56 protein-coding genes, 1 tRNA gene and 2 pseudogenes (2 of these 59 only partly in view) are annotated in these 55,041 nt (G+C 67.8%); 33 read left to right on the plus strand and 26 right to left on the minus strand.

The genetic code is table 11. From position 1 onward, the window contains the following. Both ribA and AAIL68_RS02310 read left to right on the plus strand, forming a co-directional pair. Positions 1-1,049, plus strand: the 3' portion of a protein-coding gene (ribA, locus tag AAIL68_RS02305) for a GTP cyclohydrolase II (protein ID WP_347137881.1). The gene continues 10 nt to the left of window position 1, outside the view; the window shows 1,049 of its 1,059 coding nt (coding positions 11-1,059); its start codon lies off the left edge, out of view; it ends in the stop codon at positions 1,047-1,049. Then, complete coding sequence (locus AAIL68_RS02310; protein ID WP_347137882.1) at positions 1,046-1,540, plus strand: L,D-transpeptidase family protein; 495 nt, start codon at positions 1,046-1,048, stop codon at positions 1,538-1,540. The genes ribA and AAIL68_RS02310 overlap by 4 nt, the downstream gene beginning before the upstream one ends. Here the strand turns inward: AAIL68_RS02310 and AAIL68_RS02315 are convergent. Both AAIL68_RS02315 and AAIL68_RS02320 read right to left on the minus strand, forming a co-directional pair. Beyond that, positions 1,537-2,676 (minus strand): alkane 1-monooxygenase, encoded by a 1,140-nt coding sequence (locus tag AAIL68_RS02315; protein ID WP_347137883.1) that lies wholly within the window; start codon positions 2,674-2,676, stop codon positions 1,537-1,539. The genes AAIL68_RS02310 and AAIL68_RS02315 overlap by 4 nt on opposite strands. Positions 2,677-2,686: 10 nt before the next feature. Then, complete coding sequence (locus AAIL68_RS02320) at positions 2,687-3,712, minus strand: A/G-specific adenine glycosylase (RefSeq protein WP_347137884.1); 1,026 nt, start codon at positions 3,710-3,712, stop codon at positions 2,687-2,689. A gap of 102 nt (positions 3,713-3,814) precedes the next feature. On the opposite strand from AAIL68_RS02320, the gene AAIL68_RS02325 reads away from it, so the two are divergent. The 3 genes from AAIL68_RS02325 (at position 3,815) to mscL (ending at position 5,613) form a co-directional block, all read left to right on the plus strand. Next, the gene (locus AAIL68_RS02325) at positions 3,815-4,366 is read left to right on the plus strand and encodes a DUF721 domain-containing protein (RefSeq protein ID WP_347137885.1); all 552 of its coding nucleotides are present in this window, start codon (positions 3,815-3,817) and stop codon (positions 4,364-4,366) included. Next, the gene (locus tag AAIL68_RS02330; RefSeq protein ID WP_347137886.1) at positions 4,360-4,980 is read left to right on the plus strand and encodes a DsbA family protein; all 621 of its coding nucleotides are present in this window, start codon (positions 4,360-4,362) and stop codon (positions 4,978-4,980) included. Before AAIL68_RS02325 ends, AAIL68_RS02330 begins: the two co-directional genes overlap by 7 nt. A gap of 171 nt (positions 4,981-5,151) precedes the next feature. Further along, entirely contained in the window at positions 5,152-5,613 is a 462-nt protein-coding gene (gene mscL / locus AAIL68_RS02335; RefSeq protein WP_347137887.1) for a large conductance mechanosensitive channel protein MscL, read from the plus strand. A 36-nt stretch (positions 5,614-5,649) separates the two neighbouring features. Here mscL and ald read toward each other — a convergent pair whose 3' ends face one another. After that, the gene (gene ald, locus AAIL68_RS02340; RefSeq protein ID WP_347137888.1) at positions 5,650-6,768 is read right to left on the minus strand and encodes an alanine dehydrogenase; all 1,119 of its coding nucleotides are present in this window, start codon (positions 6,766-6,768) and stop codon (positions 5,650-5,652) included. A 135-nt stretch (positions 6,769-6,903) separates the two neighbouring features. On the opposite strand from ald, the gene AAIL68_RS02345 reads away from it, so the two are divergent. Further along, complete coding sequence (locus AAIL68_RS02345) at positions 6,904-7,365, plus strand: Lrp/AsnC family transcriptional regulator (RefSeq protein ID WP_126153660.1); 462 nt, start codon at positions 6,904-6,906, stop codon at positions 7,363-7,365. A gap of 2 nt (positions 7,366-7,367) precedes the next feature. Further along, complete coding sequence (locus tag AAIL68_RS02350) at positions 7,368-8,219, plus strand: alpha/beta hydrolase-fold protein (protein ID WP_347137889.1); 852 nt, start codon at positions 7,368-7,370, stop codon at positions 8,217-8,219. An 84-nt stretch (positions 8,220-8,303) separates the two neighbouring features. Here AAIL68_RS02350 and rpsU read toward each other — a convergent pair whose 3' ends face one another. Then, the gene (rpsU, locus tag AAIL68_RS02355) at positions 8,304-8,510 is read right to left on the minus strand and encodes a 30S ribosomal protein S21 (RefSeq protein ID WP_103173489.1); all 207 of its coding nucleotides are present in this window, start codon (positions 8,508-8,510) and stop codon (positions 8,304-8,306) included. Positions 8,511-8,606: 96 nt separating this feature from the next. On the opposite strand from rpsU, the gene AAIL68_RS02360 reads away from it, so the two are divergent. Both AAIL68_RS02360 and AAIL68_RS02365 read left to right on the plus strand, forming a co-directional pair. Further along, on the plus strand, positions 8,607-9,263 hold the full coding sequence (locus AAIL68_RS02360) for a COQ9 family protein (protein ID WP_347137890.1): 657 nt from the start codon (positions 8,607-8,609) through the stop codon (positions 9,261-9,263). 9 nt (positions 9,264-9,272) lie between these two features. Next, the gene (locus AAIL68_RS02365; RefSeq protein ID WP_347137891.1) at positions 9,273-10,268 is read left to right on the plus strand and encodes an NAD(P)H-quinone oxidoreductase; all 996 of its coding nucleotides are present in this window, start codon (positions 9,273-9,275) and stop codon (positions 10,266-10,268) included. 318 nt (positions 10,269-10,586) lie between these two features. Here the strand turns inward: AAIL68_RS02365 and AAIL68_RS02370 are convergent, their stop codons facing one another. Next, a complete protein-coding gene (locus AAIL68_RS02370) occupies positions 10,587-11,222 on the minus strand; it encodes a ribonuclease T2 (RefSeq protein ID WP_347137892.1) in 636 nt (211 codons plus the stop codon). 185 nt (positions 11,223-11,407) lie between these two features. Between AAIL68_RS02370 and AAIL68_RS02375 the strand changes: the two genes are divergently transcribed. Further along, on the plus strand, positions 11,408-12,151 hold the full coding sequence (locus tag AAIL68_RS02375) for a cell cycle transcriptional regulator TrcR (RefSeq protein WP_347137893.1): 744 nt from the start codon (positions 11,408-11,410) through the stop codon (positions 12,149-12,151). Positions 12,152-12,232: 81 nt separating this feature from the next. On the opposite strand, the gene AAIL68_RS02380 is transcribed toward AAIL68_RS02375, so the two are convergent. The 3 genes from AAIL68_RS02380 to AAIL68_RS02390 form a co-directional block, all read right to left on the minus strand. Next, positions 12,233-12,559: a GlsB/YeaQ/YmgE family stress response membrane protein gene (locus AAIL68_RS02380; RefSeq protein ID WP_347137894.1), complete on the minus strand. Its 327-nt coding sequence runs from the start codon at positions 12,557-12,559 to the stop codon at positions 12,233-12,235. 45 nt (positions 12,560-12,604) lie between these two features. Next, a complete protein-coding gene (locus tag AAIL68_RS02385) occupies positions 12,605-14,077 on the minus strand; it encodes an NAD-dependent succinate-semialdehyde dehydrogenase (protein ID WP_347137895.1) in 1,473 nt (490 codons plus the stop codon). A 215-nt stretch (positions 14,078-14,292) separates the two neighbouring features. After that, on the minus strand, positions 14,293-15,282 hold the full coding sequence (locus AAIL68_RS02390) for a P1 family peptidase (RefSeq protein WP_347137896.1): 990 nt from the start codon (positions 15,280-15,282) through the stop codon (positions 14,293-14,295). Between the two features lie 266 nt (positions 15,283-15,548). Here AAIL68_RS02390 and AAIL68_RS02395 point away from each other — a divergent pair, with 266 nt between their 5' ends. From AAIL68_RS02395 to AAIL68_RS02415, 5 genes and pseudogenes are all read left to right on the plus strand, one after another. Then, positions 15,549-15,776 carry a hypothetical protein gene (locus AAIL68_RS02395; protein WP_347137897.1) on the plus strand — a complete coding sequence of 76 codons (228 nt, stop codon included), beginning with the start codon at positions 15,549-15,551 and terminating at the stop codon, positions 15,774-15,776. A gap of 3 nt (positions 15,777-15,779) precedes the next feature. Continuing rightward, a pseudogene (locus AAIL68_RS02400) lies at positions 15,780-16,576 on the plus strand (Hint domain-containing protein). A gap of 60 nt (positions 16,577-16,636) precedes the next feature. Beyond that, positions 16,637-17,107 carry an SsrA-binding protein SmpB gene (gene smpB / locus AAIL68_RS02405; protein WP_347137898.1) on the plus strand — a complete coding sequence of 157 codons (471 nt, stop codon included), beginning with the start codon at positions 16,637-16,639 and terminating at the stop codon, positions 17,105-17,107. A gap of 62 nt (positions 17,108-17,169) precedes the next feature. After that, entirely contained in the window at positions 17,170-18,024 is an 855-nt protein-coding gene (sseA, locus tag AAIL68_RS02410; RefSeq protein WP_347137899.1) for a 3-mercaptopyruvate sulfurtransferase, read from the plus strand. Continuing rightward, the gene (locus tag AAIL68_RS02415; protein ID WP_347137900.1) at positions 18,024-19,205 is read left to right on the plus strand and encodes an amino acid aminotransferase; all 1,182 of its coding nucleotides are present in this window, start codon (positions 18,024-18,026) and stop codon (positions 19,203-19,205) included. Before sseA ends, AAIL68_RS02415 begins: the two co-directional genes overlap by 1 nt. Before the next feature lie 18 nt (positions 19,206-19,223). Here AAIL68_RS02415 and AAIL68_RS02420 read toward each other — a convergent pair whose 3' ends face one another. Beyond that, on the minus strand, positions 19,224-21,389 hold the full coding sequence (locus AAIL68_RS02420; RefSeq protein ID WP_347137901.1) for a ComEC/Rec2 family competence protein: 2,166 nt from the start codon (positions 21,387-21,389) through the stop codon (positions 19,224-19,226). A 98-nt stretch (positions 21,390-21,487) separates the two neighbouring features. On the opposite strand from AAIL68_RS02420, the gene gltX reads away from it, so the two are divergent. The 3 genes from gltX to AAIL68_RS02435 all read left to right on the plus strand — a co-directional run bounded on the left by gltX (position 21,488) and on the right by AAIL68_RS02435 (position 24,990). Further along, positions 21,488-22,882 carry a glutamate--tRNA ligase gene (gltX, locus tag AAIL68_RS02425; protein ID WP_347137902.1) on the plus strand — a complete coding sequence of 465 codons (1,395 nt, stop codon included), beginning with the start codon at positions 21,488-21,490 and terminating at the stop codon, positions 22,880-22,882. Positions 22,883-22,959: 77 nt separating this feature from the next. Beyond that, positions 22,960-24,252: a citrate synthase gene (gltA, locus tag AAIL68_RS02430; protein ID WP_347137903.1), complete on the plus strand. Its 1,293-nt coding sequence runs from the start codon at positions 22,960-22,962 to the stop codon at positions 24,250-24,252. Positions 24,253-24,339: 87 nt separating this feature from the next. After that, positions 24,340-24,990 carry an SDR family NAD(P)-dependent oxidoreductase gene (locus AAIL68_RS02435; RefSeq protein ID WP_347137904.1) on the plus strand — a complete coding sequence of 217 codons (651 nt, stop codon included), beginning with the start codon at positions 24,340-24,342 and terminating at the stop codon, positions 24,988-24,990. A 56-nt stretch (positions 24,991-25,046) separates the two neighbouring features. On the opposite strand, the gene AAIL68_RS02440 is transcribed toward AAIL68_RS02435, so the two are convergent. From AAIL68_RS02440 to AAIL68_RS02460, 5 genes are all read right to left on the minus strand, one after another. Continuing rightward, complete coding sequence (locus AAIL68_RS02440; protein ID WP_347137905.1) at positions 25,047-26,858, minus strand: aminopeptidase P family protein; 1,812 nt, start codon at positions 26,856-26,858, stop codon at positions 25,047-25,049. Beyond that, a complete protein-coding gene (locus AAIL68_RS02445; protein ID WP_347137906.1) occupies positions 26,855-27,547 on the minus strand; it encodes a metal-dependent hydrolase in 693 nt (230 codons plus the stop codon). Before AAIL68_RS02445 ends, AAIL68_RS02440 begins: the two co-directional genes overlap by 4 nt. 73 nt (positions 27,548-27,620) lie before the next feature. After that, positions 27,621-29,357: a single-stranded-DNA-specific exonuclease RecJ gene (gene recJ, locus AAIL68_RS02450; RefSeq protein ID WP_347137907.1), complete on the minus strand. Its 1,737-nt coding sequence runs from the start codon at positions 29,355-29,357 to the stop codon at positions 27,621-27,623. A 70-nt stretch (positions 29,358-29,427) separates the two neighbouring features. Next, on the minus strand, positions 29,428-30,393 hold the full coding sequence (gene glpX / locus AAIL68_RS02455; protein ID WP_347137908.1) for a class II fructose-bisphosphatase: 966 nt from the start codon (positions 30,391-30,393) through the stop codon (positions 29,428-29,430). A gap of 80 nt (positions 30,394-30,473) precedes the next feature. Then, positions 30,474-30,725 (minus strand): BolA family protein, encoded by a 252-nt coding sequence (locus AAIL68_RS02460; protein ID WP_347137909.1) that lies wholly within the window; start codon positions 30,723-30,725, stop codon positions 30,474-30,476. Positions 30,726-30,794: 69 nt separating this feature from the next. Here AAIL68_RS02460 and AAIL68_RS02465 point away from each other — a divergent pair, with 69 nt between their 5' ends. Continuing rightward, positions 30,795-31,421, plus strand: coding sequence for a J domain-containing protein (locus tag AAIL68_RS02465; RefSeq protein ID WP_347137910.1), 627 nt, complete (start codon positions 30,795-30,797; stop codon positions 31,419-31,421). Between the two features lie 56 nt (positions 31,422-31,477). Here AAIL68_RS02465 and lnt read toward each other — a convergent pair whose 3' ends face one another. Together lnt and AAIL68_RS02475 are read right to left on the minus strand one after the other, a co-directional pair. Continuing rightward, the gene (gene lnt, locus AAIL68_RS02470) at positions 31,478-32,950 is read right to left on the minus strand and encodes an apolipoprotein N-acyltransferase (protein ID WP_347137911.1); all 1,473 of its coding nucleotides are present in this window, start codon (positions 32,948-32,950) and stop codon (positions 31,478-31,480) included. A gap of 588 nt (positions 32,951-33,538) precedes the next feature. Further along, positions 33,539-35,026: pseudogene (locus AAIL68_RS02475) on the minus strand (DEAD/DEAH box helicase); the annotation flags it as partial. A gap of 280 nt (positions 35,027-35,306) precedes the next feature. Between AAIL68_RS02475 and argS the strand changes: the two are divergent. The 7 genes from argS (at position 35,307) to AAIL68_RS02510 (ending at position 42,239) form a co-directional block, all read left to right on the plus strand. Beyond that, positions 35,307-37,049, plus strand: coding sequence for an arginine--tRNA ligase (argS, locus tag AAIL68_RS02480; RefSeq protein ID WP_347137912.1), 1,743 nt, complete (start codon positions 35,307-35,309; stop codon positions 37,047-37,049). Positions 37,050-37,132: 83 nt separating this feature from the next. Further along, the gene (locus AAIL68_RS02485) at positions 37,133-38,257 is read left to right on the plus strand and encodes an SPOR domain-containing protein (RefSeq protein ID WP_347137913.1); all 1,125 of its coding nucleotides are present in this window, start codon (positions 37,133-37,135) and stop codon (positions 38,255-38,257) included. After that, complete coding sequence (gene nagZ / locus AAIL68_RS02490) at positions 38,257-39,246, plus strand: beta-N-acetylhexosaminidase (RefSeq protein ID WP_347137914.1); 990 nt, start codon at positions 38,257-38,259, stop codon at positions 39,244-39,246. The genes AAIL68_RS02485 and nagZ overlap by 1 nt, the downstream gene beginning before the upstream one ends. A gap of 195 nt (positions 39,247-39,441) precedes the next feature. After that, positions 39,442-40,227: a ScpA family protein gene (locus AAIL68_RS02495; RefSeq protein WP_347138037.1), complete on the plus strand. Its 786-nt coding sequence runs from the start codon at positions 39,442-39,444 to the stop codon at positions 40,225-40,227. 56 nt (positions 40,228-40,283) lie between these two features. Beyond that, complete coding sequence (gene scpB / locus AAIL68_RS02500; RefSeq protein ID WP_347138038.1) at positions 40,284-40,892, plus strand: SMC-Scp complex subunit ScpB; 609 nt, start codon at positions 40,284-40,286, stop codon at positions 40,890-40,892. Positions 40,893-40,895: 3 nt separating this feature from the next. Continuing rightward, positions 40,896-41,099, plus strand: coding sequence for a hypothetical protein (locus AAIL68_RS02505; RefSeq protein ID WP_347137915.1), 204 nt, complete (start codon positions 40,896-40,898; stop codon positions 41,097-41,099). Positions 41,100-41,138: 39 nt separating this feature from the next. After that, on the plus strand, positions 41,139-42,239 hold the full coding sequence (locus AAIL68_RS02510; protein ID WP_347137916.1) for a class I SAM-dependent RNA methyltransferase: 1,101 nt from the start codon (positions 41,139-41,141) through the stop codon (positions 42,237-42,239). Between the two features lie 57 nt (positions 42,240-42,296). On the opposite strand, the gene AAIL68_RS02515 is transcribed toward AAIL68_RS02510, so the two are convergent. From AAIL68_RS02515 to ihfA, 4 genes are all read right to left on the minus strand, one after another. Further along, entirely contained in the window at positions 42,297-43,364 is a 1,068-nt protein-coding gene (locus AAIL68_RS02515) for a 2'-deoxycytidine 5'-triphosphate deaminase (protein WP_347137917.1), read from the minus strand. Positions 43,365-43,421: 57 nt separating this feature from the next. Then, a tRNA-Pro gene (locus tag AAIL68_RS02520) sits at positions 43,422-43,499 on the minus strand. Between the two features lie 79 nt (positions 43,500-43,578). Continuing rightward, positions 43,579-44,118: a MerR family transcriptional regulator gene (locus tag AAIL68_RS02525; RefSeq protein ID WP_347137918.1), complete on the minus strand. Its 540-nt coding sequence runs from the start codon at positions 44,116-44,118 to the stop codon at positions 43,579-43,581. A gap of 16 nt (positions 44,119-44,134) precedes the next feature. Further along, the gene (ihfA, locus tag AAIL68_RS02530; RefSeq protein WP_103173462.1) at positions 44,135-44,437 is read right to left on the minus strand and encodes an integration host factor subunit alpha; all 303 of its coding nucleotides are present in this window, start codon (positions 44,435-44,437) and stop codon (positions 44,135-44,137) included. Between the two features lie 180 nt (positions 44,438-44,617). Between ihfA and AAIL68_RS02535 the strand changes: the two genes are divergently transcribed. Then, positions 44,618-44,893, plus strand: coding sequence for a DksA/TraR family C4-type zinc finger protein (locus AAIL68_RS02535; RefSeq protein WP_347137919.1), 276 nt, complete (start codon positions 44,618-44,620; stop codon positions 44,891-44,893). A gap of 4 nt (positions 44,894-44,897) precedes the next feature. Here the strand turns inward: AAIL68_RS02535 and AAIL68_RS02540 are convergent, their stop codons facing one another. The 4 genes from AAIL68_RS02540 to AAIL68_RS02555 form a co-directional block, all read right to left on the minus strand. Beyond that, positions 44,898-45,872, minus strand: coding sequence for a beta-ketoacyl-ACP synthase III (locus tag AAIL68_RS02540; protein WP_347137920.1), 975 nt, complete (start codon positions 45,870-45,872; stop codon positions 44,898-44,900). Then, positions 45,869-46,969: a phosphate acyltransferase PlsX gene (gene plsX, locus AAIL68_RS02545; RefSeq protein WP_347137921.1), complete on the minus strand. Its 1,101-nt coding sequence runs from the start codon at positions 46,967-46,969 to the stop codon at positions 45,869-45,871. The genes AAIL68_RS02540 and plsX overlap by 4 nt, the downstream gene beginning before the upstream one ends. 22 nt (positions 46,970-46,991) lie before the next feature. After that, entirely contained in the window at positions 46,992-47,198 is a 207-nt protein-coding gene (rpmF, locus tag AAIL68_RS02550; protein WP_126153697.1) for a 50S ribosomal protein L32, read from the minus strand. Between the two features lie 233 nt (positions 47,199-47,431). Then, complete coding sequence (locus tag AAIL68_RS02555; protein WP_347137922.1) at positions 47,432-47,956, minus strand: DUF177 domain-containing protein; 525 nt, start codon at positions 47,954-47,956, stop codon at positions 47,432-47,434. 147 nt (positions 47,957-48,103) lie between these two features. Between AAIL68_RS02555 and bamE the strand changes: the two genes are divergently transcribed. After that, the gene (gene bamE, locus AAIL68_RS02560; protein WP_347137923.1) at positions 48,104-48,553 is read left to right on the plus strand and encodes an outer membrane protein assembly factor BamE; all 450 of its coding nucleotides are present in this window, start codon (positions 48,104-48,106) and stop codon (positions 48,551-48,553) included. 34 nt (positions 48,554-48,587) lie between these two features. On the opposite strand, the gene AAIL68_RS02565 is transcribed toward bamE, so the two are convergent. Next, entirely contained in the window at positions 48,588-48,755 is a 168-nt protein-coding gene (locus AAIL68_RS02565) for a hypothetical protein (protein ID WP_347137924.1), read from the minus strand. A 75-nt stretch (positions 48,756-48,830) separates the two neighbouring features. Next, positions 48,831-49,829 (minus strand): serine hydrolase, encoded by a 999-nt coding sequence (locus AAIL68_RS02570; RefSeq protein WP_347137925.1) that lies wholly within the window; start codon positions 49,827-49,829, stop codon positions 48,831-48,833. A gap of 329 nt (positions 49,830-50,158) precedes the next feature. On the opposite strand from AAIL68_RS02570, the gene AAIL68_RS02575 reads away from it, so the two are divergent. The 5 genes from AAIL68_RS02575 to AAIL68_RS02595 form a co-directional block, all read left to right on the plus strand. Further along, positions 50,159-50,884, plus strand: coding sequence for an SseB family protein (locus tag AAIL68_RS02575; protein ID WP_347137926.1), 726 nt, complete (start codon positions 50,159-50,161; stop codon positions 50,882-50,884). Between the two features lie 49 nt (positions 50,885-50,933). After that, positions 50,934-51,641, plus strand: coding sequence for a CDP-alcohol phosphatidyltransferase family protein (locus AAIL68_RS02580; protein WP_347137927.1), 708 nt, complete (start codon positions 50,934-50,936; stop codon positions 51,639-51,641). Continuing rightward, the gene (locus AAIL68_RS02585; RefSeq protein ID WP_347137928.1) at positions 51,638-53,104 is read left to right on the plus strand and encodes an ABC transporter substrate-binding protein; all 1,467 of its coding nucleotides are present in this window, start codon (positions 51,638-51,640) and stop codon (positions 53,102-53,104) included. The genes AAIL68_RS02580 and AAIL68_RS02585 overlap by 4 nt, the downstream gene beginning before the upstream one ends. Before the next feature lies 1 nt (position 53,105). Beyond that, positions 53,106-54,368, plus strand: coding sequence for a DUF2254 domain-containing protein (locus tag AAIL68_RS02590; RefSeq protein WP_347137929.1), 1,263 nt, complete (start codon positions 53,106-53,108; stop codon positions 54,366-54,368). A gap of 219 nt (positions 54,369-54,587) precedes the next feature. Then, positions 54,588-55,041 carry the start of a 2-isopropylmalate synthase gene (locus AAIL68_RS02595; RefSeq protein WP_347137930.1) on the plus strand. 1,103 nt of this gene lie beyond the right edge of the window, so only the first 454 of its 1,557 coding nucleotides appear in the window; its start codon is at positions 54,588-54,590; its stop codon lies beyond the right edge, outside the window.

Consider the following 55,041-nt stretch of genomic DNA (forward strand, 5'->3'; position numbering starts at 1 on the left):
TCCCCACCCTGGCCGAGACCGTGTCGCGCGCGCGCAGCGACCTGCGCATGGGGCTGCCGGTGATGATCGGCAACCATCTGGTCGCGGCGGTGGAAACGCTGGCCCCGGCCCGGCTGGAGGCCATCCGCGCGCTTGGCCGGCCCGTGCTGGCGCTGACCGAGCGCCGGGCCGAGACGCTGAAGGCGCGGGCTTATGACGACGGGCTGGCCCGCGTGATCGTGCCCCCGGATGCGAACCACGCCTGGCTGCGGGCGCTGGCGGATCCTTCGGGCGACCTGATGACGCCGATGAAGGGGCCGCTTTTCACGGAACGCGAGGGGGACGCCACGCCGCATCTGGCCGGACTGGCGCTGGCGAAGGCGGCGCAGCTTCTGCCCGCCGTGCTGGTGGTCGCAACCGAGGCCTTGCCCGGTCTGACGCAGCTTGCGCCCGGCCCCCTGCTGGCGCGGCTGGCGCATGAGGCGGCGATGGCCCCGGTCGCCGCCGCCAACCTGCCGCTGATCGCGGCCGAACGGTCGCGCCTGCACATCTTCCGCCCCGACGACGGCGGGGCCGAGCATTACGCCATCGAGATCGGCGATCCCCCCCGCGACGCGCCCGTGCTGGCACGGCTGCATTCGGCCTGCTTCACCGGCGACGTGCTGGGCAGCCTCAAATGCGACTGCGGTCCCCAACTGCACGCCGCGCTTACGGCCATGGGGCAGGCGGGGCAGGGGGTGCTGCTGTATCTGAACCAGGAAGGGCGGGGGATCGGGCTGGCCAACAAGATGCGGGCCTATGCGCTTCAGAATCAGGGGTTCGACACCGTGCAGGCCAATCACCGCCTGGGCTTCGAGGATGACGAGCGCGATTTCCGCATCGGCGCGGCGCTGCTGCGGCGGATGGGGTTTTCGCAGGCGCGGCTGATGACCAACAACCCGCGCAAGATGGCGATGCTGGAAGGCCACGGCATCACCGTGACCGAGCGCGTGCCGCTGGTCGTGGGCCGCAACCGCTTCAACGAGACCTATCTGGACACCAAGGCCGAAAAGTCGGGGCATCTGCTGTGACGCCGGACGATCTGGTCCTGACGCCGCAGGGGGTGCGCTTTCGCGGGCGGGTCTTCCCTTGCAGCATCGGCAAGCGCGGGGTGACACGGGACAAGCGGGAGGGCGACAAGGCTACGCCCGCAGGGGTGATGCGGATCACCGGGTTGTGGTATCGCCCCGACCGGCTGGCGCGGCCTGCGCCCTGGGCGCGGCCTATCGGGCCGGGCGACCTGTGGTGCGATGCGCCGGAGCATCCGTGGTATAACCATCATGCCCGCGCGCCTCTGGCCGCCAGCCATGAACGGCTGCGCCGTGCCGATCCGCTTTATGACCTGGTCCTGACCACGAACTGGAACTGGCCCGATGCGGTGCCGGGCCGGGGATCGGCGATCTTCCTGCACCAGTGGCGTCGGCCGGGATATGGGACTGAAGGCTGCATTGCCTTTGCAAGGCCGCATCTGATCTGGATCGCGGCCCATGCGAAACCGGGAACGCGGGTGGTCGTCCCCTAGAGCGCGTTCCTGGGCATCGGCAGCTCGCCCCGGTTATAGGGCCCCCAATCCGTCACCTCGGGATAGAACTGCCTGCGCCAAGCGCGGACGCGCGGGTTCATCCGCCGCCGCCACCAGGGCGGGACCATCGCCACGAAGGTCATCGCCGGATAGCCGAAGGGCAGTTGCGGCGCCTGATCCTCGCCATAGGTCTGCAACAGGGGAAAGCGCCGGTCGGGCTTGTAGTGGTGGTCCGAATGGCGCTGCAGGTTGATCAGCAGCCAGTTCGAGGCCGTATGGCTCGCGTTCCAGCTATGGCGCGGCAGGATATGTTCATAGCGGCCATCGCCCAGGTGCTTCCGGCTCAAGCCGTAGTGTTCGACATAGTTCGTCAGTTCCAGCTGCCAGATGGCGATGAAGGCCTGGAAGACGAACAGCAGCAGCCCCTGCACGCCGCCCAGGGCCAAGGCCAGCAGGACCATCCCCCCTTGCAGCGCCAGGTATCGCCAAAACGGGTTGCGCCGGTCCCATGGGCTGCGGCCCGCCCGTGCCAGCAGGCGCGTTTCCGCGCGCCATGCGCTGATCGGACCCTGCGTCAGCACCCGCCAGAAAAACCGATAGAACCCCTCGTTATAGCGCGCCGAAACCGCGTCGCGGGGGGGCGATACCCAGGCGTGATGGACCAGCAGATGCTCGGTCCTGAAATGCGAATAAAGGGTCGAGGCCAGCAGCAGGTCGCCCATCCAGCGTTCAACAGGCGTCTTCTGGTGCAGCAACTCATGGGCATAGACCATGCCGATGGTGCCGGACAGCACGCCGATGCCGAAGAACAGGCCCAGCTTTTCCAGCCCCGACAGATGGCCTGTATGCGTCGCATACCAGATGCCGCCAAAGATCGCGGCGAATTGCAGCGGGAACCAGACGACGGTGACAGCGCGATGCCAGAACAGGGCGCGCGTCTCGGTCTGCGGATCGGGGTTCGCCTCGTTGAGCCCCAGCACGCCGTCAAGGGCGGTCGTCAGATACCAGGCATAGGCGGGCAGCAGCATCCACCACCATCCGCCCCTGGCTGCCGCCAGCGCGACCAGCGGCAGCATGACCAGGGACATCCAGAAGGGCGCTGCGGGGGGCAATCTGCCTGCGGTTGAATCGCTCATGCGCGCGATATTACGCGGCGAGTTCCGCCCGCGCCATATCCCAGACCTTGCGCATCAGGCCGGGCAGGGCGTCCCGGTCGATCTGCCGCAGGGGGACAAGACGGCCACGATCCGGGGCCGCGTCCAGATTGCCGACCATCACCTGCAGGGACAGGTTGAAATGGGTGAAGACATGGCGGACATGGCCGATTTCCCGCCACTCCGCAGCACCCGGCGGCGGCAGGTCGCGCCCGTCCCAATGGGCCGAGGGGAAGGCCAGCGTGCCGCCAAGCAGGCCCTTGGCGGGGCGTTCCTCCAGAACAAGCGAATCGCCGTGAAGGGCGACCCAGGCGATGCCGCTGCGGTCGGGTTTTGCCGCCTTCGGCGCCTTGCGGGGCAGATTGGCGGCGATGCCTTGGGCGCGGGCCTCGCAATCGTGGATCACCGGGCAGATGCCGCAGACCGGGCTGCGGGGCGTGCATATGGTGGCGCCCAGATCCATCATCGCCTGCGCGTAATCGCCGGGGCGCGAGCGCGGCGTCAGGGTCTCCGCCAAGGCCACCAGTTCGGGCTTCGCGGCGGGCAGTGGCGTTTCCACGGCAAACAGCCGCGCCACCACGCGTTCCACGTTTCCGTCCACCACCGTTTCCGGCGCGTCATAGGCAATCGCCGCAATGGCAGCCGAGGTATAGGCGCCGATCCCCGGCAATTCCCGCAAGCCTTCGCGCGTCGTCGGAAGCCCGCCTGCCGCGGCGACGGCGCGGGCGCAGGCCAGCAGGTTGCGGGCGCGGGCGTAATAGCCAAGTCCCGCCCATTCGGCCATCACCTGCGCGTCGTCCGCTAACGCCAGCGCCTCGACCGTCGGCCACAGTGCCGTGAAGCGTTCGAAATAGGCCTTCACCGCCGCGACGGTGGTCTGTTGCAGCATCACCTCGGACAGCCAGACGCGGTATGGGTCGGCCTGGCCGCCGCCGGGCGGCACGCGCCAGGGCAGGACGCGGGCATGGCGGTCGTACCAGTCCAGCAGTTGCGGGGCGATCACCTTGGTGTCACGCAATTATCAGTCCCTTGTTCCTTTGCCCGGCTTTCATCCGGGAATGCGTCTGGTAAGGATATGGGGGTGACACCGCATCAGGCAAAGACTGGGCACCCGGCAAAGATGGCAAGACCGCCCGACCCCCCGCGCAACCCCATGGCCCGCCGCAGGCGCGGCTTCCAGCAGGCCGCGACCCTTCTGGCCGACCGGGTGCAGAAGGCGGCCGAGGGGCGGGGATTCGCCGTGGCCCGGCTGCTGACCCATTGGCCGGAAATCGCGGGCCCCCGGCTGGCCGCCATGACCCGCCCCGTGCGCATCAGCCATACGCGCGGCGGCTTTGGCGCCACCCTGACCCTGCTGACCACCGGCCCGGTCGCCCCGCTGGTGGAAATGCAGCTGCCGCAACTGCGCGAACGGGTGAACGCCTGCTATGGCTATAACGCGGTGCAGCGGATCACGCTGACCCAGACCGCCGCCAGCGGCTTCGCGGAAGGGCAGGCGGTCTTTGCCGCCATCCCCCCCAAGGCCGCGCCCCCCGATCCCGTCAGCCGCGAACAGGCCGACCGGATCGCCCGCCAGTTCCAGGATCCCACGCTGGCCGAGGCGATGGCCCTGCTGGCGCTGAACATCGCAACCAAACGACACTTGTCCCAGCGAAAGGATTTTCCATGCTGACCCGCCTTGCCGCAGCCGCCGTGGCGCTTGCCCTTGCCGTCCCCGCCGCGATGGCCCAGCAGACTGCCCCCGCGCAGGCGGAAACGCTGCCCGACATCGCGCAGGGCGCCGCCGACGCGCCGCTGACCATCATCGAATATGCCAGCTTCACTTGCGGGCATTGCGCCAATTTCCATGCCGAGAACTGGCCGAAGCTGAAGGCCGAATATGTCGATACCGGCAAGGTGAAGTTCATCCAGCGCGACGTCTACTTCGACCAGCCGGGCCTCTGGGCGGGCGTGCTGGCCCGCTGCGGGGGGGACGAGAAATTCTATGCCGTGTCCGACATGCTGTTCGACGAACAGAAGACCTGGCTGGCCGGCGGCACGGGCGAGGAGATCGCCGCGAACCTGCGCAAGATCGGCCTGAAGGCCGGCATGACGGAAGACCAGATGAACGCCTGCTGGGAAGACACCGCCAAGGCCGAACAGCTGATCGCGACCTTCCAGAAGAACGCCACCGCCGACAAGATCGAGGCGACGCCGACCTTCATCATCGGCGGCGAGAAGGTGATGAACCAGCCCTGGGAGGACATGAAGGGCATCATCGAAGGCAAGCTGGCCGAGGCGAACTGACGACCTGACCGACGCCCTGTCCCTGTGTTCCCACTGTGGCCCGCTTGCCGATCAGGCGGGCCAAATCAGCCGCTCGGGTCCGGTCCGGTCGCCGGGGAATTGCTTTTTGTTGAACCCCGCTTCATGCTTTCCCCGCGTCCAGACAGCGCGTGTCCTAGGGGAATACTGCCCATGATCAGAGAGTTCAGGGAATTCATCGCCCGCGGCAATGTCATCGACCTTGCCGTCGGCATCATCATCGGCGCGGCCTTCACGGCGATCGTGAATTCCGTGGTGGCCGATCTCATCAACCCGATCCTGGGCCTGCTGACCGGGGGGGTCGATTTCACGAACAAGTATTTCGTCCTGTCCGGCAACGTCCCCGAAGGCGCAAGCCTGGCGGCCGCGCGCGATTCCGGCGCGGCGGTCTTTGCCTATGGATCCTTCGCCATGGCGGTGCTGAACTTCCTGATCATCGCCTGGGCGGTGTTCCTGCTGGTCAAGGCCGTGAACCGCCTGCAGCGCATCGCCCTGAAACCCAAGGAGGAAGAGGTCGTCGTGACCGCCCCCACGCAGGAGGAGCTGCTGGCCCAGATCCGCGACCTGCTGGCCGACCGCACCGTCTGGGCCGACCGTCCCGCGCCACGGGCCTGACCGCCACCCGGCGCGGCATGGCCCGCGCCGGTGCCGTCATCCCGCCAGCAACTGGTCGGGCGTGATCGCCTCCAGCCCCAGGGCCTCGCCCACCGGGGGCGAGGTCAGGCGGCCCCCATGCGTGGACAGGCCCGCCCGCAGATGCGGATCCTCCAGCACCGCCTGGCGCCAGCCCTTGTCCGCAAGCGCCAGCATGAAGGGCAGCGTCGCATTGCCAAGCGCCTGGGTCGAGGTCCGCGCCACCGCGCCGGGCATGTTGGCCACGCAGTAATGCACGATCCCGTCCACGTCATAGATCGGATCCTGGTGGGTGGTCGGGCGGGATGTCTCGAAGCAGCCGCCCTGGTCGATGGCCACGTCCACCAGCACCGCGCCGGGCTGCATGGTGGATAGTTGGTCGCGCGTCACCAGCTTGGGCGCGGCCGCGCCGGGGATCAGCACGGCGCCGATCACCATGTCGGCGCGGCGGATCAGGTCGGCGGTCGCGGCGGCGCTGGAATATTGCGTGGTCAGCCGCCCCATGAAGATGTCGTCCAGGTATGACAGCCGCGCCACCGACCGATCCGTGACCGTGACATTGGCGCCCATGCCCACGGCCACGCGCGCCGCCGCCGTGCCCACCACGCCGCCGCCGATGATGACCACGTTCGCGGGCCGCACGCCCGGCACGCCGCCCAGCAGCACGCCGCGCCCGCCATTGGCCTTTTGCAGGGCCCAGGATCCGACCTGCGGGGCCAGCCGCCCAGCCACCTCGGACATGGGCGCCAGCAGGGGCAGGCCGCCGCGCGCATCCGTCACAGTTTCATAGGCGATGGCGGTGACGCCCGATCCCAGCAGATCGCGCGTCTGGTCGGGGTCGGGGGCCAGGTGCAGATAGGTGAACAGCACCTGCCCGTCCCGCAGCATCGCCCGTTCGGCGGGTTGCGGTTCCTTGACCTTCACGATCATCTCGGCCGCGTCGAATACGGACTTCGCATCCGGCGCGATGCTGGCCCCGGCCTCGGCATAGTCCTGGTCCGTGAAGCCTGCGCCAAGCCCCGCGCCGGTTTCCACCAGAACGCCATGGCCGCGCGCGACCGCCTCGGTCACGGCGGCGGGCGTCAGGCCGACGCGGAATTCCTGCGGCTTGATCTCCTTCGGGCAGCCGATCTTCATTCCCGTTCCTCCCCTTGTTTTTGGGGCAAGTGTGGCACCGATTTCGTGCAAGATGTTGCGAAGATTTTGCCTTGGCACGGTGTCTTGCGACGAAAAACGCTGGCAAAGGGCGCCTTCGCCGCAGATGATCCGTCCATGTCCGACCTTGACGCAATAGACCGCCGCATCCTTGCCCTGCTTCAGAAGGAAGGGCGAATCAGCAATGCCGAACTGGCGCTGCGGGTTCATCTGTCGCCATCCGCCTGCCACCGCCGCGTCCAGCGGCTGGAGGAGGCGGGCGTGATCCACGGCTATGTCGCGCTCTTGGACGCCCGCAAGCTGCGCCGCCAGACCACCGTCTTCGTGGAAATCACCCTGTCCGGCCAGGCCGACGAGGTGCTGGAGGCCTTCGAAAAGGGCGTGCGCGCCATTCCCGACGTGCTGGAATGCCACCTAATGGCCGGATCCGCCGATTACCTGCTGAAGATCGTGGTCGAGGATACCGACGATTTCGCCCGCATCCACCGCCAGCATCTGGCGCGGCTGCCGGGCGTGGCGCAGATGCATTCGTCCTTCGCGCTGCGCACGGTGTTCCGCACCACGGCGATCCCGGTCTGACGATGCGGCGCCGCGATCTGCTGGCCCTGCTGGCCGCCACGGCCGCATCGCCCGCCCTGGCGCAACCCCGCAGCGGCCCGCCGCCCGAGATCGTCCATCCCCGCGCCAGCCATTTCGCCTTTGGTCCCACGGGCGACCCGTGGCGCATCCATGTGGGCCTGCCGGACGCCCCGCCTCCGCCGCAGGGCTATTCCGCCATCCTGTCGCTGGATGGGCGAACGACCTTTCCGCATCTCTGGAATCATCGAGAGGCCCGTGCGCCGAAGGCCCCGGTGATCCTGTTCGGGATCGGCTATGAAGGCGCGAACCGCCGCTGGCGCGACCTGACCTCTCGCGCGATGGCGCCGGTGGTGCCGATCCCCTTCTATCGCGCCGCCCCTGCCGACCGCGAAACCGGCGGGCGGGACGCGTTCCTGGCGATGATTGGCGATGACCTGCTGCCTGAACTGGGACGCCGCTATCCCTTGGACGCGCGCGACATGACGATCTATGGCCATTCGCTGGGCGGGCTGTTCGTGCTGCACGCCTTGTTCACCCGTCCGCGCCTGTTCGCGCGCCATGTCGCCTCTGACCCTTCGGTCTGGTGGAATGCGGGCGAATCGCAGCGAGAGGCCCAGGCCTTCGCGGGCGGCGTCGCGGCGGCGGGCGGGGTGATCGGCCCGAAGATCCAGGTGATGATCGCGCAGGCGGGCCGGGCGCGCCAAGGCCATCCCCATGACCCGACATCATTGGTCCGCATCCTGTCGGGGGTGGGTGGACTGGAGGTCCTGTATCGCCCCTATCCGCGCGAGAACCACGGATCGCTGATGGGACCAGCCACGGCGGATGCGCTGGACCTGCACCTGTGGCGGTAAAAGCAAACCCCCGCGGCTTGCACCACGGGGGCTTGCGGATAACGCGGATCGCGTCGTCTTACAGTGCGCCTTCGCACTCCCTTTTCAGAGAGCGCCTTCGCGCTGGGCCTTTTTCCGGGCCAGCTTGCGGGCGCGGCGCACGGCCTCGGCCTGCTCACGGGCTTTCTTGACCGACGGTTTCTCGAAATGCTGCCGAAGCTTCATTTCGCGGAACACGCCCTCGCGCTGAAGTTTCTTCTTCAGGGCACGAAGCGCCTGTTCGACGTTGTTGTCGCGAACGTTGACCTGCATGTGGTTGTCACCACCTTCCTAGGTTAGAGTTGCAAGATTGCAGGATGCGCCCCCCTATCAAAGCCCGGCGCCCTTGTCCAGACAGGAGGCTGTTTGATGACCCGAACCGACCGCGACGCCCTTCTTGACGCCGCCCTGACACATGTCCCCTTCGAGGGGATGAACGACCGCGCCCTGATGGCGGGCGCGCGCGACCTGGGGCTATCGCGCGATCTGGCGCGGGTGCATTTCCCCCAAGGGGGCGCGGGGCTTGCCGCCGCCTATCACCGCCGCGCCGATGCGATGCTGCGGGACAGCCTGGCCCAGACCCCGCCGGGAGGCCGCTTTCGCGACCGCGTGGCCGAGGCGGTCTGGCGCCGGCTGATGCTGGTCGATGCCGAGCTGGTCCGCGCGGGCGCGGCCACCCTGTCCCTGCCGCAGAACGCCGCGCTGGCGGCCCGGCTGGTCTGGGAAACAGCGGATGTGATCTGGACCGGGCTTGGCGATACCTCGGACGACGTGAACTGGTATTCCAAGCGCGCGACCCTGTCGGCGGTGATCGGCGCCACGGTGCTGTTCTGGCTGGGCGACACATCGCCCGACCACACGGAGACCCGCGGCTTCATCGACCGCCGTATTGACGGCGTGATGCGGTTCGAGGGATTGAAGGCCAACCTGCGCAAGCTGCCCGGTGCCGAAACGCTGGCGGCCATGACCCTGGGCTGGATCCGCGCGCCCCAGTCGCGCGATCTGCCCGGCCGTGTCCGCCCTTAAGGAGAGACGATGTTCCCCGATGCCATGAACGCGGTCGAGATCGCCGCCCCCGGCGATGCCGACGCCCTGCGCCTGACCCGCCGCCCGGTTCCCGTGCCGCGCCACGACCAGATCCTGATCCGCGTGGCCTATGCCGGGGTGAACCGCCCCGACGTGCTGCAGCGCCAGGGCAGCTATGCGCCGCCGCCCGACGCCTCGGACCTGCCGGGGCTGGAGGTGTCGGGCGAGATCGTGGGCATGGGCGTGGGCGTCACCCGCTGGCGCAAGGGCGAACAGGTCTGCGCCCTGGTGCCCGGCGGCGGCTATGCCGAATACGTCGCCTGCCACGCCGACCATGCGCTGCGCATCCCCTATGGCCTCACCCTGCGCGAAGGCGCCTGCCTGCCGGAAACCGCCTTCACCGTCTGGTCGAACGTCGTCACGCGCGGCGGCCTGACCGGGGGCGAGCGGTTCCTGGTCCATGGCGGCACCTCGGGCATCGGCATGATGGCGATCCAGATCGCCCGTGCCCTAGGCGCGCGGGTCTTTGCCACCGCAGGCAGCGAGGAGAAATGCGCGGCCATTGCCGCCCTTGGCGCCACGCCGATCAACTATCGGACCGGGGATTTCGTGAAGATCCTCGATGCGGAAGGCGGGGCGGACCTGATCCTGGACATGGTGGGGGGAAGCTATATCCCGAAGAACATCAGGGCCCTGGCGCCGGATGGACGCCTGGTGATGATCGCCTTCCTGGAAGGGCCGAAGGTCGAACTGAACTTCGCGCAGATCATGGCCAAGCGGCTGACCGTCACCGGATCGACCCTGCGCCCGCAATCGGACGCCGCCAAGGCCGAAATCGCCGAGGCGCTGCGCAAGCAGCTTTGGCCGCTGATCTCGGCGGGGACGGTCAAGGTCACCATCGACAGCGAGTTCGACCTGAAGGACGCGGCCCCGGCGCATCGCCGAATGGAAAGCAGCCAGCATATCGGCAAGATCGTGCTGAAGGTGGCGGGCGACGGCGCCTGAGGCGCGGTCGGATGCCTCCGGCGGGGATATTTGAAGCACAGAAGATGGGAAGGAGCACACAGATCTTGCGGGCGCCCGTCCCCAAGGTCTGTGGCATCTCCTGTGGCGGTCACCGGCGCCCCCGCCTGTACCGCCCGGTCAGAATGGGCGGATGTTTTAAGATTCCGTCAAAACACGGCCATCTTCTGTATGAAAATATCCTCGGGGGTGAGACGCGCCCGGAAAAAGGTCCAGTGGACCTTTTTCAGCGGCGAACGCCTGCCACCGTGCGGCAGGCAGGGAGGGCGAAGCGCCCCCGGCGGGCGCGGGACGCAAGCCTCAGCGCACCCGTTCCATCAGCACGCGCGCCCTTGAACAATCCTGCCGCACGTCCGGCGCGCAATCCCGCGGCTGCAGGTCGCGGGTCAGGCAGATGCGGACCTCTTGAAGGGCCTGGGACTTGCAGGTGACGGTGACGCCATCGGGCGACAGGTCGGGGTTGGCTTCGGTAAAGGCCTTCTCGACCACGGCGGGGGGCAGGGTGATGTCGCGCGCCAGATCGTCGAAGGGGGCGGGGATCGCGACAGTCCGGGCCGCCTTTCGCAGGGTGGCATAGTAATCCGCCGCCGACAGACCCGAGCAGCGGCCGTGTTTCCGCCATTGATGAAGCGCCAGTCCAGGCGCCAGCAGGTCGCCCATGGCCTGCGTTTCACGCCGCGACGGATCGCGTTCGTCGGTTTCGCAGAACTGGGGATAGCCGCGCTCGTATTGCGGCCAGAGACCGTGGACCGTGAAATCCAGCCCGCTGCCCCGGCCACATTCCTCCGCACCCCGCGCATCGCCGGTCGTGCGACACCAGCCTGGCTGCCAGCTGAGCGACAGGACGTAATAGTCGAAATCGCCCGCGACCCCGTCGGCGGGGGCGGGAAGGGGCCACAAGGCGGCCAGAAGCGGGATCAGCAGCGCGCGGTTCATGGTGGCAACCATGCCCCTGCGGCGAACTCGCGTCCACTGCGGACACGCGAATCCTCTTTTCCCCGCGCCATCGAATCGCTATATCACGGACCAATTCCCCCCGAAAACGAGGAATGGCACCCGCCAAAAGCCGTTTTTCCGGCCTGAAGCCTGCTGTTCGGGGCAGACATGCGAAGGAGATTGACATGAGCAAGCCGCTGATGGCCAAGGCGACCGCCGTCTGGCTGGTGGACAATACCACGCTGAGCTTCAAGCAGATCGGCGATTTCTGCGGTCTGCACGAATTGGAAGTGCAGGGCATCGCCGATGGCGACGTGGCCGTGGGCGTCAAGGGCTATGACCCCGTCGCCTCGAACCAGCTTGACGCCGAGGAGATCAGGAAGGGCGAGGCCAGCCCTACCTACAGGCTGCGCCTGAAGCACAACCCCGCCGCCGAAGGCGAGGAAAAGCGCCGTGGGCCGCGCTATACGCCCCTGTCCAAGCGCCAGGACCGCCCGAACGCGATCCTGTGGCTGGTCAAGTTCCATCCCGAACTGGCCGATGCGCAGATCGCCAAGCTGGTCGGCACCACCAAGCCGACCATCGCCTCGATCCGCGAACGGACCCACTGGAACATCCAGAACATGCAGCCCATCGACCCGGTGGCGCTGGGCCTGTGCCGCCAGTCCGAGCTGGACGCAGCCGTGCAGAAGGCCGCCAAGAAAAGCGGCACGGGCGAGGTGATGAGCGATGACGAGCGCCGCAAGCTGGTCAGCACCGAAACCTCGCTTGCCATGAGCGACGAGCCGCGCCTGCCGTCCTCCATGGCGGGGCTGGAGAACTTCTCGCTGACGCGGAACGAGGACAAGGCCCCTGAGCCGGATCTGGACGCCGACAGCTTCTTCAACCTGCCCGCCGCGGACGAGGACGAGGAAGGCGAGAACCGCTGATCCCGCCACGGGACGCTGCAGCCATGGAAAAGGCCGGCGCGGATCGCCGCACCGGCCTTTTCCTTTCCCTGCGGGCCTGCGTCAGGCGCGGCCACGCACCATGCGGACCAGCCAGATCAGGATGCAGGCGCCGATCACTGCGACGATCAACTGGCCGATGATGCTGCCTTCCCCGCTGCTGCCGATCAGCGCGTCGAAGATGAAGTTACCGATCAGGGCACCGATGATGCCGACGATGATGTTCATCAACAGGCCGGTATCGGTTTTCATGATCTTTTCGGCGATCCATCCTGCGATTGCACCCAGGATGATCGACATAATCCAGCCAAAACCTTCCATGCACTTCCCCTTTTTCCAAACGACACCGCCGGAACCGAACGGGCGAGGTCTTCGCCTGTCAATGCGCAACGCCCCCCTTGCGTTCCCGCAAGCGACGGAAATCGCTGCGATCCGTCAGATGGACAGGCAGATGTATTTCAGTTCCAGGTAATCCTCGATCCCGTGGCGGCTGCCCTCGCGGCCCAGGCCCGACTGCTTGACGCCCCCGAAGGGGGCCACCTCGGTCGAGATCAGGCCCGTGTTCACGCCGACGATGCCGTATTCCAGCGCCTCCTGGACGCGGGTGATGCGGCCGATGTCGCGGGCATAGAAATAGGACGCCAGCCCGAAGATCGTGTCATTGGCCTTGGCGATGACCTCCTCCTCGGTGTCGAACTTGAACAGGGGGGCCAGGGGGCCGAAGGTTTCCTCGGTCGCGACCTTCATACGGTCGGTGACGCCGGTGACGACGGTGGGCTGGAAGAACAGCCCCTCCATCCGGGTGCCGCCGGTGACGACCTGGCCGCCGCCGTCCAGAACGTCGCGGATATGTTCCTCGACCTTTTCCACGGCGTCCTGATTGATGAGCGGGCCGGTGGTCACGCCATCATCAAGCCCGTCGCCCACGCGCAGCTTGTCCACCGCCGCCGCCAGCCTCGTGGCGAAGGCGTCATAGACCCCGGCCTGGACATAGATGCGGTTGGCGCAGACGCAGGTCTGGCCGTTGTTGCGGAACTTGGACGCCATCGCGCCTTCCACCGCCGCGTCAAGGTCGGCGTCGTCGAAGACGATAAAGGGCGCGTTGCCGCCCAGTTCCATCGAACATTTCAGCACCTGGTCGGCCGCCTGGTGCAGCAGGATGCGCCCCACTTCGGTCGATCCGGTGAAGGTCAGCTTCCTGACCAGCGGGTTCTCGCAGAATTCCTTGCCGATGTCGCTGGACCGCGACGAGGTTATGACCGACAGGATCCCCTTGGGCAGGCCCGCGCGTTCCCCCAGCACCGCCATGGCCAGCGCCGACAGCGGGGTTTCCGCCGCCGGGCGGGCGACAAAGCCGCAGCCCACGGCCAGGGCGGGGGCGGCCTTGCGGGCGATCATGGCGTTCGGGAAATTCCAGGGTGTGATGGATCCCACCACGCCGATGGGCTGGCGGATTACCGTCAGGCGCTTGTCGGGCAGGTGGCCGGGGATGGTTTCGCCATAGACGCGCTTGGCTTCCTCGCCGAACCATTCGATGAAGCTGGCGCCATAGGCGATCTCTCCCTTGGCCTCGGGGAAGGGCTTGCCCATCTCGGCCGTCAGGATGCGGGCCAGGTCGTCTTGGTTCGCCATCATCAGGTCGAACCACTTGCGCATCACGCCTGCGCGGTCCTTGGCGGTGCGCGCGGCCCAGCCCTTCATCGCCTCGGCCGCGGCCTCGATGGCGCGGGCGGCATCCGCGCGGCCCAGATCGGCGACCTTGGCGATCACGTCGCCACGGGCGGGGTTCACGACATCGAAGGTCGCGCCATCGCCGGCCTCGACCCATTCGCCGGCGACAAAGGCGCGGGTTTCCAGAAGCGAGGGATCGCGCAGCAGGGTTTTCAGATCGGTGGAATGCTTGGTCATGGCTTGCTCCTCGGGCGGTCGGGCCATGATCATCACGCAGCGGGGCCGTTGTCAAAGCGCGGCTGGGGCCGCGCCGGGCTTGGGAATATCCTAAAAAGTTGCGCTGCGATGGAAACCGGCAAGGGGCGGCTGCGTTGAACAGGCATCGCTAAGCCTTCCCTCTTGGCGACCCTCTCTCTGATCGGGGCGGTGCGCGGGTCGCGCACCGCCCCTTTTCATGCGCGAAGGTCGCGCCAGCAGGGTTGCAGGTCACCCAGCGCAGGAAGGGCGGCGTGGACCCCCCGCGCAATGGCCCGCGCCAGGCAGGACGCGGCGGCATGACCCAGCAGGAAGGGGTCCGTGGCCGGGTCGGGCAGGGGCCTGGCGCCGGTCGAGACCGCAAAGACCAGATCGCCATCGAAGGGCGTATGGCTGGGCACAAGCGCGCGGGCCATTCCGTCATGGGCGGCAATGGCAAGGCGATGCAATGCCGCCTTGTCCATGGCGGCGTCGGTGGCGACGATGGCGATGGTGGTGGCCTCGCCCAGGCGCTTCGCGGGCGCGGGTTCATCGGCGGCCAGGAAGGTCGCGGGCAGACCAAGGCCGCCGAATTCGGCGTCCAACTCCCAAGGTGCGGCCCAGAAATGCCGGCTGTCGTCCACGGTGGCCTGCCCAAGCGCATTGACCACGACCAAGGCGCCTAGGGTCAGCCCGTTCTCCAGCACCACCGAGGCCGAGCCCAGCCCGCCCTTCAGGTTCGCCGTGGTCGCCCCGGTCCCCGCGCCCGCCGTGCCGATGGCGAAATCCGCGGCGGCGGCGTCGATGGCCCTGCGCCCAAGCGCCGGATAGGGATTGTCCGTCCACTCCTTGTTCCCGCCGTTCAGCAAGTCGAAGACGATCGCCCCCGGCACGATGGGCACCCGTGCCGGGCCCACGGCAAACCCCCGCCCCGCAGCAGCCAGCCCCCCCATCACCCCGTCGCAGGCCGCGAGGCCAAAGGCCGACCCGCCCGACAGGACAAGCGCATCGACCCCGGCCACCAGCTTGTCCGGGGCCAGCAGGTCGGTTTCCCGCGTCCCCGGTGCGCCGCCCATGACATGGACCGCCGCCGCAAAGGGCGCATCGCCGGTCAGCACCGTGACGCCGGATTTCAGGCGCCGGTCGTCGGCGTTGCCGACTCGCAGGCCGGGGATGTCGGTGATGAGGTTTCGGTAACCGGGTCGCATGCTTGCCCCATGGTTGATTTGACACGTTTCATTGAAAATATCTTCAACGAAAAACAAAAGGTTGCAACAAGATTAACATTGGTTAATGGACAAAAAACATCAGGAAATTGAGTTTGCCTGCAGGATTGGCGAATGGCCCAAGTATACGAAATTGGCTTCGTTCCGGTTGGCGGAGTTGCCTGGGCCAACAGGGTGGGGTTCTCCAGCTCGAACGGCGTCAAGGACGGCGGGATGCAGTGGGGAAGCGAGCCTCCTGCCGGACCACGATGACCCTGAGCTATGACGCCATAGGCGGCTTGGCCATCTGGGATGAAAACGACACCTTCTCGGACGACCCGCAGAACCCTGACTGGACAGGCCTGCCCTATCCTCCGCACAAGCAATTCGTGGATACCGACGGATATGCGGTCGGCGGCACGTCCTATCCGCGCGGCACCCTTCAGATCGAGAATGAATACGAGGTGTTGCTGACAGGGTCGGACGGCAAGACCTAAACCATGGTCGCGGTATCCGGCACCTATTATTCCGATCCCACCAATACCTGGAGCCGCACCGAACTTGGCATCATCGGCGTCACCTTCGTGGGCGACTGGCCGCCATCGGATACAGCCCTGACCTTCCAAGCCAATGCGGACGGGCGAACCTTTCCCTACACCTCCATCAAGGGACCGGATGAGGTGCCGTGTTTCACCGCCGGAACCCTGATCGACTGCCAGCACGGGCCACGCCTGGTCGAGGATTTGCGCGTCGGCGATCTGGTCATGACGCGCGACCACGGCTTGCAGCCCATCCGCTGGATCGGAAGCCGAATGCTGTCCGCCCAAATGCTGCGCGACCGGGCAATCTGCGCCCCGTCAGGATCGCCGCGCAGGCCTTGGGACCGGAAAGCCCCTCGACCGACCTGCTGGTATCGCCGCAGCACCGGATCCTGGTCCGGTCGCGGATCGCGCAACGCATGTTCGGCACCGACGAGGTTCTGGTTGCCGCCAAGCATCTGCTGGCGGTGGACGGGATCGAGATCGCGCAGGATTTGGATCGGGTCGAATATTACCACATCCTGTTCGACCAGCATGAAATCGTCGTCGCCAACGGCGCGGAAACCGAATCGCTCTATGTCGGTTCTAGTGCCTTGCGGGCGGTCGATGCGCAGGCGCGGCAGGAAATCCTGACGCTGTTTCCCGAACTTGCCGACGACAGCCACCAGCCAGAAAGCGCGCGCTTTCTGGTTGCCGGGCGTCAGGGCCGCAAACTGTCGGAACGCCATGCGCTGAACGGCCAGCCGCTGATGGCGTGATGGGCGGGCGCAGGCGCGGCACCTTTACACGTCGCGTCCTGCCCCCTATCTCTCCCCGTCATGGCCCAGGAACCCGACAAGAACTACAAGATCATCGCCGAGAACCGGCGGGCGCGCTTCGATTACTTCATCGAAAGCGACCTCGAGGTCGGCATCGTCCTGACCGGGTCCGAGGTGAAAAGCTTGCGCACCGGGCAGTCGAACATCGCCGAAAGCTATGCCTCGGTCGAGGATGGGGAATTGTGGCTGATCAACGGCTATATCGCCGCCTACAAGCAGGCCGGCGTCTTCGGGCACGAGGAACGGCGCAAGCGCAAGCTGCTGGTGTCGCGCAAGGAACTGGCGCGGCTGTGGCAGGCCATCGGGCGCGAAGGGATGACGCTGGTCCCGCTGGTGATGTATTTCAACCACCGCGGCATCGTGAAGCTGAAGATCGGCGTCGCCAAGGGCAAGAAGAACCACGACAAGCGCGAAACCGACGCCAAGCGCGACTGGAACCGCCAGAAGCAGCGGCTGCTGAAGCAGGGCTGACGGCCATTGCACGGGCGCGCGCCGCCCTGTAGATCAGGCCCGCACCGGGACGGGAGGGGGCCATGCAGGACGATCCGAAAACGCTGGTCTCGACCGAATGGCTGGCGGCGCATCTGAACGATCCCGACCTGCGCATCCTGGACGCAAGCTGGCACATGCCCGCCACGGGCCGCGATGCGCGGGCCGAATATGACGCGGCCCATATCCCCGGCGCGCGCTTCTTCGACATCGACGCGATCGCGGACAAGCGCAGCACCCTGCCGCACATGGCGCCGCCGGTCGAGATGTTCATTTCCCGAATGCGCGCCATGGGCGTGGGCGACGGGCATCAGGTCGTGGTTTACGACAATTCCGATGCGCGCAGCGCCGCGCGGGTCTGGTGGACCTTTCGCCTGATGGGCAAGACGGATGTCGCGGTCCTGGACGGCGGCTTCGCCAAGTGGCAGGCCGAGGACCGCCCGGTCGAGGACATGGCCCCGATCCTGCGCGACCGCCACATCACCGTGCAGCGCCAGGCCGGACTGGTCCGCGACGTGACCCAGGTGGCCCTGGCCAGCAAGCTTGCCGACCATCAGATCGTCGATGCCCGCGCGCCCGAACGGTTCCGGGGCGAGGCGCCCGAGCCGCGTCCCGACCTGCGGTCAGGCCATATTCCCGGCGCCCGGAATGTGCCCTTCGGCCGCCTGCTGAACGCGGATGGCACCATGAAATCGCCCGATGACCTGCGCGCGGAATTCGAAGCCGCCGGGGTCGATCTGAAAAAGCCCGTCATCACCAGTTGCGGCAGCGGCATCACCGCCGCCGTGCTGTCGCTGGCGCTGGAACGGATCGGGCACCGCAACCACTCGCTTTACGACGGAAGCTGGACCGAATGGGGCAGCTTCCCGGACCTGCCCATCGCAACCGGAGACGCCTGATGCTGTCGAACCTGAAACCCCAAGCCCCCGATTCGATCCTGAAGCTGATCGAGGAGTTCAAGGCCGATACCCGGCAGGGCAAGATCGACCTGGGCGTCGGCGTCTACAAGGATCCGCAAGGGGTGACGCCGGTCATGCGCGCGGTCAAGGCGGCCGAACAGCGGATCTGGGAAAGCCAGACGACCAAGGCCTATACCGGCCTGGCGGGCGAACCCGAATACCGCAACGCCATGGCGCAAATGGTGCTGAAGGACGTGCCGTCCGACCGGCTGGCGTCCCTGGCGACCGTCGGCGGCACCGGCGCGATCCGGCAGGCGCTGGAACTGGCGCGTTTGGCCAATCCGGGCGTGACGGTCTATGTGTCGAACCCGACCTGGCCCAACCACCTGTCGATCATGAAGTTCATGGGCCTGCCCTTCGTCGAATACCGCTATTTCGACGCGGAAACGCGGGGCGTCGATTTCGACGGGCTGAAGGCCGATATTGCCAAGGCAGGCAAGGGCGACATCGTGCTGCTGCACGGCTGCTGCCACAACCCGACCGGCGCGAACCTGTCCATGGATCAGTGGAATGAGGTCGCGGCAATCCTGGAAAAATCCGGCGCGATCCCGCTGATCGACCTGGCCTATCAGGGCTTCGGCGACGGGCTGGAGGAAGATGCGGCCGCCACCCGCATGATCGCGCAGCGCCTGCCCGAGGTGCTGATCGCCGCCTCCTGCTCCAAGAACTTCGGCATCTATCGCGAACGGACCGGCATCCTGTTCGCGCTGGCGGAAAATGCTGCCGCGCGCGATCTGGCTCAGGGGTCGATGGCGTACCTCAACCGGCAGAACTATTCGTTCCCGCCGGACCATGGCGCCCGCATCGTCAGCACCATCCTGTCTGATGATGCGCTGCGCGCCGACTGGGCGGCCGAGCTTGAGGAAGTCCGCAACACCATGCTGGGCCTGCGCGCGCAGCTGGCATCGGAACTGCGCGAGTTGTCGGGCAGCGATCGCTTCGATTTCATCGGCCAGCATCGCGGCATGTTCTCGCGCCTTGGCGCCACGCCGGAACAGGTCCAGAAGCTGAAATCCGACGCGGCGATCTACATGGTGGGCGATTCGCGGCTGAACATTGCGGGGCTGAACCAGCATACGGTGCCGGTCCTGGCCCGCGCGATCATCGACGCAGGGATCTGACCGGGCCTGCGTCGCGGTCTAGCCGGGATCGCGGCGCAAATCCTTGACGCTGCGCAGCACCGGGCCGTTGTCATTCATGTCGATGGCGACAGCCCCCGTGGCGCGCAGCCGCCCCGGATCCAGCATCAGGCAGGGCCATTCGGCTTGCGGCATCTTTGCCGACACCACGACGATGCGGTCCGGCTGGCAGGCGGCAGGGGCGCGTGTCTCGGCTCCCTTGCCGGTGAAATGCCAGACCTGCCAGCCATTGGGCAGCGCCGCCATGCGGTCGCGCCTGTCGCCCTGCCAGGCGGGGCGGGCGGCTGACTCCTCCTGCGTGGCGATGTCGCCGTCTTCCTGCAGCCAGGTGCTGACCACGAAGGTCCCGCCAGAAGGCTTTGACACGGCGCGGCCCTGCGGGGTCATCAGCCCGACCGCCTCGCCTTCGGGCGCGACCAGCAGCAGGGGGCGGCTGGCAGTCAGCCAGATCGCCCCGGATGCGGCCAGCATCACCAGTCCGGCCAGAAAGCCCATGCCCATCAGGCTGGCCCGCCGTGCAATGACCCCCTGCCGCCAGCACAGCACCGCCAGCGTCGCGCCAAAGCACATCAGCGGAATCACCGGGGCAGGGGGCAGCGGCAGGGCCGTGACCGCACCGTCGAGACCCGCCACATATTCCGCCACCCGCAGCATCCACCGGGTGCCCAGGCCCATGACCCACAGCGCCGGTCCCGCCAGGCCCACGGGGGCCAGCAGCGCCCCGATGACACCGACAGGCATCACCAGCGCGCCCATCACCGGCACGACCAGCAGGTTTGCGAGCAACCCATACTGCGCCATCCGGTTGAAATGCGCGGCAGCCAGCGGCGAGGTCGCGACGGAGGCCACCAGCGATGAAACGATCAGCATCGCCACAGGCCGTAGCCAGAAAGGCAGGTGGGGCGCGATGCGCGACCACGGCCCGGCGGACAGGATCAGTGCGACGGTGGCCGCAAAGCTCATCTGGAAGCCGGGATGGGTCACGGCCTCGGGCGAATAGATCAGGATGATGGTCGCAGCCAGGGCGATGGTGCGCAGCGAGATCGCGCGCCGGTCCGCCATGATCGCCAGCAGCATCACAGCGACCATGACAAAGGCGCGTTCCGTGGCAACCCCGCCGCCCGACAGCCACAGATAGGCGGCCGATGCCAGCAGCGCGCCAAGCGCCGCGAGCTTGTGGACGGCTTGCGGCAACGGTGCCCCAAGGCCCTGCGCCAGCACCAGCGCCATGCGCAGCGCGGTATAGACAAAGCCCGCCAGCATCGACATGTGCAGGCCGGAGATCGAGATGATGTGGTACAGGTTCGCGGCGCGCATCACCTCGTTCGTGGCCTCCTCGATCCCTGAACGATCCCCGGTCATCAGGGCGGATGCAACGGCCCCTTCCTGCCCGCCGATGCCGTCCTGGATCGCACGGCTGACCGCCATGCGGGCGCGGTGCATGGCCCACATCCCGCCCTCGGCCGGTTCGACGGTCATGATGGGCGTGCGGGTGTAGCCCACGGCGCCCAGGCCCTCGAACCAGGCAAGCCAGCGGAAATCGAAGCTGCCGGGAGAGGCGGGGGCAGGGGGCAGGCCAAGATGGCCCGTCAGCATCACCCGTTGGCCCAGGGGCGGCAGCGGGTCGGCCTGGTCCATCAGCGACAGCCGCACCTTGCCGGGCGTGCGGTCGGGTGCGGTATCGCGCAGGACCACCCGGTCCAGCGTCAGCCGGATCCGGTCGCGGGCGGAACGGTCGATCTCGACCAGCCGCCCTTCGATGGGGCCATAATACCGCCATTCCATCACCGGCGCGGCGACGGTGGCGGATCGCAATTCGATCAGGCCGAAGCCCGCGATGACCAGCAGCAATGCGGTCGAGCCGATCCGCAGCGCATCGGCAAGCGCCCAGCCGATGCGCCCGCCTTCGGCCCAGGGCAGGGCCAGTCGCCCGACCGAAAGTGAGGCCAAGGCCAGCAGGCCAAGCGCGACCCACACCCCGCGTCCGGGCGGAACGGGCAGGGCGAACCACAACGCGATCCCGGCGGCCAGGCAGACCGGCACCCAGGCGAACAGCCCGACGCGCGCCATGGCGGCCATCCGAACGGGCCGCGCGGCCGGGTGGCGCGATGCCCCCCGCGCGCCGGAAAAGCCCGGCAGCGCCGTGATGTCGCCCTGGGCGGCCATTCTTGTCCTTTCGCACCGGCTTCTCTATTTCTGCCCCCGAACACTGGCATGGACTGCTTACCAAAGCGTTAATGCCCGCCCGGATCAGGAAGGCCGCCATGTCCGACACGCCGATTGTCACCCGCTTCGCCCCCTCGCCCACGGGATATCTGCATATCGGCGGGGCACGCACGGCGCTGTTCAACTGGCTTTACGCACGGGGCCGGGGCGGCAAGTTCCTGTTGCGGATCGAGGATACCGACCGCGCCCGGTCCACGCCTGAAGCCACCGAGGCCATCCTGAAGGGCCTGACCTGGCTGGGCCTCGACTGGGACGGCGAGCCGATCAGCCAGTTCGCCCGCGTCGAGCGCCATGCCGAGGTCGCGCGCCAGATGCTGGCCGACGGCACCGCCTACAAGTGCTTTTCCACCCCCGAGGAGATCGCCGCCTGGCGCGAGGCGAATCCCCGCCAGCCGTTCCAGAGCCCCTGGCGCGATGCGGCCGACCTGCCGGATGCGCCCTATGCCATTCGCCTGCGCGCGCCGCGCGACGGCGAAACCGTCATCGACGACGCCGTGCAGGGGCAGGTGCGGGTGGCCAACGACCAACTGGACGACATGATCCTGCTGCGGTCGGATGGCACGCCCACCTATATGCTGGCGGTGGTGGTGGACGACCACGACATGGGCGTCACGCATGTGATCCGGGGCGACGACCACCTGACCAACACCTTCCGGCAGGTGCAGATCTTCGACGCGATGGGCTGGCCCCGGCCGGTCTTCGCCCATATCCCCCTGATCCATGGCGAGGATGGCAAGAAGCTGTCGAAACGCCACGGCGCCGTGGGCCTGCACGAATTCGCCGCCCTTGGCTATCCGGCGGCGGCGATGCGCAACTATCTGGCGCGGCTGGGCTGGAGCCATGGCGACGACGAACTGTTCGACGACGCGCAAGCCCGCGAATGGTTCGACCTGGGAGGCATCGGCCGGGCGCCCGCGCGGCTGGATTTCAAGAAGCTGGAGCATGTGAGCGGCCATCATATCGGCACCATGGCGGATGCCGAGTTGCTGGCGATCCTGGACCAGTTCCTTCTGGAAACCGGCAAGGCGCCCCTGACGCAACGTCAGAAGGACCGGCTGGTGCCCGCGCTTTCCGCCTTGAAGGAAAAGGCGAAAACCCTGCCGCAACTGCTGGACCAGGCCCGCTTCGCGCTGATCGAGCGGCCGGTGGATGTGGACGAGAAAGCATCGAAGTCGCTGGATACGGTATCCCGTGGTATGCTGTCCGCGTTGACTGCCGCAGTGCAGCATGCTAGCTGGACCCGAGACGAGCTGGAGGCGGCTGCCAAGCAGGTTGCCGAGGATAACGGCGTCGGTTTAGGCAAGCTGGCGGCGCCTCTGCGGGCTGCTCTGGCGGGCCGGACGGCCACCCCCAGCGTGTTCGACATGATGACGGCGCTAGGCCGCGAGGAATCGCTGGCCCGGCTTCAGGACCAGACGGATTTGGCAGGCTGACGGCCTGCCCCCACTTGCCAGGTCGTCCTGCGAGGAGTCGAAGGTCGGCCCGGCCCAGCCGGAAAAGGACGCTTTGGATGGCCGACGCGACGACCGCCACACTCAAGATCAACGACTCGGAATACGAGCTGCCGGTCCTTCGCCCGACCGAGGGGCCGGACGTGCTGGATATCCGCAAGCTCTACGGGCAGGCGGACGTGTTCACCTATGATCCCGGCTTCACCTCGACCGCAAGCTGCGATTCCACCATCACCTTCATCGACGGCGACAAGGGAGAGCTGTGGTATCGCGGCTATCCGATCGAGCAGCTTGCGGCCAAGTCGCATTACCTGGAGGTCTGCTATCTGCTGCTCTACGGCAACCTGCCCAATGCCGAGCAGATGGAGGATTTCGAGCGCCGCGTGACCCGTCACACGATGGTGCACGAACAGATGCACAACTTCTTCCGGGGCTTCCGCCGGGACGCGCATCCGATGGCGACCATGGTGGCCGTGGTCGGCGCCATGTCGGCCTTCTACCACGATTCGACCGACATCAACGACCCCTGGCAGCGCGAGGTCGCCTCGATCCGGCTGATCGCCAAGGTGCCGACGATCGCGGCCATGGCCTACAAGTATTCGATCGGCCAGCCTTTCGTCTATCCGCAGAACGAACTGGATTACGCCAGCAACTTCCTGCACATGTGCTTCTCGGTCCCGGCCGAGAAATATGTGGTGGACCCGGCCCTGGCCCGCGCCATGGACCGCATCTTCACGCTGCACGCGGATCACGAACAGAACGCCTCGACCTCGACCGTGCGGCTGGCGGGATCGTCGGGCGCGAACCCCTTCGCCTGCATCGCGGCGGGCATCGCCTGCCTGTGGGGGCCTGCCCATGGCGGCGCGAACCAGGCCGCGCTGGAAATGCTGCGCGAGATCGGCACCGTGGACCGCATCCCGGAATATATCGCCAAGGCCAAGGACAAGTCCGATCCCTTCAAGCTGATGGGCTTCGGCCACCGGGTCTACAAGAACTTCGACCCGCGCGCGAAGGTGATGAAGGAATCGGCGGACGAGGTTCTGGATCTGCTGGGCATCCACAACAATCCGACGCTGCAGGTCGCCAAGGAACTGGAAAAGATCGCGCTGGAAGACGAATATTTCGTCGAGAAGAAGCTCTATCCCAACGTCGATTTCTATTCGGGCATCATCCTGGAGGCCATGGGCTTCCCCACATCCATGTTCACGCCGATCTTCGCGCTGTCGCGCACGGTGGGCTGGATCGCGCAGTGGAAGGAAATGATCGCCGATCCGCAGGCCAAGATCGGCCGTCCGCGCCAGCTTTACGTGGGCGAGGGCAAGCGCGACTATATCGACGTGGCCGCGCGCTGATCGGCCGCATGTCGGACGGGGCCCCTGCGGGGGCCCTTTTTCGTTGCGCCCTTGCGAAGGCGCGGTGGCGGTGGCAAGGGGACGGCCATGACAGAGAATTCGAAAATCGCGCTGGTGACCGGCGCATCGCGCGGCCTGGGCGCGGCCCTGGCCGAGGATCTGGCCGGGCGCGGCTATCACGTGCTGGCCGTGGCCCGCACTGTGGGCGGGCTTGAGGAACTGGACGACCGCATCCGCCGGGCAGGCGGCAGTGCGACCCTGGCGCCGATGGACGTGACCGAGGCGCCCGCGATGCAGCAGCTGGCCGAGGCTGCGCTGAAGCGCTGGGGCGGGCTGGACCTGTGGGCGCATTGTGCGATCCACGCGGCGCCCCTGGCCCCCGCGCCGCATGTCGATGGCAAGGACTGGGCGAAATCGGTGCTGGTCAACATGGACGTGACGCGCGGGCTGATCGCCTTGCTGGAGCCGCTGCTGCGCGCGCGGGGCGGCACGGCGCTGTTCTTCGACGATCCCCGCGCGGGGCAGAAGTTCTTTGGCGCCTATGGCGCGACCAAGACGGGCCAGATCGCGCTGGCGCGAAGCTGGCAGGCCGAAAGCGTGTCGGTCGGCCCGCGCGTGGTCATTGCCGAGCCTGCGCCGATGCCCACCGCCGTGCGGGCGCGGTTCTTTCCGGGCGAGGATCGGGCGGCGCTGACGCCTTGCAAGGATGAGGCGGCGCGGATCCTGGACGCGCTTTGATTGCGTCCCGCGGTGGCCGGGGGCGCTTCGCCCCCCGGACCCCCCAAGGGTATTTTTTACAAAGAAGAAGTCCCTAGAGGCTGCGTTGCCTGATCCAGCCAGCGCCGCGTGTCGCCGTCCAGGTGTGGCGACAGGGTGTCGCGGACATGCGCGTGATAGCCGTCCAGCCACTTGATCTCATCCCGTGACAGCGCCGCGATGTCGATCAGGCGGCGGTCGATGGGACATAGCGTCAGCGTCTCGAAGCCCAGCATGGCGCGGCCGGGTTCGGCCTCGGCCTCGGTGAGGGCGATCAGGTTCTCGATGCGGATGCCGAAGGCGCCTTCGCGGTAATAGCCGGGCTCATTGGACAGGATCATCCCGGCTTCCAAGGCCAGGGTGCTGACTCGGCTGATGCGTGCCGGGCCTTCGTGGACGCAGAGCGCCGCGCCGACGCCATGGCCGGTGCCGTGGTCATAGTCGAGGCCCTGCGACCACAGGTATTGCCGGGCAAGCGCATCCAGATGCGCCCCCGCAACGCCCTTGGGAAAGCGCGCGCGGCTGATCGCGATCATGCCGCGCATCACGGCGGTATAGGGGGCGACGGCATCAGGTAGCGGATCGCCTAGCGGCACGGTGCGGGTGATGTCTGTGGTGCCGTCGGGATACTGCCCGCCAGAATCGATCAGCAGCACCTCGCCCGCCGCCAGACGGCGATTGGTCGCGCGGGTGACGCGGTAATGGACGATGGCGCCGTTCGGCCCCGCGCCGCAGATCGTGTCGAAGCTGATGTCGGTGATCCCGGCCTCCCGGCGCAGGGCTTCCAGCTTTTCCACCACGTCGATCTCGGTCAGGTCGGCCGGAGCCTGCGCATCCAGCCAGGCCAGCAGCCGCACCATCGCCACCCCGTCGCGCAGATGAGCCGCGCGCATCCCGGCCAGTTCGGCGGCGTTCTTGCGCGCCTTGGGCAGGATCGCGGGATCAGTAGCGCGGGCAATCTGGGTCTTGGCGCTTTCCAGCAGCCGGAAGGCCGCTTCGGGGGCCGAGGCGGAATCGATGCGCACCGGGCCTTCCAGATCCAGCAGCGCGGGGGCCAGTCCTTCGGGATGCAGGATCGCCACCTGATTGCCCAGATGGGCGCGCAGGGCGTCGTCGAACTTGGCGGGGTCGGCAAACAACGCCACATGGCCGTCATCGGACAGCACCGCGAAGGACTGCACGACCGGGTTTTTCGGCACGTCGCTGCCCCGGATGTTCAGCAGCCAGGAGATCGAATCGGGCAGCGTCAGCAGGGCGGCGGCCTGTCCATCGTCGCGCAGTTGCGCGGCAAGGCGGGCGCGCTTGTCGGCGGAGGTCTCGCCTGCCACGGCGTCGTCATGCGCCCACGCCCGGCCCACGGGCGGGGCGGGGCGGTCGGTCCAGACCGTGTCCAGCGGGTTCCTGTCCACCGCGATCAACCCGATACCGCTGTCGGCAAGGGCCTTTTCCAGCGTCTCGATCTCTTGGCGCGTATGCAGCCAGGGATCGAAGCCTAGGCGCCCGCCCTCGGGCAGGGCATCCCGCAGCCAGTCCGAGGGCCGGGTTTCCGGCCAGGGGACCGGCGTGAAATGCGCCGGATCGATCTGGGCCTTGACCTGCACGCGATAGCGGCCGTCGATGAACACCCCCGCTCGGTCAGGCGTCACGATGGCAAAGCCCGCGCTGCCGGTGAAGCCCGTCAGCCAGGCCAGCCGCGCATCGGCATCGGCCACATATTCGCCCTGATGGGCATCGGCGCGGGGGACGATGAAGCCGTCCAGACCCTCCAGGCCCATCTGCCTGCGCAGGGCAGACAGCCGCGCCGGATGATCGCTGCCGCCTGCGGGATCATCGAAACTCTGGAAGCTCACAGTTCGATCGCCTTCATGACCGCGGGTTCGATCACCCGCACGCCGGGGAGCCCATCGATCAGCGCCTGCGCGGATTGCTCCAGCAGCGGGAAGGTCTTGTAGTGGCAGGGGATCACCGTCCTGAAGTCGAAGTATTTGCGGGCCGCAAAGGCCGCGCGCTTCATGTCCATGGTGAAATGCCCGCCCGCACACAGGATGCCGATGTCCGGCTGGTGGTATTCGCCCATCCATCCCATGTCGGCCATGATGTCGGTGTCGCCCGAGACATAGATCACATGCCCTTCGCCCGCGATCATATAGCCCGATTCATGGCCCGCATAGATCGGCCCGTCCGCCCCGTCCAGCGAACTGGAATGGGACGCGTTCACCATCGTCACCTGCGCCCCGCCCAGATCGACGGTGCCGCCCTTGTTGAAGCCGATGCCCTGAATGTCGTGATGGGTGGCCCAGCTGCCCACCAGGTCATAGATGCCCGCGACCGGGATCCTCAGCTCCTTGGCGATGGCCAGCGCGTCGCCGGAATGATCGCCGTGGCCGTGGGTCAGAAGGATATGGGTGCCGCCCCCGATGGCCTCGGCACGGGCGTCCTCGGGGAAGACCGGGTTGCCGGAAATCCAGGGGTCGATCAGGATCACGGCACTCTCGATTTCCAGGCGAAAACCGGAATGTCCAAGCCAGGTCAGTTTCATCGTGTTTCCCTTGCCAATCTCAGGGGCAGGTTAGCGGCGGGCCTTGGGCGTGACCAGAGGGGGTCACATGCGATCACACGGGGGCTGCATCCTCCAGCCGCAGGCGCAGGCGTTCGCGCCCGCCCCAGGTGGAGAGATCCAGCTTGCCCGCCAGATGAAAGCGCCGCCCGCGCGCGCCGATCAGTGCCGGGCCAAGCGGGCCGGTCATCGCGCCCCAGGCCACGGCTTCCAGCGCGGGGCCGCCGGCGCTGCGGAAGGACAGGCGCAGGTGGCTGTCGCCCATGGTGCTGGCGCTGTCGATCAGCTGGTCGGCAAAGGCAAAGCGCGGCGCGGGCGCGGCCTGGCCGAAGGGGCCGGCATCTTCCAGCTGGCGATACATCCGCGGTGTGGCGCCCGCACATTCCATCAGGCCCGAAATGCGCAGGTCACGGGCGCCCGTGCGGCTTGCCAGATCGGCAGCGATCAAGTCGGAAAGACGCGCCATGGCGGCGGGGATCCTGTCCTCGGCCACGGTCAGGCCTGCGGCCATGGTATGCCCGCCACCCTTGATCAGCAGCCCTTCATCCGCAAGGCGGTGGATCGCGCGGCCCAGATCGACGCCGGGGACCGAGCGGGCGGACCCCTTGCCGATGCCCCCTTCCACGCCGATCACGACCGAGGGCAGGTCCGTCGCCTCCTTCACGCGCGCGGCGACGATGCCGACGACGCCCGGATGCCAGCCATCGCCCGCAGCCCAGGACAGGCGGGCATCGGCGCGGGCCTCGACCTGCGCAAGCGCCTCGTCGCGAACGGCGGCCTCGATGGCGCGGCGGTCGCGGTTCAGCATGTCGAGTTCCGCCGCCAACCGTCCGGCCTCTCGCGGGTCGCGGCAGGAGAGGCAGAGCGCCCCCAGATCGGCGCGGCCCACGCGGCCGCCTGCATTGATGCGCGGCCCCAGCAGGAAGCCCAGGTGGAAGGCACCCGGCGGGCCGTCAAGACGGGCCACATCGGACAGCGCGACCAAGCCGGGCCGCTGCCTGCGGGCCATGATCGCCAGCCCCTGCCGCACAAAGGCGCGGTTGACGCCCACCAGGGGCGCCACGTCGGCCACGGTCGCCAGCGCCACCAGATCCAGCATCGCCATCAGATCCGGCTCGGGACGGCCCATGCCGCGCAACACGCGCCCCGCTTGGACCAAGGTCAGGAACACCACCCCTGCGGCACAAAGATGGCCCAGCGATCCATCCTCGTCCGCGCGGTTCGGGTTCACGACAGCCAAGGCGGGGGGCAGCGTCTCGCCGCCAAGGTGGTGGTCCAGCACGATGATGTCGGTGCCCGCGGCGGCGGCCAGGGCGTCATGGCTCAACGTGCCGCAATCGACGCAGACGATCAGGTCGTGATCCGCCGCCAGCGCCGCCATGGCGGGTGCGTTCGGGCCATAGCCCTCGTCGATGCGGTCGGGGATATAGAGCGTCGCGTCCTGCCCCTGGCCGCGCAGCCAATCCAGCAGCAGGGCCGCCGAACTGCCGCCGTCCACGTCGTAGTCGGCAAAGATGGCGATGCGTTCGCCACCCACCGCCGCCGCGACCAGCCGTTCCGCTGCGATCCCCATGTCGCGCAGGGACAGCGGATCGGGCAGCAGGTCGCGCAGCCGGGGCGTCAGAAAGCCCTCGGCGCCTTCGGCCTCGACCCCGCGTTCGGCCAGGATTCGGGCGACGGGCAGGGGCAGCCCGGTACGCTGCGCCAGCCCCTCGGCCAGACGGTCCGCCGTGCTGTCCGGGCCGACCCACCGCCGACCCGTCAGCGATTGCTCGATTCCCAGAAACGTCACGGCAGCACCTTCTTCTTTGTCCAAAATACCCTGGGGAGCCGCGCGGAAGGCGCGGCGGGGGCAAAGCCCCTTACCTGATCGGGTTGCGATAGATCATCCGCCGGACGGATCCGGTCTTGGACCGCATCAGGATCGTCTCGGTTTGCAGGTAATTCGGCTCGCGCTTGACACCCGCCACGATGGATCCGTTCGTCACGCCCGTCGCGGCGAAGATCACGTCGCCCGTCACCAGTTCGTCGCGGGAATAGATGCGGTCAAGATCGGTGATGCCCGCCTTGCGCGCCCGGCCCCTTTCGTCGTCGTTGCGGAACAAAAGCTTGCCCCACATCTGCCCGCCCATGCATTTGAGCGCGGATGCGGCCAGCACGCCCTCGGGCGCACCGCCGGACCCCATATACATGTCGATGCCCGTCAGCTCAGCCTCGGCGCAATGGATCACGCCCGCCACGTCGCCGTCCGTGATCAGCCGGATCGCTGCGCCGGTGGAGCGGACCTCGGCCACCAGATCCTCGTGCCGGGGACGTTCCAGGATGCAGACGGTGATGTCGCTGTCCTGGACGCCGCGCGCCTGCGCCAGGGCGCGCACGCGCTGCGACGGCGTCATCTCAAGGCTGACCACATCGGTCGGATAGCCCGGCCCGACCGCCAGCTTCTCCATATAGACATCGGGCGCGTGCAGCAGCGTGCCGCGCGGGGCCATGGCGATCACGGTCAGCGCGTTCGGCATGTCCTTGGCGGTTAGCGTGGTGCCTTCCAGCGGGTCCAGGGCGATGTCCACCTCGGGGCCTTCGCCGGTGCCGACCTCCTCGCCGATATAGAGCATCGGGGCCTCGTCGCGCTCGCCCTCGCCGATGACGACGACGCCCTTGATGTCCAGCATGTTCAACTGGTCGCGCATGGCGTTGACGGCGGCCTGATCGGCGGCCTTTTCATCGCCGCGCCCGATCAGCCGGGCCGAGGCATGGGCGGCAGCCTCGCTGACGCGGGCCAGGCCCAGCGAAAGCATCCGGTCGTTGAAGTCCTTGGGCGCGGTCATGTCCATTCCTCGTTCTGGCAGCCTGGGCGGGTCTTACGCCCCGCCTGCCGCAGCGGCAAGCCTGACGGCGCTAACGCGCCTCACGCCTCGGTCAGGTCGAGCGCCAGGGCATGGATGCGCGGCACGATGTCGCCCAGGGTGCGGTGGACCAGCCGGTGCCGCTGCACCCGGCCAAGATCCGCAAAGGCTGGGCTTGCCATGCGGATGCGGAAATGGGTCTGCCCGCCGTCGCGGTATCCCGCATGGCCGCGATGGCTTTCGCTTTCGTCGATGACCTCGAGCCGCGTCGGGTTCAGCACGGCCAGCCTGTCGCGCATTTCATCCGCAATCATTCGTCAAGACCTTTCATGTCGCGTCAAAAACCCTAAACTGCCGCCTCCGAGTCGCAAAGGTGCCCCAGAATGAGCAGTAACGACCCGTTCGGCTTCGACATTTCGGCCGCGAAGGACAAGAAGCGCAAGACCAAGGGCCGTCGCGGCATGTCCGGCGCCTTCGAGACTTCGACCCGCATCTGCGACAAGCAGGGCTGCGATGAGCCGGGCCAGTACCGTGCGCCGAAGAACCCGCGCCACCTGGACGACTATTTCTGGTTCTGCAAGGACCATGTCCGCGAATACAACGCGAACTGGAATTACTTCCAGGGCCAGTCCGAGGAAGAGTTCCAGCAGTTCATCGACAACGCGACCGTCTGGGAACGCCCGACCAAGCCCTTTGGCCGCGCCGCGCAGGAAGGCAAATGGGCGCGCCACGGCGTCAGCGACCCGCTGGAGATCCTGGGCGCCAACGGCACCGCGCCCGAGGCCCGCGCCAAGGCCAGCCGCAAGCTGCCGCCCACCGAGCGCAAGGCCCTGGACATCCTGGAAGCCAAGGACACCTGGACGCGCGCCGAGATCCGCAAGCAGTACAAGTCGCTGGTCAAGGATCTGCATCCCGACATGAACGGCGGCGACCGCTCGGACGAGGATCGGCTGGCCGAGGTGGTCTGGGCCTGGGATCAGGTCAAGGACAGCCGGTTCTTCAAGGATTGAGGCCGCGATCTGGGGCCGACGTTGCCTTTGGGGTATTTAGGCAAAGAAGAAGCCCATCAGGCGCGCCTGCGGCGGATGAGGGCCGCAGAAAGGGCGAGCAACGTCAGAAGCACGGCAGGGGCATTGCCCCATCGCATCCAGGGTGTTTCCGGCAGAGGGGCGGGCAGGGCGGCATCGATCTTGCCCTCGGCGCCCAGGTCGAGCGACTGGCGGACATGGCCATGCGGGTCGATGACTGCGCTGATGCCGGTATTGGCCGCGCGGATCAGCGGCAGGCCGGATTCGATGGCGCGCAGTCGGGCTTGGGCGAGATGCTGGTAGGGGCCGGAGAACTGGCCGAACCAGGCGTCATTCGTGGCCTGAAGCAGCCATTCGGGGCGTTCCCCCAGGCCGCGCAGATACTGCGGGAAGATCGCCTCATAGCAGATCAGCGGCTGGAACGCGGGTGCGCCCGGCGCTGACATGATGGCAGGGCCGGTGCCTGCGGAATAACCGTTGCCTTGCTGCGCCGCAAAGGCGGTGATGCCGATCTGGGCCAGCGCGTCGCCCCAGGGGATGTATTCGCCGAACGGGACAAGGTGGAACTTGTCGTAGATTTGCCCCACCGTCGCGTCCGGGTTCAGCACGGCAAGGCTGTTGTAGAAGCGGCTGCCCTCGCGCCGCTGGATGCCCATGACCAGCGGCGCGCCTGCCGCCTGGGCCATGGCGGGCAGGACCGGGCCCGCGTCCTCCAGCAGGAAGTTCACGGCGGTTTCTGGCCAGATGACCAGATCGCGGGGGCCGGGCGCCGCCGACAGATCCAGCAGGCGCTGGAAGAACACCGCCGCCCATTCGGGATCCCATTTCAGGTGCTGCTGGGCATTGGGTTGGACAATGCGGACGATGGTTTGCGTATCAGGCGGCAGGGGCCGCGACTGCCGCGCCATTCCGGCAGCCCAAAGCCCGCCGGTCAGCGCCAGCGCGGCAAGGACAGCGGGCAGAAGGCGCGAGATCGAGGGAAGGACGGCCAAGGTCAGCGTGATCAGGCTCAGCCCGATGGCGCCTGTCCAGGCGGCGGTTTGCGCAAGGGGCGTGTCGATCCAGACATGGCCGGTCAGCGACCAGGGCAGGCCGGTGAAGATCCAGCCGCGCAGCCAGTCCGACAGGACCAAGGCGGCGGCAATCGCCAGGGCGCGACGCGGGGCATCAGCGGCAAGGCGCGCCGCCAGTCCTGCCGGAATGGCCCAGAACAGCGCGCCGCCAAGCGCCATCAGGAACAGGGCGAAGGGCGCCATCCAGCCATAGATGTCAGGCTCGACCAGGAAGGGCTCGACGATCCAGCTCATCGACAGGCCGAACCAGCCGATACCGCCCGCCAGCATGGGCCAGAAAGCCCCGCTGGCCCGCGCGGCACGGTGGATCAGCAGCGCTAGGGCCAGCGGGGTCGCGATCCAGATGCCGAAAGGCGGCAGGCCAAGGGCCGCGACCAGGCCAAGCGCCAGGTCGGCCCCAAGCCGCCGCAGCGGCAGTCGTCCCGTCAGGGCGCGCATCGGCGGCGGTCAGGCCTCGGCGTCGGCGTTGGGCTGGGCCTCGGCGGCAGGCGCCTCGTCAGCCTTCTTGCGGCGGGTGCGTTTGGGCTTGGGAGCCTCCTCGGCCACGGCCTCGGCGGGTTCCTCGGCCTTCTTGCGACGGGTGCGCTTGGGTTTCTCGGCCGGCTCGGCCGGGGCATCCGTGGCTTCGACCTCGATCTTTTTGCGGCGGGTGCGCTTGGGCTTGGGGGCTTCTTCGGCCACAGGATCGGCGGCAGGGGCTTCGCTGACAGGAGCCTCCGGGGCAGGGGCCTCGGCCAGAGGTTCGGGCGCGGCCTCAGTCGCGGCTGCCTCAACCGGCGCGGCTTCAGCCGGGGCTTCCTCGACCGCTGCAGCTTCAGGCAGGACGGCCTCGGCAGGCGCGGTTTCGGCTTCAGGCGCCTCGGTCACCGTTTCGGGCTGCTCGGCCACGGATGCTTCGGCGTCAACGCGCCCTTCGCCCTTCTTGCGGCGGTTGCGGCCACGGCGAGGCTTGTCGGCAGAGGCCTGGGTGGCCATGGGCTCGGCAGCCTCGACCGGCTTTTCGGCGCGGTCCTCGGGTTCGGCGGCAGTGGAGGCCAGGGCCGGGCGCAGTTCGACCAGCATGAATTCCGGCACGTGATCGCCCATGCCCATCACGGCAGGACCGCGATGATCCTCGCGGCGGTTCCGACGGTCGCGCGACGGGTCGCGGCGGTCTTCCCGTCGGTCGTCGCGGCGATCCTCGCGCCGGTCATCCCGCTGAACCTCGCGGCGCGGCTCCTCGCGTGCCGCTTCAATCGCGCGGTCCTCGCGCGGCTCGCGGCGTTCCTCGTCGCGGCCACGGCCCTTGTCGCGACCGCGTCCCTTGTCGCGGCCATTGCGGCGGTCTTCGCGGCCGCCGTTGCGGTCGGTTTCCGACAGGGTAAAGCCTTCGGGCAGGGGCGCGCGGGGCAGGGTCTGTTTCACCAGATTCTCGATGGCCGACAAATACTTCTCATCCGCAGGGGTGGCGATGCTGAAGGCGCTGCCCAGGCGTCCGGCGCGGCCGGTGCGGCCGATGCGGTGGACGTAATCCTCGGCATGGCTGGGCAGGTCATAGTTGAACACATGGCTGACCGCCGGGATGTCCAGGCCACGCGCCGCCACGTCGGAGGCGACCAGCAGTTTCAGCTTGCCGTCGCGGAAATTGTCCAGCGTGCGGGTGCGGTGGCTCTGGTCCAGGTCGCCATGGATGGGCGCCGCGTCATAGCCGTGCTTGGCCAGCGACTTGGCGACGATGTCCACGTCGGTCTTGCGGTTGCAGAAGATGATGGCGTTCGAGAGCTTCTCGCCCTCGGCGTCGATCAGGGCCCGCAGCAGGTCGCGCTTCTGCTTGGCCGCCAGATCGCGGCGCGAGGGCGCGAGTTCCACCAGCTTCTGGGTGATCGTCTCGCTGGTGGTGGCCTGGCGGGCGACCTCGATCCGCTCGGGGGCGTGCAGGAAGGTGTCGGTGATCCGCTCGATCTCGGGCGCCATGGTGGCGCTGAAGAACAGCGTCTGGCGCGTGAAGGGGGTCAGCTGGAAGATCCGCTCGATATCCGGAATGAAGCCCATGTCGAGCATCCGGTCGGCCTCGTCCACGACCATGATCTGCACGCCGGTCAGCAGCAGCTTGCCGCGTTCGAAATGGTCCAGCAACCGGCCCGGCGTGGCGATCAGCACGTCCACGCCCCGGTCGATCAGCTTGTCCTGTTCACCGAAGGACACGCCGCCGATCAGCAGTGCCTTGGTCAGGCGGGTGTGTTTGGCATAGGTGTCGAAGTTTTCCGCCACCTGGGCGGCCAGTTCGCGGGTCGGGCACAGGACCAGCGACCGCGGCATCCGCGCGCGCGCGCGGCCACGGCCCAGCAGCGTGATCATCGGCAGGGTGAAGCTGGCGGTCTTGCCGGTGCCGGTCTGCGCGATCCCCAGCACGTCGCGGCCTTCCAGCGCGGGCGGGATGGCGCCGGCCTGGATCGGCGTCGGCGTTTCATACCCGGCCTCGGCGATGGCCTTCAGCACCTTGGGGTCAAGCTTCAGGTCGGAGAATTTCGTCATTCAGGGGCTTTCCAAGACTTGCGCGCCGCTTGTCTGGCGCGATGCGTTCCATTGCCGCGCTTGCCCGGATGGCTGGTGCGGCCTGCAATGGGACGCAAGACTCGCACGCCCCCTCAGCCGGCCCGCCGGATGCGGGCCATGCAGCGACTTAGACCAAGCGGGCCGCCACGTCAATGTTTTCGCCCGGAAACCTCGCGTAAAAAGGCCTGTTTCGGGGGCTTTCGGTTGACCAGGCCCCGTCCCAGGCGGTAACCGGCGCGGGACACACAGGAAAGCGACGATGAACCTATTCACCGATCTGCGCGGCGTCGTCCTGGCCGCGCTGGACCAGATGACGCAGGCGGGCGAACTGCCGCAGGGCCTGGATTTCGCCAATGTGGCCGTGGAACCCCCGCGCGATCCCGCCCATGGCGACATGGCCACCAATGCCGCGATGGTGCTGGCCAAGCCCGCCGGCATGAAGCCGCGCGAGATCGCCGACAGGCTGGCCGCCCGCCTGACCGACCCGCGCATCGCGGCGGCCGAGGTCGCGGGGCCGGGCTTCCTGAACCTGCGCCTGTCCCCTGCCGTCTGGCAGGGCATCGTTGCCACCGCCATCCGCGAAGGCGCTGATTTCGGGCGTTCGGCCATCGGCGCGGGCCAGAAGGTCAACGTGGAATTCGTCAGCGCCAATCCCACCGGCCCGATGCATGTGGGCCATGTGCGCGGTGCGGTCTTCGGCGACGCGCTGGCGAACTTGCTGGCGTTCTCGGGTCATGACGTGACGCGGGAATACTACATCAACGACGGCGGCGCGCAGGTCGATGTGCTGGCGCGTTCCGCCTATGAACGCTACCGCGAGGCCAACGGGCTGGAACCCGAGATCCGCGAGGGGCTTTATCCCGGCGACTACCTGATCCCCGTGGGCGAGGCGCTGAAGGCGAAATACGGCACGACCCTGCTGGAGAAGCCCGAAGCCGAATGGCTGGCCGAGATCCGCGATTTCGCCACCGACGCGATGATGGCGATGATCCGCGAGGATCTCGCCGCCCTGGGCATCCGCATGGATGTCTATTCCAGCGAAAAGGCGCTTTACGGCACCGGCCAGATCGAGGCCGCGATCGAACGGCTGCGGTCCCTGGGCCTGATCTATCGCGGCGTGCTGGAACCCCCCAAGGGCAAGCTGCCCGAGGATTGGGAGGAACGCGAGCAGCTTCTGTTCCGGTCCACCGCCCATGGCGACGACGTGGACCGGCCGATCCAGAAATCGGATGGCGCCTGGACCTATTTCGCGCCCGACATCGCCTATCACTGGTCCAAGATCGACCGGGGCTTCGATCAGTTGATCGACGTGTTCGGCGCCGACCACGGCGGCTATGTCAAGCGCATGAACGCCGCCGTCGCGGCGCTGTCGGACGGGCGCGTGCCGCTGGACATCAAGCTGATCCAGCTGGTCAAGCTCTACAAGAACGGCGAGCCCTTCAAGATGTCGAAGCGCGCGGGCACCTTCGTCACCCTGCGCGACGTGGTGGAGGAAGCGGGCGCCGACGTGACCCGCTTCATCATGCTGACGCGCAAGAACGATGCGGCGCTGGATTTCGATTTCGCCAAGGTGCTGGAGCAGTCCAAGGACAACCCCGTCTGGTATGTCCAGTATGCCAGCGCACGGGTCCATTCGGTCCTGCGCCGCGCAACTGATTCGGGCATCGACGTGAGTGATTCGGCGCTTGCCGGTGCGGATCTGACGATTCTGGCGCATCCGGCGGAACTGGATCTGGCGCGGAAAGTTGCCGAATGGCCGCGTCTTGTCGAACATGCGGCCCGTGCCCACGAACCCCACCGCGTCGCGTTTTTCCTGTATGAAATCGCGTCCGACCTGCATTCGCTGTGGAACCGGGGCAACGACGACACGTCCCTGCGCTTCGTGCAGGATGGCGATCCTGCCACGTCCCAGGCAAAAATCGCGCTGGTGCGTGCAGTTGGCGTTGTTATTTCAAGCGGTCTCGCTATCCTTGGGGTCACACCGGCCAAGGAAATGCGCTGACATCACAAGGCGCCCCTGCCGGTTGGAACGGGCAGTCAAAGTTCAGGTCGGATCAACCGGCAGGCAGGCAGGCTATGGCAGTGATGGATTACCGCGAAGGCGGCTATGTGTTCTCGCGTCACAAGGTGAAGCGCGAATTCTCGTATGATCAGCGTGGCTGGGACGACCAGGCCGGTCCCGATGGGAACGGGCAGGGCGGCGAAGGCCTGACCACCCGCTTCGCGCGGCTGACCCATTACCTGGGCGCGGTCGCATCCGTCGCGCTGATGGTCGGGCTGATGGTCTGGGGCTGGCAACTGGTGTCGCGCGACGTGTCGGGCGTGCCGGTGATCCGCGCCATCGTGGGCGACGCCCGAACCGCGCCCTCCGATCCGGGCGGGGAACTGACGAACTATACCGGCTATGCGGTCAACAACGTGGCCGAAGGGGTGGAGCACCAGCCCACCCAGCAGGTCGCCATCGCCCCCGCCCCCGTGGGCCTGTCGGAGGAGGACGTGGCCATGGGCCAGCTGGGCGCCACCGCCCGCGAGCCCGCCACCACCTCCGAAGTGCCGCTGAGCTTTGCCGGCGATCCCATCGTGCCCCTGTCCGACAGCGAGGCCCGCGCCCTTGCCGAGGCCCAGGCCGCAGCCGAGGCGCAGCGCCTTGCCATGGCCGACAGCGCGGTCCAAGAGGCCGCGATCAGCGATGCCCCGGCCAGCGAAGGCCCGGTGAACGAGGCGCTGACCGACGAGAACGGCGCCCCCGCCCAGGCCGCCGCCATCACCGAGGCGCTTGCCCAGGCGCAGGCCGAGGCCAATCCCGGCGTGCTGACCGCCTCGACCCGGCCCGCGCCGCGTCCGCGCAGCACCCGCGTCGCATCGGCCGGAAACACCGCGACCGACGCCCGCCCCGTCGCCCCCGAGGCGCGCCCCGCCGAAGCCCCCGAAGCGCGTCCCGAAGCCGCGCCCACGCCGGTTTCCTCGGCCAGCGGCCCGCAGGTGCAGCTTGGCGCCTTCGACAGCAGCGCCATCGCCTCCAGCGAATGGAACCGGCTGATGAGCAAGCATGTCGTCTTTGGCGGCAAGCAGCAGGTGATCCAGCAGCACCAGTCGAACGGCCGCACCTTCTGGCGGCTGCGCGTCGCGGGCTTTGATTCGTTGTCCGAGGCACGCCAGTTCTGCGCCGCGCTGAAATCGGCGGGCACTGACTGCCTTGCCCTGAACTGATGACCGCCAATGCCACCATCCTCGGCGGTATTACCGGGACGGAACTGACTGCGGCCGAGCGGAACTTCTTCCGCGCGGCCGACCCTTGGGGCTTTATCCTGTTCGCCCGCAATGTCGAAAGCCCTGAACAACTGCGCCGCCTGACGGGCGACCTGCGCGACGCCGTGGGGCGCGACGCGGTCATCACCGTCGATCAGGAAGGCGGCCGGGTGCAGCGCCTGCGCGCGCCCCACTGGATCGACTGGCCTGCGCCGCTGGATCAGGCGGGGGCAGGGCCCCGCGCCATGTGGCTGCGTTATTTCCTGATCGGCCGGGAACTGCGCGCGGTCGGCATCGACAGCAACTGCGCCCCCACCCTGGACGTAGCGCAGGCCGACACGCACCCCTTCCTGCGCAACCGCTGCCTGGGATCAGACCCAGCCACCGTCGCCACCCTGGGCCGCGCGAGTGCCGACGGGATGCTGGCGGCGGGCGTCTTGCCAGTGATGAAGCACATGCCGGGCCATGGCCGGGCCATTGCCGACAGCCACCACGACCTGCCCACCGTCGCTGCCTCCGAGGCTGATCTGGACGCGATGGATTTCGCCCCCTTTCGCGACTTGCGCGACCTGCCGATGGGCATGACCGCGCATATCCGCTTCACCGCCCTGGATGACACGCCCGCCACCGCATCGCCCCGAATGATCGGCCTGATCCGCGACAGCATCGGCTTCGACGGGCTGTTGATGACCGACGACATAACCATGAAGGCTCTATCGGGAACTGAACCCGAACGCGCGGCGGCCTCGATTGCGGCGGGCTGCGACCTGGTGCTGCATTGCAATGGCACCATCGCCAGCATGGAGCCGGTGGTGGCCGCCGCCGGGCCCATGACGCCCGACGCGCAACGCCGCGCCGCCGCTGCCTTGGCGCGGCGCCACCCGCCCCAGGATCTGGATCCGGCGGCCCTGATGGCGGAATGGAAGGCTCTGACCTCGACCCTCGCCTGACGGCGCGGCTTCTTCTTCATGTAAATATCCTCGGGGGAATCTCCGAAGGAGATGGGGGCAGACAGCCCCCGGCGACGCGGCCCCGCTTGACTCCGTCACAGGCAGCCCCGACTCTGCCAGGCCGAACGCGAAAGGAACCCCGTGGCCCGCTCCGCCCGCGACATCCCCCATCTGCGCGCTGTCCCCGAGGAAGCGGTGCCAGGCCCCGACGCCGACACGGTGGCGCAGCGCCGCGCGGAGGAGGCGCTGATCGTCGATGTGGAGGGCTATGAAGGCCCGCTGGACCTGCTGCTGACGCTGGCGCGGGTGCAGAAGGTGGACCTGATGAAGATCTCGGTCCTGCATCTGGCCGAACAATACCTGGCCTTCGTGGAACAGGCCCGCGCGCTGCGGATCGAACTGGCCGCCGATTACCTGGTCATGGCCGCCTGGCTCGCCTTCCTGAAATCGCGCCTGCTGCTGCCCCCCGACCCCGAGGCCGAAGGGCCAAGCGCCGAGGACATGGCCGCGCATCTGGCCTTTCAGCTGGAACGCCTGCAGGCGATGCGGCAGGCGGCGGCGCAACTGATGGGGCGCGACCGGCTGGGGATCAGCCGGTTTCCCCGCGGCACGCCGGAAACGGTGGAACGGACGCGGCGCAGGGAATGGCAGGCCGGGCTGATCGACCTGATGCGTGCCTATGCCCGGCTGAAGACGCGCGATGACTTCCGCCCCTATGCCTTCGACCGGCGGGACGTGTTCACGATGGAACAGGCGCTTGACCGGCTGCGCGGCATGATCGGATATGTCGGCGACTGGACCGATCTGGCCGATTTCCTGCCCGAAGGCTGGGGCACCAAGGGCGCGCGCCGCCGGTCGGCCACGGCGGCGACCTTTGCCGCCTCGCTGGAGCTTGCGCGGCAGGGCCGGATCGAGATACGGCAGGCCGACCCCTTCGCGCCGATCCGCTTTCGCCGAAAACCGCCCGTGGAACAGCCGTGACCGAACCCGAAGCCCGGACTTCCGATACTCCGCCGCCCCCGGCCCAGCAGCAGCGCATGGTCGAGGCGATCCTGTTCGCGTCCGCGCGGCCCCTGACGCTGCGCGACCTGGCGGACCGGCTGCCCGTCGGCTGTGATCCGGCCCAGGCCTTGGAGGGCCTGCGCCAGACCTATGCCGGGCGGGGCGTGGCGCTGGAACGGATCGGCGACGGATACGCCTTCCGCACGGCGCCGGACCTGTCCTTCCTGATGCAGACGGAAACGGTGGAACAGCGCCGCCTGTCGCGCGCCGCCATCGAGACGCTGGCGATCATCGCCTATCACCAGCCCGTCACCCGCACCGAGATCGAGGAGATTCGCGGCGTCGCCGTGTCGCGCGGCACGCTGGACCAGTTGATCGAGATGGAATGGGTCCGCATCGGGCGTCGCCGCATGACCCCGGGCCGCCCCGCGACCTTCGTGGTGACCGAGACCTTCCTAGACCATTTCGGCCTGGAATCGGCGCGCGACCTGCCGGGGCTTGCGGAACTGCGCGCCGCCGGGCTGCTGGAGGCGCGCCCGCCCGCCCCCGGCCTGCGCGTCCCCCTTGCCCTGCGGGACGAGGATGACGATATCGGCACGGCCCCGTTCCCCGAAACCGCCGACGACATGCCCAAGGACGACTGATCCATGAACCTGAACCAGATCATCAACATGCTGACCCGCATGGTCACCCGCCGCGCCCTGAACTGGGGCATCAACAAGGGCATCGACAAGATCGCGAAATCCGGGAACAAGCCCGCCAATGTCTCGGCCAAGCAGGCGCGTGACATGCGCGCGGGCGTCAAGCGCGCCCGCCAGGCCGCCCGCCTGACCCGCCGCATCGGGCGCTGACCCATAGCCTTTGCCGCGCGTCCGGGCTAGGGCTGCGCGATGGATGACAGATTCGAGATTTTCCTGGTGGCGACGCCGGGGCTGGAGGCGCCGCTGGCCGCCGAGGCTGCGGGTTTGGGCTGGCAGCCTGTGGTGCAGCCGGGTGGCGTGACGATCACGGGCGGCTGGCCGGATGTCTGGCGCGCGAACCTGTGGCTGCGGGGCGCGACGCGGGTGCTGGCGCGGGTGGGCAGCTTTCGCGCGTTGCATCTTGCGCAATTGGACAAGCGGGCGCGGAAATTCCCCTGGGCCTCGGTCCTGCGGCGCGACGTGCCGGTCCGGGTGGAAACCACCTGCAAGGCCAGCCGCATCTATCACGCGGGCGCGGCCACCCAGCGGATCGAGCGCGCGATTACCGAAGAACTGGGCGCGCCGCTGGCCACTGATGCCGCCCTGGTCGTCAAGGTGCGGATCGAGGATGATCTGGTCACCATCAGTCTGGATACGACCGGCGAATCGCTGCACAAGCGCGGCCACAAGGAAGCCGTCGCCAAGGCCCCCATGCGCGAGACCATGGCCGCCATGTTCCTGCGCGAAATGGGTTACGACGGCAGCCAGCCGGTGCTGGATCCGATGTGCGGGTCGGGCACCTTCGTGATCGAAGCGGCCGAGATCGCCGCGGGCATTGCCCCCGGCCGCAGCCGCAGCTTCGGCTTCCAGCAGCTTGCCAGCTTCGATCCTGCGGCCTGGGAAGCCCTGCGCGCGGCTGCCGCGCCGCGTCCCGCGCCTGCGCAGTTCTTCGGCAGCGACCGCGACGCAGGCGCCATCCGCATGAGCCAGGCGAATGCCGAGAGGGCAGGGGTGGCGGCCCTGACCCGCTTCGACTGCCGCGCCATCGGCGATTTGCAGCGCCCCGACTGCCCGCCGGGCATCGTCATCGTGAACCCGCCCTACGGCGCGCGCATCGGCAACAAGGGGCCGCTGTTTGGGTTGCACGCCGCCATGGGCGCGGTGTTTCGTGAGCGTTTCGCGGGCTGGCGCGTGGGAATCGTGACCAGCGAGGGAGCCTTGGCAAAGGCGACCGGGCTGCCGCTGGAGTCGGGGCCGGTGGTTGCCCATGGCGGGTTGAAGGTGCGGCTGTGGCAGACAGGGGGGCTGTAGGTCCGGGGGCCAGCCCCCGGTCCCCCGGGATATTTTCGCACAGAAGATGAGGCGGGCCTAGCGGAACTGCTTGGCGAGCTTCAGGCCCTGGCCCTGGTAGTTCGACTTGATCCCCGCGCCATACAGCCGGTCGGGCCGGGCGGCCATGCGTTCATAGACCAGGCGGCCCACGACCTGGCCGTGTTCCAGCACAAAGGGCGCTTCGTGGCAGCGGACCTCTAGCACGCCGCGCGCGCCTGCGCCCGCTTCCCCGCATCCGAAGCCGGGATCGAAAAAGCCCGCATAATGGACGCGGAATTCGCCCACCATCGCCAGATAGGGCGCCATTTCTGCGGCATAGTCGGCCGGGATCGCCACCGATTCGCGGCTGACCAGGATATAGAAGGCGCCGGGGTCGAGGATCAGGCGGCCTTCGGTCGTGCGAAGCTCGTCCCAGAAGTCGCGCGCGTCATAGGCGCCGATCCGGTCCAGGTCGATCACCCCGCTGTGGGGGCGGGCGCGATAGCCTACCAGATCGCCGCTGGCCGGTTTCAGATCGACCGAGAAGCCAAGGCCATGGTCGATCAGCGCCTGCCCGCCGACCAGGGGATCGCGGTCGTTCAGGTCGCGCAGTTCCGCATCCGACAGCACCGCCTGGCCCTGGCGCAGCCGCAACTGGTTCAGCCGCATTCCGGGGCGCACCAGGACGGAAAAGCTGCGCGGGCAGATCTCGGCATAAAGGGGGCCGTCATAGCCTTCGGGCAGGCGGTCGAATTCGGTGCCGTCATCGGCCACGAGGCGCGTCAGCAGGTCCAGTCGGCCGGTCGAGGACTTGGCATTGGCCACTGCCGTCAGACCGGCGGGCAGCGACACGCGCTCCATCAGCGGGACCAGATACACGCAGCCGCGCTCCAGCACCGCGCCGCCCGACAGGTCCATCTGGTGCATCTGCAGGTCGGCCAGCCGGTCCATGACCCGGCTGCCGCGCCCGGCCAGGAAGCTGGCGCGCAGACGATAGGCCACGGTCCCAAGGCGCAGGTCAAGGCTGGCGGGCTGGATCTGTTCGGGGATGATCGCCGGATCGGCGGAGATGGCACCCGACCGGATCAGATCGCGGATGCCGCTGTCGGGAAGAACGCCGTTCATGCCGGTTCCTTTCATGCGAAAACGCCCACCCCCGCGAAGGGATGGGCGTTTTCGAAATGGTCGGGCCGGCGAGATTCGAACTCGCGGCCTTCCGCCCCCCAGACGGACGCGCTAACCAGACTGCGCCACGGCCCGACGCGCACCGTATAGAGCGATCCGGCGACCGGGCACAAGGGCTGCGATGCGGAAATCTGCACGCTTCCTGCCGCGAAGGTCAGCAAATCCGCGCCAAGGCGTCGCGCAGCCGCGCCAGCGTCGCCCGAGGGCCGGGCGCGGCGGCATCCGCCGGGCGAAGATCGCGCAGGCGGGCGCTCAGCGCGACCACATCGGCCAGCCACCCTTCGGGCAGCGGCGCCTTGCCCGGCAAAGGACGGCGGCGGCGATGGCGCGACCTTGGGGCGTGCGCGGGCAGGGCATCCGCCTCGTCCTCAGTGATGTCGATATCGGCCACAGGCTCGGCCGCATCGACGATCTCGGCCAGCCGTGCCGCGCCGCGTTCGCGCACGGCGGCGCCCCGGTCACGGGCCAGCAGCTTCTTCGCGCCCCGGATCGTCAGGCCTTCGTCGCGCAGGATGGTGCAAAGGCCAGCGGCCAGCCGCACGTCGTCGGGGCGGTAATAGCGGCGCCCATCGGGGCGCTTCATCGGTTTCAGCAGGGAAAACTGCGTTTCCCAATAGCGCAGGACATGGGGCGCGACGCCCAGAAGCCTTGCCACCTCGCCAATCGACCGGAATGCGTCTGCGCCCTTCGTCATTCAGCCGGACCGCCCCTCAGCCCTTGTTCCCGGCCGCCACGCGATCCTTCATCAGATGCGAGGGGCGGAAGGACAGCACGCGCCGGGGGGTGATCGGCACCTCCTCTCCGGTCTTGGGGTTGCGGCCGATGCGTTCGTTCTTGTCGCGCAGGCTGAAGGTGCCGAAGGAGGAGATCTTCACCTGTTCGCCCCGGACCAGGGCATTGGAAATATGTTCAAGCACCGATTCGACCAGCTGGGCGGATTCGTGACGCGACAGGCCAACGTCCCGAAACACGGCTTCCGCGAGATCCATCCGAGTCAGCGTCTTGTCACTCATGATTTTTCCCCTTTGATTTCACAAGGATGGTGGCAATTCTTTCGCCTGTCAACGACCAGCGTACCCTTTCGTTCCGGCAAGACCCGCCGGAACGGCTGTCCTGCGGCCTGTCGGAAAGGGCGGGGACCGTTGCAAAAGGGGGCGGGCAGCTTATCTTTTCCGTCAGGAACGGAGGAGACGATGGCCGGAGGATGGGCGCGCGACGACGCGGTGAACGACCAGATCGAGGTCAGCACGGCAGAGGCCGTGGCCCGCGCGCGCCTTCGCGCGGCGCGCGCAGCCGCCGTTGACAGCGCCAGAACCTGCATCGACTGCGAGGAGCCGATCCCCGAGGCGCGCCGCCGCGCCCTTCCCGGCGTGCAGCTTTGCGTGGATTGCCAGTCGGGGCGCGACAGGGCCTGGCGGCCCGCCGGAGGCATCAACCGGCGCGGCAGCAAGGATTCTCAGCTGAAATAAGGCCTTACCAGCGAAGGACCACGGAACCCCAGCTGAGGCCGCCGCCGATCGCCTCGGTCACGATCACGTCGCCTTCGCGGAAACGGTTCTGGTTGTCGGCCACCGACAGAGCCAGCGGGATCGAGGCCGCCGAGGTGTTGCCGTGGTCGGCGACCGTCAGGACGACCTTGTCCATCGGCAGGCCCATCTTCTGCGCCGTCGCCGTGATGATCCGGGCATTGGCCTGGTGGGGCACCAGCCAGTCCACCTCGGCAGGGGTCAGACCGGCCTTGTCCAGCGCGACATGCGCGGTCTTGGCCAGCTTTTCGACGGCATGGCGGAAGACCAGGTTGCCCTGCATCCGCAACTGCCCCGCCGTGCCGGTGGTGGACACGCCGCCATCGACATAGAGCAGGTCGCGATACTGGCCGTCGCTGTTCAGATCGCTGGCAAGGATGCCCCGGTCGTCGCGGGTGCCAGCGCCGTCCTGCCCTTCCAGCACGATGGCTCCGGCGCCGTCGCCGAACAGCACGCAGGTGCCACGGTCGGACCAGTCCAGAATGCGCGAGAAGGTTTCGGACCCGATGACCAAGACGCGTTTCGCCATGCCGCCGCGAATCATCGCATCGGCATTGGCAAGCGCAAAGACGAAGCCCGCGCAGACGGCCTGCACGTCATAGGCAAAGCCATGCGTCATGCCCAACCCGTGCTGGATCATCGTGGCCGAGGCGGGGAAGGTGTGGTCGGGGGTCGAGGTCGCCAGCACGATCCCGTCGATGTCGTCGGGCTTCAGGCCGGCCTTGTCCAGGGCGGCGCGCGCTGCGCGCAGGCCCATGTCGCTGGTGGCCTGGCCTTCGGCGGCGAAATGCCGCCGTTCGATCCCGGTGCGGGTGCGGATCCATTCGTCGGTGGTGTCCAGCCGATCCTCGAACCAGCTGTTCGGGACCACGCGTTCAGGAAGGTAATGGCCGGTGCCACGGACAACCGAACGGACAGTCACGACGCGGCCTCGGCGCCCGGAGCGGTGGCGGCGACTTGGGCCACGCGCGCGGCCAGCCGGTCCTGGAAGCCCGATTTCGCCAGCGTGAAGGCCAGCTTGATCGCCGCCGACACGCCCGTTTCATCGGCCGAGCCATGCGATTTCACCACGGTGCCGTTCAGGCCCAGGAAGATACCGCCATTCACGCGGCGCGGGTCGATCCGCTTTTGCAGGCGCTTGAGAGAGGTCATCGCCAGAAGGGCGGCAAACTTGGACATGATCGAATTCGCGAAAGCGTCCTTCAGAAGGGTGCCGACCAGCTTGGCCGTCCCCTCGCCGGTCTTCAAGGCGATGTTGCCGGTGAAGCCGTCGGTGACGATCACATCCACGCGCGCCGAAGGCAGGTCGCCGCCTTCGACGAAGCCGACATACTCGAACTTGCCCGCCTCGGCGGCGGCGACGATCAGATCCTGCGCCTGCTTCAATTCCGCCCGGCCCTTGTGTTCCTCGGTCCCGACATTCAGCAGGCCGACGCGGGGCCGGTCCAGACCAAGGCCGTTGCGGGCGTAGGACGCGCCCATCAGCGCATATTGCAGCAGGTCATGCGCGTCGGCGCGGATGTCGGCGCCCACGTCCAGCATGATGTTGAAGCCCTGCGGGTTCAGCGATGGCCAAAGGCAGGCGATGGCGGGGCGGTTCACGCCCGGCAGCCTGCGCAGGCGCAGCATCGACAGGGCCATCAGCGCGCCGGTATTGCCGCAACTGACGGCGGCGCCCGCTTCGCCGGTCTTGACCGATTCGATGGCCGACCACATCGAGGTGCCGTCGCCCTTGCGCACGATCTGGCTGGGCTTGTCGTCCATGGTGACGACGCCCCCCGCGTGACGGATGTCGCAGCGCCCGGCTAGGGATTTGCGACGGCCGACAAGGCGGCGAAGCTGGGCTTCGTCGCCATGCACGATGAACCGGATTTCGGGGTTTACGGCCGCGCTTTCGGCCATGCCCGCGACAACCGCCGCAGGGCCGCGATCACCGCCCATGGCATCGACCGATATCACCACGCCGCCCCCTTGGCCGGAGGCAGGCGATGCAGGATGGGTCACGTCACGGTCAGTCATCTGGCGCGGCTGCCAAGCCCGATCAGGCCGCGTCGTCGTCCAGGTCGATCTCGTTCGCCTGCGCGATCACTTCGCGGTCGGCGTAGTGGCCGCAGGACGGGCAGACGTGGTGCGGGCGCTTCAGCTCGCCGCAGTTCGAGCATTCATTGGGGTTTCCGGCGACCAGGGCATCGTGGGCGCGGCGCATGTTCCGGCGGGACCGGGTAACGCGATTCTGAGGGACAGCCATGTCTCGACCTCGGGTTTGGCAAGGTGCGACGCGCAGGCGTCTTGCGCACCCTGGGGTGTGAATTCGTAAATGAACCGCGCAGATACGCCATGACGGCCCTGCCCGCAACCCCTTGCATCGGGACAGGCAAGGCTAATTGCATCAAAGAATCCGGTTTCCGCCAGCGTCAAGCGCGGCCGGGCGCGGAAATCCCGCCCGCTGTGGCGCGACTGCCACGACCGGCGGGAATCGCCCTAGCCGTCGTCCCGTTGGCGCAGCAGCTTGTCCAGCCCTTCGAAGGGACGGCGGGTGTCGGGGGCGGGTTCCTCGGGCGCGGCCTCGAATTCGACCCCCTCGGCGCGGGGGTATTCGGGCAGGGCCAGGGCCAGTTCCTCTATCATCACGGCGGCCAGGTCGATGAACTGGCCCAGCGGTTCCAGCGTCTCGTCCGGCATCTCGACCTCGTCGCCCTCGGGCGCGGTCACATGGGGGGAATAGTGACGCTCGACTTCTTCATCCAGGGTGGTCCTGACGGGCTTCAGCGTCACCACGCAGGGCTGGGTGACGCGGGCGCGCAAGCGGCCGGTCAGCGCCCAGGCCTCGCCGCCCTCGGCGCGGATGGTCCCCTCGAAAGTCAGCTTCGACAGGCCGTCCAGGCCAAGCTCGGCCGCGATGGCGGCGCAGCGGCCAGCATCGGGCGCCAGGGAAAAGGGAGTCGGCACGCGCGGGTTCAGATGGGCGACGCGCAGGCGTTCGGGCTGCGGGGTGGGGCTGGTCATGGCGGGCCTCGAGGTCGTGGCTGCGGGGCTTGCCGCCGGTGCGGCGGGCGGCAAACCCGCGACAGGATTGTCATTCTTGAGCGCGGTGCCCGAGTTTGCTAAGCCGGGCGGGCCGCGTCAACAGCCCCTGCGCAAAGGAAAGACGGAATGACAGCCATCCGGCATCTGGTGATCCTGGCTTTCGTGGCCGTTCTCGGCCTTGCCTCCTGCGCGCCGGTCTATCGCAACCACGGCTTCATTCCCGCGCCCGAGGATCTGTCGCAGGTCGTCGTCGGCCAGACCACCGTGGACGAGCTGCAGGGCCTGATCGGACGTCCGTCCGCCCAGGGCCTGCTGACCGGGTCGGGCTGGTATTACGTCGGCTCGCGCTGGCGCCATTACGGCGCGCTGGAGCCGCGCGAGATCAGCCGCGAGGTCGTGGCCGTGTCCTTCAACCCCGCCGGCGTGGTGACGAATGTCGAACGCTTTGGGCTGGAACGCGGCCGCGTCGTCACCCTGTCGCGCCGCGTGACCGAGGGCAGCGTGACCGAGATCTCGCTGATCGGGCAGCTTCTGGGCAACCTGGGCAACTTCCAGGCGGGCGATTTCATCGACTGACGTGGGGCCGCAAGCCGGACTTGCGCCTTGCAGCTTATTCGGTCGGGTCGCCGCTGGCGGCGTCGGGGGTCGTCCTGCGGTCGTATCGGGGCTGGCGTGCGCTGCCCGAAGGCTCGATGGGTCCGTCCCCCTTGCGCAGCGAAGGGCGCGTGGTCTGGTCCTTGTCCAGATCCATGTCCTTTTCCGGGTCGGGCTGGGGCATCCTTTCCTCCTGCGCTTGGTCGCAGGATCAACCGTTGCGGGGCGGGGTTGTTCCCGTGTTCGTTAGGGCCTGGCTTCAGACCGCCTGCACGATCCGGTCCGCCAGCATGTGCAGGTCGTTGCGATAGCCCGTCCGGGCCGAGGGCTGGTCTGGATCCGAGGTCATGGCGATTGCCACGGCAGGCTGGCCGCCCGTCGCGGGGAAGACATAGATCATCTGCCCGCCATAGCCCCAGCCATAGCGGACCGGGCGCCCGCTGGCCTGGCCGATGAACCAGCCGTATCCATAGCCCTGGCCGGTGAAGATGGACGCCGTGCGGCTCCGCCAGCTTTCCACGATCCAGTCCTGCGGCACCACCTGCTGTCCGCCCGCGCGCCCCCCGTCGCCATAGAGCGCGCCGAAGGCCAGCAGGGACCGCGTGCTCATCGCCATCTGGTTGCCGCCCAGATAGATGCCCTGCGGGTCGCGTTCCCATCCGGTGATGGCAAAGCCCGGCACATCGCCCAGCCAGTCGCGCGCCAGCGCCAGCGTGGAGCGGCCCGTCACCCGCGTCAGGATCGCGGACACCAGATGCGTGGAGGCCGTGGAATACTGCATCCGCCCGCCCGGATCCTGGGTGAAGGGCGCGGCAAGCGCCGCGCGCACCCAGTTGCGGCTGTTGACCCAAGCGCCGTAATTCGCCCCCGACTGCCGTTCCAGCCCCGCCTGCATCGACAGCAGGTGGCCCAGCGTCACCGTGGCTAGGCGCGGATCGGGATCGGCGGGTAGATCATCGCGCAGGATCGGCGCGATCGTCTGGTTGGGGCCCTCCAGCGCGCCTTTGTCGATGGCGATACCCGCCAAGGCCGAGATGATGGATTTCGAAGCTGACTTGATGTTGGTCGGGCTGTCGGGGGTGAAGCCGTGATAGCCCTGTGCGGCAATTTCCTCGCCCCCGCGCCAAACAGCGACGGCGCGCAGGTTGTCCAGCCGTTCCGCGTCCTCCAGGATCGGGGACAGGCCCGCCTGCGCCAGGGCGGGTGCTGCAAGCAGCGGAGACAGGCTGGCGGTCAGCAGAAGGGTGCGTCGCTTCATGGAATCCATATGTGCGCCCCTGTCGCGGAGGGGGAATCACGGTTGCGTCAGCTTGGGGCTTTGATTGGCGAAGACCATTGCCTTCGCCATGTGGTGCGGGTGCCGCAAGTGCCGCCGGGTCTCAAAGGCCCCGCCAGCGCCCGCCGGTGGGGCGGGCGCTGGCCTCTCGTGGGCTTGGGCGAGACCGTTTCTGATGGCCCCCGCTCACGCGGGCGGGGAAACGTATAGGTTTCCTGATCCCGCCCGCCCAATCGGTGCAAGGGACTGGACGATCCACACCGATCCGTCCTAGGGCGGGGCCATGTCCCTTTCCCTGAAAGGCCTGTTCAATGACCGCGCTTGACGACCTTGCCCCGCATCCCTTCCACGACGCCGATGCCCCGCAGCGCGCGCGGATGCTGTCGCGGCTGGCGGATACCGAACTGGCCGTGGCGCTTGTGGCCGAGCCTGCGGGCGACCGGGTGGAACTGCGCATCTTCCCGCTGGAAACCGGCCCCGTGGCGCTGGCCTGCGACACCGAGGACCGGCTGGCGGGTTTCTTCGGCGGCCCCCTGGCCTATGCCGCGATGCCGGGACGGGTGCTGGCGGGCCTGCTGAAATCCGAAGGGGCGGGCCTCCTGGTCAATCCCGGCCACCCGTCGGAAATGCTGCTGGACGCCGCCATGCTGGACTGGCTGACCGGGGCGCTGTCCGCCGCGCCCGAACCCACTGACGCTCGCCTGCGCCTGACCCCGCCCGCGCCTGCCGTTGTCGAAACCCTGGCGCAGCCCTTGGCCGAACGCCTGGGCGACATGCGCGGGCTGATCGCGGGCGCGGCCCTTGCCGGGGCGGGGGATGGTCATGTCGTCCTGGTCGCGGGCGCCGATCCCGCCCATCAGCCCGCCATCGCCAAGGCCCTGGCCGAGGCGCTGGCCTTCCTGCCCGAACAGCCCGGCGGCGTGGATGTCAGCTTTACCGATGCGACCCTGCCTGCGGACGTGCTGCGCTTCGACCTGTCGGTCCCCGAGGAACCTGCATCCCAGCCGCGCCCGAAAGGCCCGCCGATCCTGCGCTGAGGCGCCAAGCACGGTTGCGTGATTGCCGCCAAGCTGCCAGAACCTGCCCATGAAGACACAACACAAAGCCCTGTCCGTCCACCTGCTGACCGCCACCGGCGCGGTGCTGTCCATGCTGGCCATGCTGGCCGCGGTCGAGGGCAAGTGGTCGCTGATGTTCCTGTGGCTGGTCGTGGCCCTGGTCGTGGACGGAATCGACGGCCCGCTGGCGCGCAAATACAACGTGAAGATCCACTCGCCGAACTATGACGGCGTGCTGATGGACCTGATCATCGACTATCTGACCTATGCCTTCATCCCGGCCTATGCGCTGTTCAAGTCCGGGCTGCTGTCGGGCTGGACAGGCTGGTTCGCGATCATCGCCATCGTCTATGGCAGCGTGATCTATTGGGCCGACACCCGCATGAAGACCAGGGACAATTCCTTTTCCGGCTTCCCTGGCTGCTGGAACATGGTGGTGCTGGTCCTGTTCGCGACCGATCCGCACTGGACGGTGATCCTGCTGATCGTGGTCGCGCTGACGGTGGGGATGTTCCTGCCCATCAAGTTCATCCACCCGGTCCGCACCGAACGCTGGCGGGCGGTGTCGCTGCCGGTGGCGATCCTGTGGTGCGTCTTTGCGGCCCGCGCGGCCTGGGTCGATTTCCACCCCGACAGCTGGGCCAACTGGGGTCTGGTCGTCACATCGCTGTGGCTGATGCTGGCGGGGGCCGCGCAGCAACTGATGCCGAAACGCGCCGGAAGGGGACGCCCATGATCCAAGCCCTGAAACCCCTGGCCGCGCTGATCCTGCTGGCGCTTCCCGCCGCGGCGCAGGACGCCATCACCCTGGGCATGGTGCTGGAGCCCCCGAACCTCGACCCCACCGGCGGGGCGGCGGCTGCGACCGACGAGGTCGTCTATGCCAATGTCTTTGAAGGCCTGACCCGCTTCGGCCCCAACGGCACCATCGAACCCGCCCTGGCCGAACGCTGGGACATTGAGGATGACGGCCGCACCTATGTCTTTCACCTGCACGGCGGCGTGACCTTCCACGACGGCGCGGCTTTCGACGCCAGCGACGTGGTCTTCACGCTGGACCGCGCGCGGGCACCTGATTCGACCAATGCGCAGAAGGTGCTGTTCCAGGGGATAAAGTCGGTCGAGGCGGTGGATCCGCTGACCGTCCGCGTGACCCTGGCAGCACCGGACGGAAATTTCCCCTTCAAGATGGCCTGGGGTGATGCGGTGATGCTGGACCCGGCCAGCGTGGCCGACATCGCCACGAAGCCCGTCGGCACCGGCCCGTTCCGGCTGGACCAATGGGTGCAGGGCGACCGGATCGTGCTGTCTGCCTTTGACGGCTACTGGGGCGAAAAGCCCGCGCTGCAAACCGCGACCTTCCGCTTCATCCCCGATCCCTCGGCCGCCTTCGCGGCGATGATGGCGGGCGACGTGGACGCCTTCCCGAACTTCCCCGCGCCCGAGACGCTGCCGCAACTGCAGGCCGATCCCCGCTTCAAGGTCATGGTCGGCACGACCGAGGGCGAGACGATCCTGGCCATGAACAACAGCCGCGCGCCCCTGGACAACATCAAGGTCCGCCAGGCCATCGCCCACGCGATCAACCGCCAGGACATCATCGACGGGGCGATGTTCGGATACGGCACCCCCATCGGCAGCCATTTCGCGCCGCACCACCCCGATTACGTCGATCTGACCGGGCTGTCGGAATACGACCCCGACAAGGCCAAGGCCCTGCTGGCCGAGGGGCGTGTGGGCCCCATCACCCTGCGCCTTGCCCTGCCGCCCACCCCCTATGCCCGGCGCGGGGGAGAGATCGTGCAGGCGCAGCTTGCCGCTGTCGGTATCCAGACGCAGATCACCAACATGGAATGGGCGCAGTGGCTGGAAACCGTTTTCAAGAACGGCGACTTCGACCTGACCGTCATCAGCCATACCGAGCCGCTGGACATCGATATCTATGCCCGGTCCGACTATTATTTCCACTACGCCAGGCCCGAATTCGTGGCGCTGATGGACCGGCTGCAGGCGGCGGTCACGCCGGAACAGCGCAGCGATCTCTATCATCAGGCGCAGGAGATGATCGCGAAGGACTATGTCAACGCCTTCCTGTTCCAGCTTGCCAAGACCGGGGTCGCGGATGCCCGGATCGAAGGCTTGTGGGAAAACGCGCCCACGCAGGCCAACGACCTGACCAAGGTGCGCTGGGCCGAGTAGCATGTCCCGCCTGCGCTGGATCCTGTCGCGGCTGCGCCGGACATTGTGGGTCCGCGTCTCGCTTTATGCGGTGCTGGGCGTGTTTGCGGCCATCGCCGCCACGCTGGCATCGCTCTTGCCCTGGCCCCTGCCCATCGACATCAGCGCCGAGGCGATCGACAGCCTGCTGAACGTCATCGCCTCGTCCATGCTGGCGGTCACGACCTTCTCGGTCACGGCGCTGACCTCGGCCTACGGCTCGGCCACCTCGAACGCCACGCCGCGGGCCACCCGCCTGCTGACCGAGGACGACTTCATCCAGTCGGTCCTGGCGACCTTCATCGGATCCTTCCTGTTCAGCATCGTGGGCCTGGTAACGCTGCGGGTCAGCGTCTATGGCCCGCAGGGCCGGGCGCTGCTGTTCGTGGTGACGGTTCTGGTCATCATCCTGATCGTGCTGGCCCTGCTGCGGTGGATCCACCAGCTGACCAAGCTGGGCCGTGTCGGCGACACCATCGACCGGCTTGAGGACGCGACCCTCCGGTCGATGAAGGCGCGGCTCGACCTGCCCTTTCTGGGCGGCCGCCCCTTGCCGGACGACGCGCCGGGGGGGCCTGCCATCCTGTCGGACCAAGTGGGCTATGTCCAGTTCATCGACACCGCCGCCCTGTCCAGCCTGTGCGAGGATCGCGGCATCCACCTGGACATCCGCGTCCTGCCCGGCGCCTTCCTGTATCGCGGCAGCCCGCTGGCCGTATTGCAGGGCGAGTTGCTGAGCGAGGATCTGGCGCGCAAGGTCCGGGGCGCCTTTACCATCGCCAAGGCCCGGTCGTTCGACCAGGACCCCCGCTTCGGCATCATCGCCCTGTCAGAGGTGGCGTTGCGCGCCCTTTCGCCCGCCGTCAACGACCCAGGCACCGCCATCGACGTGATCGGCCGGCAGGTGCGGCTGCTGACCATGTGGGCAGATGGATGGCACAAGGCGGAACTGCACAAGGCCGAATATCCCCGGCTGCGCGTCCCGCCGCTGCGCTATGACGACATCTGCGACGATGCCTTCCACCTGATCGCGCGCGACGCGGCGGGGCAGATCGACGTTCTGACCCGGCTGGTCAAGGCCCTGGACGCCCTGCGCCGGATCGGTCCCGCCCCGGCCCGGCAGGCGGCGGAGCGTCAGCTGCGCCTGGCCTGCGACCGGGGCCTGGCGGGCCTGCCCAGCGATCACGACCGCGACCGGTTGCGGCAGGTGCTGGACGGCCTGGATCGCGGCGGACGGGCGGCGTGATTTCCGCTTTTCATTTGCCCTGTCACGCGGCATAGTCCCCGCCATGACCCGGATGCTGGACATTCCCGTTGCCCCGACCGCGCCCCATGGCGCGCGCCTGGCCGTGAACCTCCGCGGTCTGCTGCTTCTTACGCTGCGCTGAGCGGGTCTCCGGGCCGCCGCTCAGCCAGGAAGTGCCCGGTCATCCCGCGACGAACCCCCGTAAGAAAGCACCGACCCATGTCCGACAAGAACCGCGTCGTCATCTTCGACACCACCCTCCGCGACGGCGAGCAGTCGCCCGGCGCCACCATGTCCCATGAGGAAAAGCTGGAAATCGCCTCCATGCTGGACGAGATGGGCGTGGACATCATCGAGGCGGGCTTCCCCATCGCATCCGAAGGCGATTTCGCCGCCGTCAGCGAAATCGCCCGGCAGGCGAAGAACGCCGTGATCTGCGGCCTGGCCCGCGCGCAGATCCCCGACATCGACCGCTGCTGGGAGGCCGTGCGTCACGCGCGCCGTCCGCGCATCCATACCTTCATCGGCACCTCGCCCCTGCACCGGGCGATCCCGAACCTGGACATGGACCAGATGGCCGAGCGGATCGAACAGACCGTCACCCATGCCCGGAACCTGTGCGACAACGTGCAATGGTCGCCCATGGACGCGACGCGGACCGAACACGATTACC

This window comes from Paracoccus sp. SSK6 (assembly GCF_039770665.1).
Lineage (GTDB): Bacteria > Pseudomonadota > Alphaproteobacteria > Rhodobacterales > Rhodobacteraceae > Paracoccus.

Bases quoted from the DNA above. Each gene is read 5' to 3' on its own strand.
- AAIL68_RS02590 (WP_347137929.1), top strand. From the start codon at position 53,106: ATGTCCCGCCTGCGCTGGATCCTGTCGCGGCTGCGCCGGACATTGTGG.
- AAIL68_RS02580 (WP_347137927.1), top strand. From the start codon at position 50,934: ATGAAGACACAACACAAAGCCCTGTCCGTCCACCTGCTGACCGCCACC.
- ald (WP_347137888.1), bottom strand. From the start codon at position 6,768: ATGAAGATCGGCTGCCCGAAGGAGATCAAGCCGCAGGAATTCCGCGTC.
- AAIL68_RS02555 (WP_347137922.1), bottom strand. From the start codon at position 47,956: ATGACCAGCCCCACCCCGCAGCCCGAACGCCTGCGCGTCGCCCATCTG.
- AAIL68_RS02485 (WP_347137913.1), top strand. From the start codon at position 37,133: ATGGATTACCGCGAAGGCGGCTATGTGTTCTCGCGTCACAAGGTGAAG.
- gltX (WP_347137902.1), top strand. From the start codon at position 21,488: ATGTCCGACACGCCGATTGTCACCCGCTTCGCCCCCTCGCCCACGGGA.
- rpmF (WP_126153697.1), bottom strand. From the start codon at position 47,198: ATGGCTGTCCCTCAGAATCGCGTTACCCGGTCCCGCCGGAACATGCGC.
- AAIL68_RS02465 (WP_347137910.1), top strand. From the start codon at position 30,795: ATGAGCAGTAACGACCCGTTCGGCTTCGACATTTCGGCCGCGAAGGAC.
- sseA (WP_347137899.1), top strand. From the start codon at position 17,170: ATGCAGGACGATCCGAAAACGCTGGTCTCGACCGAATGGCTGGCGGCG.
- scpB (WP_347138038.1), top strand. From the start codon at position 40,284: ATGGTCGAGGCGATCCTGTTCGCGTCCGCGCGGCCCCTGACGCTGCGC.
- AAIL68_RS02515 (WP_347137917.1), bottom strand. From the start codon at position 43,364: ATGAACGGCGTTCTTCCCGACAGCGGCATCCGCGATCTGATCCGGTCG.
- AAIL68_RS02435 (WP_347137904.1), top strand. From the start codon at position 24,340: ATGACAGAGAATTCGAAAATCGCGCTGGTGACCGGCGCATCGCGCGGC.
- AAIL68_RS02325 (WP_347137885.1), top strand. From the start codon at position 3,815: ATGGCAAGACCGCCCGACCCCCCGCGCAACCCCATGGCCCGCCGCAGG.
- AAIL68_RS02575 (WP_347137926.1), top strand. From the start codon at position 50,159: ATGACCGCGCTTGACGACCTTGCCCCGCATCCCTTCCACGACGCCGAT.
- AAIL68_RS02345 (WP_126153660.1), top strand. From the start codon at position 6,904: ATGTCCGACCTTGACGCAATAGACCGCCGCATCCTTGCCCTGCTTCAG.
- AAIL68_RS02570 (WP_347137925.1), bottom strand. From the start codon at position 49,829: ATGAAGCGACGCACCCTTCTGCTGACCGCCAGCCTGTCTCCGCTGCTT.
- AAIL68_RS02390 (WP_347137896.1), bottom strand. From the start codon at position 15,282: ATGCGACCCGGTTACCGAAACCTCATCACCGACATCCCCGGCCTGCGA.
- glpX (WP_347137908.1), bottom strand. From the start codon at position 30,393: ATGACCGCGCCCAAGGACTTCAACGACCGGATGCTTTCGCTGGGCCTG.
- AAIL68_RS02365 (WP_347137891.1), top strand. From the start codon at position 9,273: ATGTTCCCCGATGCCATGAACGCGGTCGAGATCGCCGCCCCCGGCGAT.
- AAIL68_RS02565 (WP_347137924.1), bottom strand. From the start codon at position 48,755: ATGCCCCAGCCCGACCCGGAAAAGGACATGGATCTGGACAAGGACCAG.
- AAIL68_RS02510 (WP_347137916.1), top strand. From the start codon at position 41,139: ATGGATGACAGATTCGAGATTTTCCTGGTGGCGACGCCGGGGCTGGAG.
- AAIL68_RS02385 (WP_347137895.1), bottom strand. From the start codon at position 14,077: ATGACCAAGCATTCCACCGATCTGAAAACCCTGCTGCGCGATCCCTCG.
- bamE (WP_347137923.1), top strand. From the start codon at position 48,104: ATGACAGCCATCCGGCATCTGGTGATCCTGGCTTTCGTGGCCGTTCTC.
- mscL (WP_347137887.1), top strand. From the start codon at position 5,152: ATGATCAGAGAGTTCAGGGAATTCATCGCCCGCGGCAATGTCATCGAC.
- AAIL68_RS02415 (WP_347137900.1), top strand. From the start codon at position 18,024: ATGCTGTCGAACCTGAAACCCCAAGCCCCCGATTCGATCCTGAAGCTG.
- AAIL68_RS02350 (WP_347137889.1), top strand. From the start codon at position 7,368: ATGCGGCGCCGCGATCTGCTGGCCCTGCTGGCCGCCACGGCCGCATCG.
- AAIL68_RS02525 (WP_347137918.1), bottom strand. From the start codon at position 44,118: ATGACGAAGGGCGCAGACGCATTCCGGTCGATTGGCGAGGTGGCAAGG.
- smpB (WP_347137898.1), top strand. From the start codon at position 16,637: ATGGCCCAGGAACCCGACAAGAACTACAAGATCATCGCCGAGAACCGG.
- gltA (WP_347137903.1), top strand. From the start codon at position 22,960: ATGGCCGACGCGACGACCGCCACACTCAAGATCAACGACTCGGAATAC.
- AAIL68_RS02330 (WP_347137886.1), top strand. From the start codon at position 4,360: ATGCTGACCCGCCTTGCCGCAGCCGCCGTGGCGCTTGCCCTTGCCGTC.
- AAIL68_RS02360 (WP_347137890.1), top strand. From the start codon at position 8,607: ATGACCCGAACCGACCGCGACGCCCTTCTTGACGCCGCCCTGACACAT.
- AAIL68_RS02370 (WP_347137892.1), bottom strand. From the start codon at position 11,222: ATGAACCGCGCGCTGCTGATCCCGCTTCTGGCCGCCTTGTGGCCCCTT.
- rpsU (WP_103173489.1), bottom strand. From the start codon at position 8,510: ATGCAGGTCAACGTTCGCGACAACAACGTCGAACAGGCGCTTCGTGCC.
- lnt (WP_347137911.1), bottom strand. From the start codon at position 32,950: ATGCGCGCCCTGACGGGACGACTGCCGCTGCGGCGGCTTGGGGCCGAC.
- plsX (WP_347137921.1), bottom strand. From the start codon at position 46,969: ATGACTGACCGTGACGTGACCCATCCTGCATCGCCTGCCTCCGGCCAA.
- argS (WP_347137912.1), top strand. From the start codon at position 35,307: ATGAACCTATTCACCGATCTGCGCGGCGTCGTCCTGGCCGCGCTGGAC.
- AAIL68_RS02420 (WP_347137901.1), bottom strand. From the start codon at position 21,389: ATGGCCGCCCAGGGCGACATCACGGCGCTGCCGGGCTTTTCCGGCGCG.
- nagZ (WP_347137914.1), top strand. From the start codon at position 38,257: ATGACCGCCAATGCCACCATCCTCGGCGGTATTACCGGGACGGAACTG.
- AAIL68_RS02375 (WP_347137893.1), top strand. From the start codon at position 11,408: ATGAGCAAGCCGCTGATGGCCAAGGCGACCGCCGTCTGGCTGGTGGAC.
- AAIL68_RS02585 (WP_347137928.1), top strand. From the start codon at position 51,638: ATGATCCAAGCCCTGAAACCCCTGGCCGCGCTGATCCTGCTGGCGCTT.
- AAIL68_RS02535 (WP_347137919.1), top strand. From the start codon at position 44,618: ATGGCCGGAGGATGGGCGCGCGACGACGCGGTGAACGACCAGATCGAG.
- AAIL68_RS02315 (WP_347137883.1), bottom strand. From the start codon at position 2,676: ATGAGCGATTCAACCGCAGGCAGATTGCCCCCCGCAGCGCCCTTCTGG.
- AAIL68_RS02505 (WP_347137915.1), top strand. From the start codon at position 40,896: ATGAACCTGAACCAGATCATCAACATGCTGACCCGCATGGTCACCCGC.
- ihfA (WP_103173462.1), bottom strand. From the start codon at position 44,437: ATGAGTGACAAGACGCTGACTCGGATGGATCTCGCGGAAGCCGTGTTT.
- AAIL68_RS02445 (WP_347137906.1), bottom strand. From the start codon at position 27,547: ATGAAACTGACCTGGCTTGGACATTCCGGTTTTCGCCTGGAAATCGAG.
- AAIL68_RS02395 (WP_347137897.1), top strand. From the start codon at position 15,549: ATGACCCTGAGCTATGACGCCATAGGCGGCTTGGCCATCTGGGATGAA.
- AAIL68_RS02460 (WP_347137909.1), bottom strand. From the start codon at position 30,725: ATGATTGCGGATGAAATGCGCGACAGGCTGGCCGTGCTGAACCCGACG.